Raw genomic sequence first — 57127 nt, 5'->3', positions numbered from 1 at the left:
GCAGCCTGACTGGTTCGCCATGCATGCTGTGGATCATCAGCTGGGCTGGGGCGAATCGATGCTTCATCTGTACCGCGAGGCACTCGGTATGCGCCGGCGGCTTCCGGCACTGGCTTCGCACGACTTCGACTGGCTGGCGACCGAACCCGGCGTACTGGCCTTCACCCGCGGCGACGGCTTCTGCTGCGTCGTCAACTGCTCGTCGAGAGTGGTCGCTGTGCCGGTCGACGGCGAACTACTGCTCGCGAGTCACCAGGACGCGGGCGACAAACTCTCGCCCAACAGCGCGGCGTGGTACCTGCTGTCGTCGCCGACCCCCACCTAGCAGGCGGGCCTGGCGTCTTGAGAACCCCTCCAACACCTCGGCGCCAGGCCTGCCCCTCCAAGGAGTTCCGATGCGACAGATTCGGATAGCCAAAGTCGTTCGCAGAAAAGACAGACGGTACGACGACGACGCTGTGCTTCCGCTCGACCCCAGGGACCCGGACATCGTCCGAGCCAAGCAAGCACAACTCAGAAGTGCCGGGTCGGTCGGTAAATGAGCTCCTGGAGTAATGCTGCTAGAACTCGCCGTAGATCTGGACCTTGGTGCCGATCGGGGTGTCGGCGTAGATCTGGTGGATTTCGGGGCGCATGACTCGGACGCAGCGGTGGCTGGCGGGGTAGGGCTTGATGAGGGAGTTGACCCGGGAGCCGTGCAGGGCGATGCCGGGGCGGTCCTTGAGGAAGTAGAGCGAGTCGTACATGTACGCGTCTTCGTACAGGCTGCTCTCGTGTGCGCCGGCCCACTTGCGCCAGACCTTGCCGGTGCGGTTGGGGGTGTCGTAGCCGGGGGCGCCGGTGGAGATCCAGACGATCCGCTTGTAGGTGTTCCCGACGATTTGGTACAGGATCTGGCAGGTCTTGTTGACGTAGATGCCGGGGGAGCGGGTCGGCGTCGGGCGCTTGGTTGCGTTGAGCACCGAGTATGCGTCGTTCAACGTGAGGCCGGCGCGGCTGACCGGCAGGCCGTTGGTCTCGCGCCACGCGCACAGCGCCTGCTTGGCGCGCGCGGTTATGTCACCGTCGATGTCGCCGACCGGGTATCCGAGCTTGTCCAGCTGCCGCTCGACCCGCAGCGCGTAGTACGCCGGTTTCTGCTTCACCTTGGGCTTCGGCGGCACAGTCGGCTTGACCGTCGGCTTCACGGTCGGGGTGGCGCTCGGCGTCGTACTCGGGGAAGAGGCTGTAGATGAAGGGGTGTCCGAGGGGCTCGTCTCGCTCGCGGCCACGTCGGAACATCCAGCGAGCACGAACGACAACACGACGGCACCGGCGACAAGACCTCGACGACGCGACACGGGCGACCCCTCTCTCAGCCTTTTCAATGTCGCAGAACCACGCCGAGTAAGCGTGCAACGACCCGCCGAGACTAATGCGCCGAAGGTCCCCCGACGGTGTCAGTCGCCATTCCCGTCACCGAACCGTTGCCGAGCTCCGGCGCCGGATCGTCCCGCAACCGGCTGTACAGATACCCGTCCCGCAGCCGCCCGGCCCGGAACTCGCACCCGCGGATCACGCCTTCGAGCCGGAAACCCGCCTTCTCCAACGACTTCTGCTCGGCCAGGTTCTCCGGATGCGTCGCGGCCTGGATCCGCTGCACCGGCGTGTGCTCGAACAGGTACGCCGTCAGCATCGCCTGCGCCCGCCACCCCATCCCACGCCCGCGGTACTCCGGCAGCAGCGCGATCCCGATCTCCCAGTACTTCGTCCTGCCGTCGAACGACCCCGACCGCCAACTGACGAGCCCCGCCGTCTCCGCACCGGTCCGGACCATCAGCCGCCCGTCCTCGGCGCCGAGGAACCCGTCCTCGGCAAACCGCCGCACCGGCGCCTGCGCATCGCGAAACCCGTTCCAGTCCAGCCCGATCAGCCCGGGCTCCACCACGAACCGTTGGAGCAACGCGACATCGTCTTCCCTCACGGGCCCCAGCAAGACATCCATAGCTGCCAGACTAAAGGGCATGGAGTTCCGCATCCTCGGTCCGCTGGAGATCGTCGTCGACGGACGTGCGGTCCCCACGCCGGCGCCGCGGTTGTGTTCGCTGCTTGCGCTTCTGCTGCTGCGCCCGCACCGCCCGGTGCCGATGGATGAGCTGATCGACGGACTGTGGCCCGACGGCGTACCTCAGCCGGCGCACCCGACCCGGACCGTCCACACCTACGTACGACGATTGCGCGACATCGTCGGCGCCGGCGTACTGCAGACCCGCGGCCGCGGCTACCTGCTCGCCGCCGAACCATCCGATCTCAAAGCATTCCGCGCAGCGTTGACCCAGGCCGCCGAGGATCCGGCCCGCCAGGTCGAGCACCTTCGCCACGCCCTCGACCAGTGGCGAGGCGACCCGATCGAGGTGGAGCCAACAGCCGCGATCGGCCTGCGTGAGGAGCGGCTGACCACGATCGAGCAGTACTACGATGCACGCCTCGCCCGCGGCGACCACGCCGACGTACTCCCGGAGCTGCAAACCCTCAGCGCACAAGAGCCGCTCCGCGACCGTCTGATCGCCTTGGTGATGACCGCGCTCTACCGCTGCGGACGCCAGGCCGACGCGTTGTCGACGTACGACGGATTCGCGGCGCGCCTCGTGGACGAGTTCGGGCTCGACCCGACCGACGAACTGCGCGAGCTCCGCCAGTCGATCCTGACGTCCGCGCTCGACGACGAATGGCAGCACCAGAACCAGCTTCCGCTCGACATCCGCAACCTCGTCGGCCGCGACGTGCTCGTGACCGACGTCGTGAATCTGCTGACCGCGACCGAAGGCGTCCGGATCGTCGCGCTCTCCGGCACGCCCGGCGTCGGCAAGACGGCCGTCGCCGTTCGCGTCGCGCGTGAGCTGACCGACCGCTTCCCCGACGGGCAATGGTTCGTCCGCCTCCGCGGCGCATCGGACCAGCCGCGGCGCGCGGACGACGTACTGGTCGAGCTGCTGCGCGCATCCGGCGTCGACTCGCACTCGATCCCGGACGACGGCGATGCCCGCGCCGCACTCTTCCGTTCGCGCCTGGCGACGCGCAGCATCCTGCTCGTCCTAGACGACGCGCAGGACGCTGCCCAGGTCCGTCCCCTCCTCCCAGGTACGCCGACCAGCGCCGTACTCGTCACCAGCCGGAACCCGCTGGACGCCCTCGCCGCGCTCGACGGCGGCATCCCGATCCGCGTCCCGACCCTCACGCCGGAAGCCAGCACCACGCTCATCCACTCGATGCTTCAGGCAACCAATGACGTCGAGGACCTGGTCGACCTCTGCGCCGGCCTTCCGCTGGCACTCCGCATCGCGGGCGCCGTCGCCTCCCGCGGCTCGGTCGCGGCCTTCGTCTCCCGCATGCGTCGTACAGGCGCGCTCGCCACGCTCGCCATCGACGACGACACCGCTGTCAGTTCGGCGTTCCAAACGTCGTACGACCTGCTCGACCCCGCCGTACAACGCGGCTTCCGGCTACTCTCGCTCTTCCCCGGCCAGGAGTTCGCGCCCGACGCGGCCGCGGCGCTCATCGGCCCGACGTACGACCAGGTCCTCAACCGCCTCGAATCCGCCAGCCTGCTGGAATCCGTCGGCCACGACCGCTACCTCATGCACGACCTCGTCAAGGAGTACGCCGCCCAGCTCGCCGCCCCGGACCTCGACGCCTGGAAGTCCTTGTGCCGTTGGTACGTCGGCACCGCGAACGCCGCAATGACCGTCCTGGAACCGGGCGCCGTCCGCATCCCGATGCCGTCGTACGACGTCACCGTCGACGATCCGGAGGCGTGGCTGACGACTGAACTGCCCAACATCGAGGCCGTGGCGCAGCGCGCGCTCGAGCTCGGGACGCCTGATGTCGCCTGGCAGCTCGCCGATATCGTCCGGCTGTATCTCTACGAGCACAGCCGGTACGGCACGTGGCGCGCCCTGGTCCGGCTCGGTGAGCTCGGCGCGCAGGCGTCCGGCGACGACGCCGGCCGTGGCGCGATGCTGCACGCGCGCGGCGTACTCGCGCGGCACACGGGGGCGACCGAGGAAGCGATCGCGCTCTTCGAGCAGGCTGCGGAGCTTTATCGGGCACGCGGATTCACGCTCGGCGAAGGTGCGCTGCGGTGCAACATCGGGGTCAGCTACAACGCCCAGGGACGGCTGCGCGAGTCCGCCAAGGCGTTCGGTGAAGGGCTGGCGGTGTTCCGCGCCTGCGGTGAGTTCGCGCGGATGCCGCGCGGTCTGAACGCGCAGGCGATGAACCACATCCATCTCGGTGAGTTCCGCGAGGCCGTTGCCTGTGCCACCGAGTCGCTGCAGCACTCAGGTGCACACGGCAACGATCGACTTGTTGCCCTGGTCAACCGTGCCGGTGCCTACAAGGAACTCGGAAACTTGGAGCTGGCGGCAACGGATCTGCGCAACGCCGAGCCGCTGATGGAGAACCGGCTCGACGGGATCCAGTGGGGACTGGCCAAGGCCGCGGTCGAGAACCGGCTCGGTCATTACGAGGACGCGCGCCGGATCGCGACCGACGTACTGCGTGACAGCCGCGAGATCGACAACAGCTACGACACCTGCATTTCGCTGCAGGCGCTCGCCGACTCGTACCTGCACGCCGGCGATGTCGCGACCGCCCGGACGTACTACGAGGAAGGCGAGGCGCTGGCCGCGAAATCCGGCTATGCGACCGTCATCGCCGAGCTGCACTGCGACCTTGCCCTGTGCAACTTCCTCGACGGCGAGGTCGAGCTCGCCCACGCCCAGGCGACCCAGGCGCTGGCCGACTCGGTCGAGTACGGCATCGGGCGGCAGTCGGCCCGTCGCCTGCTGGCCCGCTGCTGCGAGGCCCTCGACCGTCCTGACGAGGCGGCGGCCCACCAGGCCGCCGCCGACGCATTCTGCCGGCAGACCGGCTACGTCCCGCGCTGAGGTTTACAGACCGAGGTCGCGGAGGAACTCCGGCTTGTACGCCTGGACCACGACGTACCGCTGGTCCGGGACCTCCATGCCCGCGTTCTTCGCCGCGTCGCTGGCCGCGTCGTGCGGACCGACCGGCACGCTCGGATCGGTCCAGTCCTGCTCGGCCGGGTTCCAGCGGGTGATCGTGTATGTCGCGTCGAGGTGGTCGTCGGCGACCAGATCCTTGGCGGTCCGCTCAGCCTCCTGGGCGTCCGCGAGCGTGTGCGTGTACATCAGCATCCGGTTCCCGTCTCGGGTCACCGTCACCTGACTCCCGAGCCGCTTCCGCGCGTCGTCATCCAGATCCAGCGCCCGCAACCGGTCCCAGAACGTCAACCCGTGCCCTTCGTCACTGAGCACAACCTCAACCCGAAACTCCTCATCCGCCATAGCGCACACCCTACCGACCCCCGGGCGGCGCTCCACGCGCGGACGCCTGAGATGTGGGACAGGTGAATCGATTTCTTTCGATCGACTACAGTTCTTAGTCATGGAGCTGAGGCACTTGGAACACTTCGTCGCGGTGGCTGAGCAGAAACACTTCACCCGGGCCGCCGAGGCGATGTCGATCTCGCAGTCGGGGCTGTCCGCGTCGATCCGCGCGCTCGAGCGTGAGTTGCGGGCGTCGCTGTTCGTCCGGAACACCCGGAGTGTGGAGCTCACCGAGGCGGGTCGGGCGCTGCTGTGCGAGGGCCGCCGTACCCTCGCCGCCGCTGAAGCCGCGAAGGATGCTGTTGCCGCGGTCCAGGGGTTACTGCGCGGTCACCTGACCGTCGGGCTGGAGCAGTGCCTCGGGGTGGTCGACGTACCGGCGTTGCTCGCGAAGTTCCGCTCGGCGTACCCGGCCGTCGAGATCGAGGTCCGCCAGGGCGGCTCCACGCCGATGCTGGACGAGCTCGCCTCCGGCCGGCTCGACGTCGCGTTCGTCGCCACGGCCGGCGACCCGGTCGACGGGCTGGACCTCCGGCCGCTGTCGCGCGAGTCGATGGTGCTCGTCTGCGCGCCCGACCACCGCCTCGCGAAGGCGTCCGGGGTCACGCTGGACGACCTGATCGGCGAGTCGTTCGTCGACTTCGACCCGACCTGGGGCGCGCGGGCCATCTCGGACAGCGCGTTCACCCGGGCCGGCGTCGCTCATCCGGTCACGATCGAGGTCAACGACGTACACACGCTCCTGGCTCTCGTCGCCTACGACCTGGGCGTGGCCCTCGTCCCCGAACGCATCGCCGCCAAACACGGCGACCACGTCACCGTCTCCCTGGCCCCCGGCGCCGCCTCCGCCTGGCAAGTCTCCGTAGCCGTCCCCACCGGCCCCGCCGCCTCCCTCGCCGCCGACGCCCTCATCGGCATGCTCCCCACCACCGCCGTCCACGCATAAAACAGCCGGCCGCTGGTGGGCGGCCGGCTGTTTTGACGGGTCTTACCAGGCGTAGTCCTCGGGGGAGGTCTTGTAGCCGGGGAAGATCTCGTCGAGGCGGTTCAGGGCCTTCTCGTCGAGCTTGATGTCTACTGCGCGTACGGCGGACTCGAGCTGCTCCATCGTGCGCGGGCCGACGATCGGGCCGGTGACGGCGGGCTGGTGGAGGAGCCAGGCGAGGGCGACCTCGCCTGGCTCGTGGCCGAGCTCGTCCGCGAACGCCTCGTACTGCTCGATCTGCGGACGCAGGCGCTCGAGCGTCTCCTTGGCCCGGCCCTCGAGCCGGCGGACGCCCTCGTTCTCCTTGCGTACGACGCCGCCGAGCAGACCGCCCTGCAGCGGCGACCACGGGATCACGCCGAGGCCGTAGTACTGCGCGGCCGGGAGCACCTCGCGCTCGACGTCGCGGACGAGCAGGTTGTAGATCGACTGCTCGCTGACCAGGCCGATGTAGTTGCGGCGCGCGGCCGCGTCCTGCGCCTGCGCGATGTGCCAGCCGGCGAAGTTGCTGGATCCGGCGTACAGGATCTTGCCCTGCTGGATCGCGACCTCGATCGCCTGCCAGATCTCGTCCCACGGCGTCGCACGGTCGACGTGGTGGAACTGGTACAGGTCGATGTAGTCCGTCTGCAGCCGCTTCAGCGACGCGTCGAGTGCACGGCGGATGTTCAGCGCGGACAGCTTGCCCTCGTTCGGCCAGCCGTCGCCCATGTCGCCGTACACCTTGGTCGCCAGCACGGTCTTGTGCCGGTTCGCCGGGTCCTTGGCGAACCACTCGCCGATGATCTCCTCGGTCCGCCCCGGGTAGATGGCCCGCCCGTACCCGTTCGCGGTATCGAAGAAGTTGATGCCCTTGTCATGCGCCGCGTCCATGATCGCGTGCGCGTCCCCCACCTCGGTGTGAGGACCGAAGTTCATCGTCCCCAGCACGATCCGACTAACCGACAACCCAGTACGCCCAAGATGAGTGAAGTCCATACCCACCACCCTTGCTCGCCGCGGCCAACTCTTCCAACAAAAGAATCAGGACAGTCCCATCAGCTGAGCTTCTGAGTCAGCCTGGCGCGGACCATTTCGGTCGGCGTCGCGCCACCTTCGGCGATCGCATCGAGCAACGCCCCGACGAGCGCCGGCGCCTGGGCGTGCTGAAGGTCGACACCTTCACACCTACGGCGAAGCGCGGCGAACATCGGCGCCTCCGGTTCCGGTACCAGGCCACCTCCGACTACTACGGTCACTGGTCTGACCAGTCCACAGGTCCGCGCGAGACTGCCGATGTACTCCGTGAGTCGCTCCGCCTGCGTATCGACCAACCCGGCCACGACCGGGTCGTCGTCGATGAGCGCCAGTACGGCGGGAGCATGCGACGCCTGAGCCGCGAAGCTGAACGCGTTGCCGCGCGCCGTCGTGAGCTCGAGCATCTCCTCCGGCGTGGACGCACCGACCAACGGCGGGAGTACGGCGGCGAGCTTCGTCGACTCACCCATCCCGAGCTCAGCCAGATACACCGCGCGCAGCGCCTCGCTGACCAGACCGGCTGCGCCGAGGGGATGCTGCAGCCACCACGACAGCGCCAATTCCTTCTCCGGCCCTCGGCCCGCGAGCGCCGCGCCCGTACCGAGCACGACCGAAATGCCCTGCCCATCCAGCCTGCCGCACCGGATGAGCGCGAAACCGTCGTTCTTGATGCTGAGCTGTTTGAAGAGCGGCTGCAGGGCCGCAGCCCAGAACTGCTCGTCCGCCGGCCAGTCCACGCCCGCCAACCGGAACGCCGCGTGCTTGACCTCGGACGGCTTGAGGTCTGCAGCCTCGAGCACCTCGCCGACGAGGCCGAGGACAACCGACCTGGCCGCCTCTGGCCCCGCGGGTGCGTAGATGTCGCCAACACCGCCGCGGGCCAGGGCGATCAGGTCGCCATCAGCGGTGGTCAGACCAGCCCACGTCTTGGTGTTCCCGGCGTCGACGGCGAGGAAGACGTCTCTCACCGCAGGAGTCTCTCCGGCAGGTACGCCGAGTGCGCGGCGGCCATCTCGTCGTACAACGGCTCAGCAATCGCCAGGTCGGGCACGAGCGGATTCGCGATCAGCGCCCGGATCGCGTCGGCGCGGTTGCCCTCCCAGGCAGCCTTCGCCGCGAGCATCTGGTAGTCGGCGAGCTGCCGCGTGATGCCCCGAACAGCAAGCGGCAGAGCTTGTTGCGGCTCGATGTGACAACCCTTGCGGTTCACGTCGCAGTACACCTCGACGACAGTCTCCGCGTCGAAACCGGGCAGCGCGCCGTCCGCGTTCGGCAGGTTGACGGGCAGGCGTGCGCCCGTGTCGTTGTAGTAGGCACTCATCACGTCGATCGCCAACTCCAGCTCGTGGATCCCGCCGCGCGACCGGGCCGGATCGAGCTCGGGGTGACTGGCCTCGGCCTGCTCGCGGTAGTGCTCCCAGTACCCAGGAACCTCGTTCATGATCACTTCCGACCGGGTCCGCGGCGCGGCCTGCTGCGCCCGGAACACCTCGTTCCGGAAGTAGTAGTAGTTGAAGTAGTCCGACGGGATCGACTGCATGACCACGGCCAGATGCAGCGCGCGCTTCGAGTTGTCGTCGAGCGTCGGGTCGTCCTTGCGCTCTTCCCACGCGGCCTCGAGCAGCGGCATGACGTCCTTGCCGTCGTACAGATGCTCGTAGCTCCAGCAGTTGTGGTTCACGCCGGCCATCGTGACCTTGGCCCGCTCGGGGTCGAGGCCGGCGGCCCGCAGTACGACGGGCGGGAACACGAGCGGGCCCTCGCACATCGAGTAGATCGGGACCGAGGTGTAGCTCGAGACCGCCTGCGAGACGATGTTGACCGGGTTGGTGTAGTTGAAGATCACCGCGTTCGGGGCGACCGCCTGCAGGTCGTCGGTGATGCCGCGCATGTCGTTGATCGAGCGCAGCGCCATGAAGAACCCGCCAGGCCCCTGCGTCTCCTGCCCGATCACGCCGTGCTTGATCGGAATGCGTTCGTCCAGCGCCCGCGCGTCGAAGTTGCCGGGCCGGAAGCTCGTCAGTACGGCGTCGACGTCGGTCAGACCAGCACGCTGGTCCGTCGTCGCGGTGACGGTGATGTTGTCACCGCCCTGGGCCGCGAGCTTCTCCGCGATCCGGCGAACGATCTCCAGCCGCTCCGGGTCCTTGTCGATCAGCACGACTTCCGAGCCCGCGAACTCCGGCCCGTGCCACAAGAACGACGCCATGGTGCCGGCCGCTCGGGACGATCCGCCGCCGATGTAGGCCATCTTGATTCGAGCCATGTCTAGGAGACTCCTTCTCGTTCTGTCTTTTGTGCGGCTGCTTCGTCCGCGTAGATGAGGGCGTTGCGGCAGTCGTGCACGATGGTTGCCGGCCACAACGGGTCGTACTGGTCGGCCTGCGTGATGCGGTCGAAGGCGTACGCCTTGTTCTCACCCCAGAGCAGCATCACCGCGGAGTGCGAGAGCTCGACGAGTTCCGCAGTACCGATCGTGACGCCGTACGACGGAACCTCGGCGGGGGACTGCAGATTGGGGAAGGTGGACACGTTGTCGCGGCGGGTCGACTCGGGTAGCTCGACGACCCGGGTGGGCGCGTGGCGCGGCGTACCGGGGCCGTTGAGAGCGACGTGACCGTCTCCTTGACCGCTGGCAAGCAGGAAGAGGTCGATGCCGCCGCGGTCGAGGATCTCCTGCTTGAAGGCTTCGGGCTTGTTGGGGTCCGGGGTGAGGAGACTGGTCGGACCAAGGCCGAGGGGGCCAAGCAGGTTCCGTTCGGCCCAGCCGATGCAGCTGTGCGGCGCGTGCGGGTCCAGCAGCTCCCAGCGGCTGCCCTGCCTGGTGACGTACTCGTCCATCATCACGATCTGAAGGCCGTCCAGGCTGGCTCCGGATTCTTTGAGGGCAGCTGCGACGGGAGTGGCGCTGCGGCCGGCGGGGAAGCCGACGATGGCGCTGCCTGTCGTCAGTTGCTCGAGAATCCGTTGCGCTACCGCCTCGCCGAGCCGAGCAGCGTCGGGTACCACAGTGATAGGCGTTGTCACGTCACTCCTTGACCGCGCCGGCCATGACGCCGCTGATGAATTCGCGCTGGAAGAACAGGTAGAGAGCCACAACCGGCAGCGAGACGATCAGCGATCCGGCCGCCATCAGATTGACCTGCAGTACATGCCGTCCCTGGAAGGCGCCCAGGGCAACGGTCGCGGTCTGCTTGTCCGGATCGCCCAGGAAAATAAGGGAAAGGAAGAAGTCGTTCCAGGTCCACATGAACGAAAGCAGGACCAAGGTGAGTACGGCGGGACGCGCCATCGGGACGAGAATGCGCCACAAAGTGCTCCAGACTCCCGCACCGTCGACGGCGGCGGAATCCATCACCGACCGGGGGAGCGATCTGAACGTCGCTCGCATCCAATACGTTCCGAACGGCACGCCCATTCCGAGTTGGATGATGACGAGGCCGAGCCAAGAGTTGGTCAAGCCGATGCTCTGGAATTCGTAGTACAGCGGGATGACGATCACTTCGGTCGAGACCATCATTCCGAGCAGGATGACCGGGAAGAGGAAGCGTTCGCCGACTACGCCGAGGACGCCGAATGCGTACCCGGAAAGGATCGCCAGCACGGTTTGCCCGACGACCGCGGACACGGTGATGACCAGGGACGCGTACATCGAGTGCGCGAGATTCCCGTCGTGCCAGGCCGCGCTGAAGTTGCTCCACGCGATGTTGGAGAAATCGAGTGCGCCTGAGGTGTTGGGGCTGAGTGAGGTGAGGACGAACCACGCGACTGGGAACAGCACTCCGACCGTCAGCGCGATGACGATGACGTAGTTCGAGACGCGTTCGAATCTGGAGATCATCGGTCTTTGTTCTCCATGATCCTCGTGATGCCGACCGCGATCGCGAGACACAACACAGCCAGCACGACGCCGGTCGCGGATGCCCTACCGACATCGGGATTGACGAATGCCAACTGGTAAAGGAGAAGCGCCGGGGTTGTCGTCGCCGTACCGGGTCCGCCCTGTGTGGTGATGTAGACCATGTCGAACGTCCTGAGCGCGCCGGTGATGGTCAGAGTGAGGGCGATTGCCATTTGCCCGCGCAGGCTGGGCAACGTGATCAGCCAGAACTCCTGCCATCGCGTCGATCCGTCCAATCGCGCGGCCTCGTACAGCTCATCCGGAATCGCGAGAATGCCGGCCAGGAACAGCACCATGGTGAATCCGAAACCGCCCCAGACACCGATCATGCCGAGCGACGGCAGCGCCCAGGTGAAGTCGCCGAGCCAGTTGCGGGTCAGGTGTCCGAGTCCGACGCCGCGCAAGATGCTGTTCAGCGGGCCGTCCGGCGCGTAGATGCGCTTCCATATGATCGCCACGACGACGCTCGTCAGCACCTGCGGCAGGAACAGGAACCAGCGGTAGATGCCCTCGCCGCGGATCTTCGCTCTGCTGAGGAGCGCGGCGCTGATCAGGCCGAGACCGAGCGGGATCAGGCCGAACATCAGAATCAGGACGAGGACGTGCCCGAAGGCGGCGTACATCCTCGGATCGCGTCCGAATTCGAAGTAGTTGCGCAATCCGACCCACGTCGGTTCGCTGACGCCGTCCCATTTGTAGAACGAGTAGTTGACCGTTTGGAGCAGCGGCACGAGCACGATCACGACGTACAGCAGGAGCGCGGGGGAGAGGAAGAGCAGGCCCATCCAGCGCCGTTTGCGGGCTTGTCGCGACACGGTTCGGGTTCTGGTTTTGGTGCGACCGATCGCTAGAACGCTCATCGGGCGGCCTGGAATTTGTCGTAGTCGGCCTGCACCGCCTTGACCAGCTCCGCCGGGGTACTCCGGCCGGCCAGCAGCAGTTGGACCTGACCGCCGAGCGTGTCGAGCATCGAGGGCGTCGACCAGTCGAAGTACGGGACGTAGCCGTTGTCCTTGTCGAGCGACCGTTGGCCCGTGATCTCGGTGCCGAACTCGGGGTTGTCCGCGGGCGCCTTGACGTCATTCAGCAACGGCAGGAGACCGGCTTCGACGACGTACTGCGCGGTTTGCGGTCCGGCGAGGAAATCGAGGAACGCGGCTGCTACGTCGGGGTGCGCGCATTTGGATCCGAGCGCGACGGCGGTGGAGGCGCCCGTACCGACGACCTTTCCGCCGGTGGCCTGGGGGAGTTGGACGTAGCCGTACTCCTGCTTCTGATTTCCCTTGAAGGCAAGGGTTCCCGTGTACTCGAAGCGGAAGGCGGATTTGCCTTTGAGGAACGCGTCGATCGCGTCGGCGTACTGGATGCCGGCATGGTTCGGCGTGAGCCAGCCCTTGTCCTGGTACGACTTGAGATGCTCGGCGGCCTCGGACATTCCGATCTCGTCGGCTTTCACCGAGCCGGTCGAGTAGACGAAGTCGTTGATCTTCTTCTGATCGCCGAAAAGGTCCTGCAGGGCAAGAAGAATCGCCGTCGAGGAGCCCTTGTCCTGCGACCCGTAGCCGATCGGGATGAGGCCTGCGGCTTTGGCCTTCGTGCACGCGTCCTCGAAGGATGCGAGATCGGTCGGCGGCTTGGCGCCTGCTTTGTCGAGGACTGTCTTGTTGTAGTAGAGGCCGATCAGCGACGAGCTGGCGACGGGGGTGGCGAACAACGATCCGCTGCCCATCTCCGCGCCGTCGGTCGTGAACTGCGTCTGGCGCAGGATGGTGCTCGGGAACTTGTCCCAGCCGAAGGACTTCGAGTACCCGTCCAGGTTGAGCACCAGGCCCGCCTTCGACAGTGTGCCCAGCGACTGCCAGCCGTTGTTGACCGTGATGATGTCCGGCGGGTTCTTCTCCTTCAACCGCAGGTTGGCCGTCTGCGTCAGCTGACCCCAGTCGACCGACGTGCGCTTGATCGTGACGTTCGGGTACTTCGCCTGGAAGCCCTTCACCGCGCTGGCGACCCAGCTGGCGGCGTCGCCGCCCCAGAAGTCGAGCATCGTCAGCGTCACCGCGCCGGCTTTGGCGACGTCGATCGACTTGGCGGGTGTGGTCGGTGCGCTGCTCGCTTTCGTACCCTTCGGCGCGCATCCGGCCAGCGTGAACAGTCCGAGCGCGGCCCCCGACTTCAACACGTTCCGCCTGCTGACCATCGTGACTCCTTCGTCTGTGACTTCCGGCCACCTTACGACGCTGAAACCAGTTATGCCAGTGTGAACCAGTTTGGGATTGTGCCTGGCTTGACTCGTGAAACTGGTATAGTGACCGCCGTGACTGAGCCCGCCGTTGAGCGCGTCAAGAAACGGATCCGCGAGGGGATCGTCCGCGGGAAGTACCCCAGCGGCAGCCGCCTGCCGAGCGAACGTCAGTTCGCCCTGGAGACCGGGCTCAGCCGGATGACCGTCCGCGCCGGCTTCCAGGCAGCCTCCGACGACGGCCTGATCGCCCCATCGCCCCAACGCGGCTGGTACGTCCGCGACCTCGTACTGCGCGAACCCCCGAGCCGGCTCCAGTCCTTCACCGAGATGGCCCACGAGCTCGGCTTCCGCCCCACCTCGGAAATCCTCGACCACCGAGAACGCCCCGCCACCCTCGACGAGGCCCACCGCCTCCACCTCGCCCCCACCGCCCCCGTCACCGCCATCCGCCGCCTCCGCGGCATGGACGGCCGCCCCGTAACCGTCGAAGACCTCGTCATCCCCTTGGCCGTAGCCCCCTGGCTACCCGGCACCGACCTGACCGACGCCTCCCTCTACGAACTCTTCTCCACCCACGGCATCGAATTCGCCTACTCCCGCTACACAGTCCAAGCCCAAAACGCCACCGAAACCCTCGCCACCCTCCTCAACCTGGCTCCCGCCGCAGCCATCCTGGTAGCCACCGAAATCGCCTACACCCAAGACACCACCCCCCTCCTCTCCGGCACCAACCACTACAGAGGCGACGCCTACCAATTCACAGCAGACCTCACGCGCTGACTTTGGTAGGAGAGAGTCGGCCCATCGCGGTGCTACGCGCGACTCCTTCGTCGCCGTGCTCCGCGCCGCCCCACCCACCCCCGGGCTCATCGCCCGAAGCATCCCTTCCGGCTGCCGCCGGACCTTGCGCGCTACCGCGCGAATCGACTGCCCCGCCGTCTGGCGCACCTGGATGTGCAAGCAGATCGATCCCGTCAGGTCGGCACCTCGCCAGCGCGACGTGCTGAAGCTCTTGCCAGTGAGATCGCGCCATTCGTGGCGATGGCCGATCGTGCGCTAGCCATGATCGGAAAGTAGTCGTGCTGTGTGCCGGCGGGCGTCCTACGTCTCACGATGCGTGGAGGCTAAGCTCTGCCTGTTCGATCCCCCGGCTGAGCGGAAGTTGACGCATGAGACACGCCGAGACGATGCGGTGTCAGGCCCGGGGTCAGAGATGCGTCGATGCCGCTCAGGCACGCGCTGCAGTCCTCTCGGTGGATTTGACCGGGTCTGACGCACGTCTCTACACTCGAACAAATGTTCGATCTGCGGGGGAGGTCTCGTGAGTTCACTCCGGGTAGTAGAGATCTGCGCTGGAGCCGGCGGTCAGGCTCTCGGACTCGAGCTGGCTGGGTTTGAGCACGCGTTGGCGGTTGAGCTCGATCCCATGGCGGCGGCGACCCTGGAGCTCAATCGGCCAGATTGGGACGTACGTGTAGGCGATGTCGCCGATCCAGAAGTCTGGGACCCGGCGGAGTTCAGAAACATAGACCTCCTGGCAGGTGGCGTTCCCTGCCCACCGTTCTCCATCGCTGGCAAGCAGCTTGGTGCGAACGACGAGCGCGATCTCTTCGCTTGGGCAGTCGAGCTCTGCGGCATCATGCGCCCGCGGGCACTCATGCTCGAAAACGTTCGAGGACTGTCTGCGCCAAGGTTCTCGGCCTACAGGCAGCACGTACTCGATCGCCTCAGTGAGCTGGGATACGTCGCGGACTGGCGCCTGCTTCAGGCCTCTGATTTCGGAGTTCCGCAGCTACGTCCCCGATTCGTGCTGGTGGCACTGAGCAAGGAAGACGCTCCTTACTTCAGCTGGCCGGAGGCGACGCCTGTCCAGCGCACCGTTGGTGAAGAGCTTGTCGACCTCATGGCCGAGAACGGCTGGAAGCATGCCAAACACTGGGCAAGCCGCGCCGATCGAATCGCGCCCACGATCGTGGGCGGATCGAAGAAGCATGGTGGCGCGGACCTAGGGCCAACGCGGGCCAAGCGTGCCTGGGCGGAAATGGGCGTCGACGGACTGGGAGTCGCTGACGAGGCTCCATCTGCTGGTACGCCGAAGGGGCACAACCCAAAGCTGACGGTCGAGATGGTTGCCCGTCTGCAAGGCTGGGACGACAAGTGGAAATTCGCCGGCCGCAAGACCTCGAAGTATCGCCAGATTGGCAACGCCTTCCCGCCCCCCGTCGCAAGAGCGATCGGCCGTCAGATTGTCGCCGCACTGAACCACGAAGGCGAGCCGCGCCTTCAAACGGAGACAGCAACTCACAACGAGGTCTACCGAGTTCTGCGCGCAGCCGATGCACCACTCACGATCGAGGAGATCTATGAGCAAATCGATGGCTCGCTCGCTCGTGAGGAGATCAAGATTCAGCTCAAGCATCTGACGCGCGATTTCGACATGCACGAAGGCGAGTCGGAGGCCGGCGAGGCGACGTACAAGCTCGGAACCTTCCGGGCATTCATCGGTCAGGATGACCACATCCGCCATGAGTACCTAGCCCAGATGCGCTCGAAGGTCAGCTAAGGCTCCGTTTGCCTGAGCACTGCGGTCACTTTGCTGATTGCCTCGTTGAGATGCTCGTGTTCCCAGATCCGGACGACAGTCCAGCCGTCGGTCTCCAGGGCAGTGTCAGCTAGTCTGTCTCGCTCCACGTTGCGCTGCAGCTTAGGCGACCAGTAACCCGAGTTCACCGTCGGCTGACGTCCATGCTCAGGGCAGCAGTGCCAGAAGCATCCATCGACGAAGACAGCGACCTTGCGTGCAGTGAAGACAATGTCGGGTCGCACCCGTCGCGTCGAGGTATGGATATTGAGGTCCTTGCGAAAGCGGAACCCATCCCTATGCAAGGCGGACCGCAGTTCGACCTCGGGCTTGGTGTTGGTTCGACGGATCGCCTGCATATTGCGTGAGCGACCCGGAGTCGTCGGAGTCTCGCCATACGAACGTGGTTCTTTGGCCCCCGCCTCAAGTCGAGAGTCGTTCAGCTGTGCCCGGTGGTGTTCGCTCGTCATTTCGGCAACTCAGGTTGGAGGCTCTCCGAGGGTGCGCTCGTCGCGCTCCGGGTACTTGGGAGCTTTGGAGCGGGCTCTGGACAGGGCTCACCTTCCTTGGCCAGCCTCCACGATCGGCCCTCGAGCTGTACTGTCCACGGGTTGCCTTCATCGGTGGGAACGACACGCAGGCTAACGATCTCGCCTGGCCCAGGTACGTTCGCTCCGAGCTGTCGAGCGACGCGTCGATGCGCTTCGTAGTCGCCGCCCGGGATCAGGTAGCCCTCCGCTCTGAGAACTGTTCGCGCCCCGTGGCCGTTGTCTCTGATGCGTGCCATGTAGTCGTCCTGCTGGGCCAGTGTCGCGATCGTGTTGCGCCCGATGCGGCGCTCGGTGACTCGTCTCAAGAGTTCGGTAACTCGAGCCTGTCCCTTCTTCGGGGCGAGGACGGCATGAAGAGTGACGGGGTCGAGGCTCAGGAGGATGTTTGGCGGGAGGCTGGCTTCTATATGAAGCCATGCGATCTGGTTGCGACCACGCGAGCTCAAACTTGCCTTAGCGTCACGGTTGCTGCCCTTGTTGCGATTCTCGTCGCTGGCCCGGACCACTCCGAGGTTCCAGGTTCCTCGCATGTCATCTGCAGTCGCTACCAGCAAAAGCTGGCCAAAACATTCGGGTGGCAGCATCCATCCGCCAAGACGCTGCGAGTACTTGCAGTCGACGTCATGCCCGCGGATCCGATAGTCGAGCAGATGAGAGTCATCGGTATCGTCGATCACATCGTCGAAGGCCCGGCGCATGTTGATCTCAAACAGAGTGCCAAAATGCGTCTTCTCGGTCTTGTATAGCTGGTCCCAGCGAAAGCGTCCGGTGTGCTGACCGTCGTAGAGTTGATCGAAGGTCGACCGAAAGACTGCTGCTGTGCGGGTCCCGTCTGGATCCGCAGCGATCAAAGCAGACACGACTTCGTCCCGTGCAGCGTCAGGGGCTGGCTCGCTGAACGGCATGTCAGGCAGCAGGGCATCGCTCACGCCACACGACGATAGAGGGTCCCGGGGCACGACTCGACTGCGGACCACTTCAAGCGTGTCGGCGTAGTTGTGCCGGAGCAAAGCGGATCGGCGCTCGACCAAGCTGTCGATCCGGCCGCGCGATAGCCTGCGGTCGTGAGCGCTGGTCCCATCTTCCCGTTCGTCGGCCTCGAGTCGGCGGACCTAATCGTTGATGCCGTCTATGCCGGTGGTACCGCGGGCAACGCTGCAGACGACGCGCTGGCCCGCCTGCTGCCCGTCGGCAATCAAGGCGGCTTTAGGCCAGCTGGATCTCCGCGCGCCGGAACGGTCCGCCTCGTCGCGCTCTACACCTCGGGTACTGAGGTTGACTGGCCTGATGTTCTCGACACTCAAACGGGGGTCTTCACGTACTTTGGAGATAACCGGCAGCCAGGGCGTGAGATTCATCAGACGCAGCGCGCAGGGAATCTGTTGCTCCGAGATGTTTTCGCGCGAGGCCACGATACGTCCGGTGATCGTCGGAAGGTTCCACCCTTCCTGCTCTTCCACAGAGCGTTTCCTGGCCGGAGTGTGGCTTTCCATGGCTTGCTGGTACCTGGCGCCGAATCGCTGTCGAGTGATGACGACCTTGTGGCGATCTGGCGCACAACTAGAGGCCAACGTTTTCAGAACTACCGCGCGCGTTTCACCGTTCTGGATGCAGGTCACATCTCGAGGGAATGGATCACTGATGTGCTGGCCGGCAGGGCATATGAGAGCGAACACTGCCCACCGGCTTGGAAGTCGTGGGTGGACGGCCGCGTCTATCGGCCGATGGAAGCCCCTGCGACCACCAGTGTCAGAAGCAAGGCTCAGCAGGTTCCCAACGATCCCACTGGACGAGCGATGCTCGCGGAGATTCGTGACTACTTCCAGAACCATGAGCATGACTTCGAGCCAGTGGCTGTCGAGTTATGGCGTCTCGTGGCACCTGCCACTGGGCAGTGCGATGTCACACGGCCGAGCCGTGACGGTGGTCGGGATGCGATTGGAAAGTACATGCTTGGACCGCCGTCCGATCCGATTGCGATCGACTTCGCTCTGGAGGCCAAGTGCTACAGTCCCGACACTTCTGTCGGAGTCAGGGACGTTGCTCGCCTCATCTCGCGCATTCGGCATCGTGAGTTCGGCGTGTTCGTGACGACCTCGTACTTCGCGACGCAGGCTTACTCAGAAGTGCGCACCGATGACCATCCAATCGTGTTGATCTGTGGACAGGACATCGTTGACGCCTTGAAGGCTCACGGGTACACCGATGCTTCAAGCGTCCGCGCGTGGCTCGATGCGCGAGCGACCAGCGTGCAGGGCGACTAAGGGCAGATCTGCTCATTGTGGCCAGGTCCATGAGAGCGTATTCCAGCGTGCGAAGCCTGTCCCTAAGCTTCCTTCAAAGTCGCTCACGCTGAACATTTCACCCCTCGTCGGTGTCTCCTGTGCGAGGCCGACGACGCGAAGCTGCCGGGACCGCCAGCGTGGTGCAACAACGTCGAGGTCGATGTAGGGCCGGGCGCCGAGCCGGCCGGTGCTCAGCACGCGACCGACCACGACCTGACCGCAAACCCAGTCCGGCTGGTATGTCTGAAGGAACGGGCTGCAGGCGACCCGGAACGGGCAAGTGGGGCACGTTTCCGGGCCTGGCGCGGCCTCAAGTCCCTGGTGGCCGGTGGCCGCGTCGTTCAGCACGGAACGAGCGTGCGACGCACGTCGCACCACGTCGTCAACGGCCTCGCTGCGAATGGCAAAGCCCTGGGCGCTCCCGTCTGCATGCCGAATCTCGGCACGCATAGGTAACTCGCCGAGCGACGATCGGACCAGGGCCGCGTAGATCAGCAGCTGATCCCTCCGATCGTCTGTCAAGTCGCCCCGCCCAGTCTTGAAGTCCGCGACGGTGAGTACACCTGAGGCGCGCTCGACGAGATCTGGTCGGCCCTTCAGTCCGAGCACTCCGTCCTCAAGCCAACGCTCACGCCAGGGGAGACCTGGTGCGGTCTGCCTGGACAACGGCAGCCGCTCCGGCGCTCTAAATGAGCTCCCATATGCAGACGTGACGACTGCCGAGTCGGTTGTGCTGTTGGGGACGACACGCTTGGTGACTTGGTGTTTGGTCAGTGCCCACGCGGGCCAATTCTGTGGAGCTGGCGGCGACGCAGGGGCCCATGCTTGCGCCAGGAGCGCGTACGCTCGCGAGCTTTCGGCGGCCCACGCATCGGCGACCTCCTCATGTGTCGCGAACCGTCGCGCGAGCACAGCATGCGCAACGATCCCGACCGCCGCTCGCAGACCCATTCTCCTTAGGCTCCCGGCTGCCGGATCCAGATCGAAGCCTGCGCGCAGGCGACACCGGTTCCAGGCCGACAACAGGCTAGGGCTGACGTGGTCCACCACCGCCGGCCGTGGTGGACGCGATGTCAGTTCAGGTGGCGCCATACCGACAGCGGGTTGATCCGGAAAGAGCGGACGTCTTCCCATTCGACCGTGCGGAACAACTCCTGCGCGGCTACATGCGCGCGGGCTTGCTGCTCGGTGAGCCAGTCGGTGTCGAGGCGCCACAGCGGGTGTGCGAGGAGCACGCATCTGTCCTCGCGGGCTATGTATGGGACGTCGCACATGACGCCAGTTGTGGAGCCCTGTAAGGCACTCGCCGCCGTATCGAACTCGACCGGATCGGACGGGAGGGATCTTGCGATCGTCAGAGGTCTGCCGGTGACGAGTTCGAGCATGTCGAGCGCCAGCCGCCAATCCAGGTGTGAGTGGCGACGCGAATTGTCATACGCACGCAGACAGTCTGGGCAGGAGAGGTCGCAGACTAGGCGGTGCTGCGGGCTCTCCCACTGGTCCGAGACATCATCATGGATACGGTGAAGCATCTCCTCGAACACCGACGGGTCGCCTAGCTCAGTGGCGTACCCGGCGCCGTTCTCGGCAGTATCGGCTAGATAAACGGCCGCCGCTACTTGCGCCTTTGCGTTCGGCTCGTCGGCGGCCTGAAGTGGCACACGAATCGGGTTGATGCCCGATGCAAGCTCGATTCCGTCAATGTCGAGTAAGACTTGGGCGCCGCGCCGGACGATCTCGACGAATGATGTGTAAGCGGCCCTGCCCGAGGGCTGATCGTGGAGGGCGACGGCCGCCGTTGGGATGTCGAGCCTTCGCGGGGTAATCAGCAGTGCGTCGGTTACCCGAATCTCGCCGATTGCCGTCACCGCGGGCTGTCCCGCGGAACCTGGCTCTGCTGTCACTGTGCCGTCCTGGGCGTGGGTGAACTGAAATCCCCGGCCGAAGTTGTCGTTCACGGTGACAAGTCGGCTTTGTTCGTAAAGGTGGAGGTCTGCCTTAGGCAACTGTCTCTCACGCGTTGCTTGGGACTTCACCGTCAGGATCGGACTAGAGCCCCGAAGCGCCACGTCACCGTCGTTCGTGTACGGCCTGGCTCTGTAGTCGGTTCGGAAGCCGCGTGGCTCGTGCAAAGTGAGCATCTCGAGAGTCTCGAAGCATGCAGGGCAAGCCGAACCGTTAGGCTCAAGCTCACCTCGCCCACACTTCGGGCACCGTCCGAAGTGGTAGCCGTTTCCGAGGGGGTCGACGGCCCTGGCGACCGTACCCTCGACACGGTAGGCAGCGAAGCCGGCCACTGTGTGCACGAGACCGTCTTTCACCACCTCCGCGCCCGGAGAGAAGATCGAGATTGCTTGGTCGAGCGACCTGTCGGAGACAACTTTCGTCTGCAACCACTCCCGGCTGGTGATCTTCGTGTTCCAAAGGTTCCGGACGCGGGTCGGGAACCCGAACATCGGCAGAACTCCGTATCGGGCGAGCGCTGCGCTTAGTTCGGTGTCTGTTGAGCCTGTCTCAGCCTCCACTACTTCGTCGATGCTAGTGACTAGATCGCGAATGATGTGACGCACGATGGCTGCCGCCGCATCGTCCGAGAGTCGGGTGAATGCCGTAAATCGCCTGACAACCTCTCGCACCCGGTCCTGGTTGCGCAGCTGTGACGCAACACCATCTCGGCGCTCCGGCCATTCGGTCGTCTGGCCGAACGTGCCGTGATTGCTATCCGATGTCCAGGTGGGTGGATCTGCCAGTCCAGCGAATGCGGCGCGGAGACACTCGGCGGCGACAACGCGCTGCACGATTCGCGGCCGCTCGAGATCGAGGAATGGCTGGGGTGGGATGTCGCCGGTCATCCGGTCGGCACGCTGGAAGTAGTACTCGTCGTGCGAGCGGGCCCGGCACACGGTCACGGCGTAGCTGAAGCTGCTGCCGGATCGGCCTGCGCGGCCGACTCGCTGCTGGTAGTTGAACCGCTGCGGCGGCATGTTCGCCATCATCGTCGCGCGTAAAGATCCGATATCAACGCCGACCTCCATTGTCGTGGTCACTGAAAGGGCGTCCAGTTCGTCGGCGAGAGCGCTTTCGTTCAGGGAGAACGCACCCTTGAACCAGCGCTGGCGATCGCGTTGTGCGGACAACGGCTTGGTCTGCCCTGTGAGCTCGGCGATCGATAGGCGGCGAGGACGCTGATGCGCCAACCAGGCGTAGTAATCGTCGAAGTCTTTGTCGTCTACCGGTTCCGGTTGAAGTCCGACTGAGAAACACTGACGGTTGCTACACACGCCGACGCTGGCCTGCAGGTGGACATAGTTGCAATTGCGGCATCGCCAGCACTCGTCTCCCCGCGGCAGCAAAACGAGCGTGGAGTCAATGGCGGACGAGCGTAGCAACCAGCCACTGACTGCTCTGCTGCCGGCACTAGTTGCGAGAAGCTCCTGCAGCTGCGCAGTGACTGCACCGGCTGAGATCCCACGATTCGTTGCAACCTTATCGACGTACCTCGCGACGGGTGCGGGCATAACTGCAGTGCTCTGGACACCACCCCGGCGACTGCCCTCATATCGGCTGAGCGTCCCAAGGATGCGCACCACGGAGCCCACGAGCTGGGCCTGCTCCTCCTCGTTCAGGACTCCGTCAACTGGAGGGAGTCCTTCGATGGCCATCCGTGCGATCTGGACCGACTCAAGGTCACGGCGGGCACGGTCGAACGTCGCCTCCATCACGGCTTCACGCAGATCCTCCATGAGCCTTTCCTGCCCCTGGGTCAGCGGCGGCTCGGGCCATGCGCCACTGACAGGAGAGGCGAATGCGCGGTACCAGGGGGTCGTGCCGTCGAGGCGATCCTCCAAATAACGGTTCCACGGGTTAGGGCCTCCAGGGTTGGCGCCGAGCCGGACCATGGCGTCTCGGATGCGGCCGTAGAGCTGTGGCAATGCGACCGAGCGCTCGCTGGCCAACCTGACGAGTGTGTCGTGCAATGCCTGCTCCTGCTCAGGGATGAGCGGTAACCCAAGATCCCGGCTCATCAAGGCCACCTTCGCGGGGCCAAACTCTCTGGCGGTGACCTCTGCCATGTCCAGATCTCTCAACCGAGAAATAGGATCCGGCGCTTCCTGGACTTGTTGGCGGAGTACCTGGCGCACCAAGTCCCTGTAATGATTCCTCGCAACGCCGGCCGCGGTTCGGGCCGCGTCGTCTCGGCCGTCGGTGAAGACGATGGTCTTCGCATCAGCGACTGACGCACGTCCGTCGAGCCCATTGGCCAGCGATCGGACGAGTTGCGATAGATAGAGCTGAGTCGCGGCGGCAGGGCCCGTTGTGTGTGCGCGTATTGGAGAGTTGACGTGCCCGCTAGTGAAGGAGCCTGCTTGCTGCTGAGGGGCTGCATAGCCGCAACTTGGGCACCGCGTCGGCAATGCCGGGATCCGGTCGCCGGCCTTCGCCCCTGAGATACTCAACGCCATCCCAGTAGGCTCGCTCTGTGGCTGCATCGATAGCACTCCGAGCGCCGGATTCCACGATGCTGTCGCAAACGCCAGCTTGATGCCACCGTGTGACCATTCCTTGCCCAGGTCAACAAGGCCCGGGCGATACCACACGAACTCTGCCGACGAGCGCAGGAAGACCTGTTTGCCGCTCTGATTCTCCACCACCGGTCCAGCGGCAAGGGCAACCTGCGACTCCTCCTGCTGGAGGACAAAGCCGCCGAGGCTGATGTCACCGCATTCGTAGCAGTACAGGAGCTCGAGCACCCTGCTGCCGCAGTCAGAACAGTTGTGCGTGGGGGTGGTGAACAGTCTGCCTATACCGTTCGGCGACTCCTCAGCCGAACGGCACCTAGGATTGCTGCAGGCCCACACACCGCGCGGCATCCGTACGAAGGCATGAGCGCGCAAAGGAATCAGAGGCTCCTCGTCTTCCGCCGGTTCCGCAACCGCCAGCTGGGTGAAGATACTGTCGATGAGTTCGAGACGGTCAGGCTCGTGTGGGAACAGCCGGTCAGCGAGGTCGGTAATCGATGTCGCCCGGAGCCGCTCCTCCTTCGGATCCTGGCAGGCAAGCGCCACTGCACGCGACAGATCGGCAGCAGACCTGCGCGCCGCCTGTACGTCGTTTCGTGTCACCTCGGCTGGAGCCTGCAATTCCAGCGGGCGCCCCGGGCAAATCGCGAAGCTCGTCCGGTCGACTCCGAAGAACTGCTCCAGGTAGTCCATGCTGCGAGACGACTCGTTGAGCGAAGCAGATGTACCAATGATCCGCAGCTTCGGCGAATCAGGAGCGATGCCTAGGCGGCGCAGGAGCGAGCGAATGATCATCGCGACCTCGCTGCCCTGGGTACCACGATAAAGGTGAAGCTCGTCGACCACGAGTGTGAAGACACTCGTCGGCTTCGCTAGCCACGCTGCCGTCTTCTCGAACATTGGTTCCTCGAACTGCCGCATCATGATCGAGTTCAGCATCGAGTAGTTCGTAACCATGATGTCTGGCGGGGCCGCGATCATGTCCCAGCGCGTGAGCATTTCACCGGATCGTGGGTCCTGGAACTGGTCGAGGTCTAGCGCCTGATTTGGGGCGAAGGCGTCCGGACGGTCACCGCGCGCGTCGGCGTTCGATTTCCGCAGTCCCGCTATGTCTTGTTCCAGCGCCTTGAGCTCTGCTGCTGCTTCGCCCATCGCCCTTCGCTGAGGCCGTCGGCCGGATCCCGTTGTGCTACCCGTATAGCGGCCGAACCAGATGGGCGTGCGCGGCGTTGACTGACGTAAGGCGCGCACGGCACGACGCAGTCGCGTCATCTGATCTTCGACCAGTGCATTTGTGGGATAGAGAATCAGGGTGCGGATGGCGGAGTCGCGCGTCTCGCCATGACGCATCGGCCGCCATTCCGGCGACGCGGACGACCACCACCAGTCGGCTCCCGGCTGCGCAGGCCACTCGGCCGCCTCCTGCATGATCCTCATCAGGACTGGCAGCAGAAACGACTCAGTCTTCCCAGAACCAGTACCCGACGTGACGATGACATTGCGTCCCTCGCTCACTTCTGATCTGAAGCTGTGCTCGATGGACTGTGCCTGATGCTCGCGGAGTCGTAGATCCGACCGTGGTGCGCCTGGGAAAACAGCCTCGCCGACAAGCCGGGCAACGTCGGCGTCGATGCCGGCTCTGTGAGCTACGTCCTTGAGCGGATGAGTGTTGGCGTACGGCATCACGGGCTCGATCATCAGATCGCCGATCAGCGCACCCGGGGCCTTCAGCAACGTCCTGCGTTCGTCCATCACCGCCTCGTCGTCGAGCCAGAAGGCGGTGTCGAAGTACTTGAGAAAGACGTCCCGCAAGTCGCGGGTGAGCTTGGTTGGGTTGGTGGGCTCCACGTCAGTCTCCTCAGGTTGTTAGCAGCGTCAGCAGGAGATCTGCGGTCTCCTGGTCGATTTCGGGATACCGCAGGCAAGAGATGGTTGCCGTGCCCACTCTTACTTTGGCCCGCCGGGGCTGCTCGCCACTGCAGAGGACTAGTGCACGGGCGTAGAGGCCGGGCAGGTCGCATCCGAGCGGAACAAGCATGTCGCGCTGGTCTGGCTCGTACCGTGCTAGCGCTGTCCCTGCCGAGTTGGCCGCCAGATGCTTGACCAGGTGCACGGATGCTGGAGCGACGTGCCGTTCCGCGGCATCCGCGTCCGAGGCGAAGGCGTACAAGGTCTCGAACCCCCGACGCAAGCGGTATGCCCCCGGCGGCGTCACATCGGACGTCTGAACCCAGGAGGCCCGCGTCGTATCGAACTTCTCTGCCTGCGAGAAACCTGGCCGAGGTTCACGCGGCACGACCCGAGCCACCTCGGAGAGCGGCGGTAGGGTCTTGAGGATCCGTGATCCAGCGTCAGGAGCGAGCAGCACGTTCTCTGTGGGCAGCTCCGCGATTGCGGCACTGCTCAGTCCAGTCACTATCCGCCGCGAGGGCCCATCCGGTTGCCATTCGCTGCGGAAGGTGCCTCCCAATGCTGTGGCGCGATGTGCCACGACTGTCACGAGTTCTGGTGGCCAATATCCGACGAGTTCCACGGCCCCACTCGGCAGAACCGCCAGGCATGTCGGCGAGATCTCCCAGCGCTGGCACTCACCCTTCATGTTCCTCTCGACAGCTAGATGCCCCAGTGCTTCGAGGATATGGGGGAAGGTGCTCGTAAATAGTGCTGTGCCGTCGATCTGGCCCGCGATCGCAGTTGCGCTCGAGCCGGTTCCGCCACCGAGGTGCATGAGTGCGTCCAGAGCGCTGTCCCAGAGGATCTGCCGCTGGTCACCGACCGGTGGCAGCTCGTCAACCGATACGTGAGCCAGCGTGGACGACGTCTGAGCCGCGCTCCCTCCAGACTTCCAGCTGGGTTTCACCCACCCAGGTGACCGCTTGACCAGGCCGCAGTACCGACAAGTGCCTTCGATGAAGCGCGGTTGTTTGCCGCCAAGATAGGCCGGGAACTCCAGGTAGTGAGCACCGGTGACAACGCACGACTTGGGATCCGGAGCGCCGACCTGAATCGGTGAGCGGATTGGCGTCCTTTGAGTAGTCGGCCGCCATAGCGCAAGTTCACGGGCTACCGCCGCGATCTCCACGGTGCGATCGCCTTGCGCAGTAGCACCATCCACGAGAATGCTGTCGTCGTCGGCGTGATGCTCGGTGGCGGTGATGACTCCGAGTGGCTTTGCCAGGTGATAGGTGAGCCGTGGAACGTTCTGCCAGCCCGGGTCGGGAGTGTCCGCGGATCGCAGCCGTAGATTGAGTTCCTGAGCCGGCGACGAGGACTCGCCGAGCAGCAAACTGACTCTATAGTCCCCATCGTGCAGCGCTTCGTCGCGAAGCGGGACAATCAGCGCACCACCTTTTCCGTTCCACTCGCGTACGAGTGTGTCTTCGTGGCTATCGACGAGTTTGATACGCACGATGTCGTGGCTCTGGACTGCGGCGCGCAGCTCTGGAGGCGCGGTCGAGGACCACTTGCGAACACGGGACGGGATGCGCATGCCGCCAGCGATCGTTAACTGGTCCCGTGCTAGCGGCACCAGTTCATTGAAGCGGGTGCCACTTGGCGCGCCAAAAAGCTGGATTGAGTCGATAGCGACCCAGCCGTCTGGCAGTCCATCGAGCCGATCGTGAACGGCAAATCCCGGTCGAGCACACGTGGAGATGGATGCCACAACCTCGTCTGCGATGCACCTCCCGTTGGCGTCCCGTTTCACCAGGAGCATGCACTGCACGTTGAGCTGCAGGCGTTCTTGCTCGACGTATCCATTCACCATGTCGTCCCAGACCAGCGGGACAATCGTGCGTGGCGGACGTTTGAGAATGATGCTCGGTGCACCAGTGGCCCGGATGTTGACCACACCTTCAAGCACTGACCGGATGTCCAGGCCCTCTGAGGCGCCCGTGCGCCACAGACTGGCGACAACGGGGCGGAACGTCAGCGGGATCCAACCTCCCGTGGTCGACTCGATCTCCATGCTCTCCGTGCCTGAGTCAGCGGGGCGGCGTAGCGTGACGGAGATATCAAGAGTTGAGTCCATGAAGCCCTTGCGCATCTGGGTCATCAGACGGAGTTTCTCGGGCCTTGGCTGACCGGCGTGGGCCTCAGGGAGAGTTCCGTCCCACTCGGCCAGCTCTACCGCGGCGACTGCCGCGATCCGCTCCTGGGCCGCAACCTTGAGCCATAGCCGACGCAAATTCTTCGAGATCGGACAGTTTTCTGCCTCGAACCACGCATGCAAGTAGGGCACGAGGGCTTCAGGCGCGATGCTCATCCCAGCGGCGAGACCGTACTCCGCAAAGAACTCCGGGAAGTGCCGGCGATCGGCGTGGCGAACTAATGCCTGGGATATCGGGAGGCCGACGAAACGGTGCTGTAGCGCGTAGGCAGTAGGCAACCCGCGCGTGCCATCGAGGTCGTCGAGCCATTGGTTTAGACAGCGCCAGAAGTGCTCGGCGTATTGCATATAGACGGTGCGCACCTCGTCGGCGGGCACTCCCAGCAGGATGGCGAGCCGGGGGTAATAGGCCGTCGTGCTGATGCTGTCATCCTGGCCCATGTCCTCGGCCGCCTGCACCGTCAGGGCTAAGAACGCCAGAACCGGAGGTGGGTCAGCGGTCTCACTCCGGCGCCACTGACGCAGCCGTTCATTTAGCCCCGCAAGTGTGAACTTGCGCCCATCGATGACTGCGGTGCGAATGGCGGCGCACAAACCATCCCGGGGCTTACCGCCCCAACCCGCGTGGATTGCGACTGTCGCGAGGAGATCCTCCTCAAGGTCCAGGTAGACAGGCGCGGCGTCGTCGACCTCGGGGTACATCGTGTCGGCAACCGCCTCGTTCCAACGGTCGTATGATGCCCAATCGATCGACCTCATCTCGTGCCCCCTCCACACGGATGGATCAGCGCTGCAGCAGGACGAACAGCGATGTGGGTCCCGTCCTTGACAGCAAACGGCAGGACGCTCTTGGCCCATAGAAGAGGCCGACCGTGCGTCACTGGGGTCTTCGGTGGCTCCTGGACTGCTGGACGCCCAGCCGGCGAGATGGCAGCGAAAACACCGTCCGAAGCAGCCTTCGCGAGCTCCATCAAACGGTGCACCGCGAAGCAGATTGACGACGCACATCGTCGCCGCGACCAGGTCACCCCGAACGCAACTCGTTCCCTGCCGTGATGTGATCGCTCCGGTGCATATGGTGTTGGGCCAGTTGGCCGGAGATCGATTTCGCACCGTGATGATCGACGCTTGTACATGTGCAACCCCCGGTCGCTACATCGGCGGATGGTTACCGGGCGTTACATGGGCGACTGATTGATTTGACCCGATCTGCGCGCGGCCGAATCGTGGCACCGCAGGCAACGGCAACTCTGCGGACGTCGCCTTGCGTCTTACGGACATCTGCGGGGAGGTGGCTGAGCGCCCAGAACTTCGATGTCAGGGTCCCGAGATGCCATCTGCAAGGCCGAGCCAAGCGGCGTGAGGACCTCAGCCTTCTCGGCGAGCTTAGGGAGTTCGATCACCTCGATATTCGAGCCGTTCAGGTCGCCTAGATCGGAGCTCTTGATGCTCGATGCCTCAAGACGGATGTCTGCGCTACCTCGGCACAATTGGCGCCGGTACCACAGGATCGGCCGCGGTCGCGCGCCGCCACCAGGACCCGTTGATTTCGGCGCCGACTGAGTTCTCCGACGTAACGACACGGCACACGACAAACTGACCTTTCGATGGCACAGGCAGGCCGAGTGATGACGCGACGGCTGGATCGTTGTCCTGGTGGCCAAGGACAACCAGGCCTTCCGAGCGGAGTTTCTCGCGGGCGCCACCGTTCGATCGCATTCGCTTCAACGGATCGTCAAGTCCCCACCCAACTGTCTCAATCGTTGTCCGCCGCAGGACGACGCCCTGAAGCTCCCGGCACAGCTGGAGCAGCCGTGCCTGCCCATGCCTAGTGCCAGAGCGCGCGCGGGCTGAGAAGATCCGTTCGCGCTGTGCATCAGACATCTGCAACAGTTGGTTCGGAGCCAGGCCAGGATGGTCCGCCCAGAGCCACCGAATCCGTCCGACACCCTCTCGAGTCAGCTTCCGCTTAGCGTCCCGGTTCTTCGATTCTCGGAGTACATCCGCTGTCGCGCGGACGAGCCCGGCGCGCCAATCGCTCGTCTGGTCGTTAGCCCACACCACGAGCGCCAAACGACCCTCTAGCTCCGGGCCGAACTCCCAGCCGCCGATGGTCTGCGAAAACTTGCAGTCCACCTCGATTCCTGCGATCCGGTAATCAGTTACATCGCCGTCGGCGAACTCGAACTCGCGGTGGAGATTGATCTCGACCAGCGTGCCCATGTAGGTCTTCTCAGTCTTATGGAGGGCAGAGTAGTTCCAACGTCCCCGGCGTCGGCCGTCGAGGAGCTGGTCAAGCGTATCGCGCAGCACGGCTGCGACCTGATCGCCGCTTGGATCGAGCCTGAGAAGCTCTGCCGCCACCAGATCCAGCTGCGCGACCCCCGAAAGCAGCTCCAGTTGTGTCGACACCTCTGACATCTCGCAGCAGGCTCCCTCGGTCGTAGCGGCGTGGAGAGCCTAGTCTGCGCCAACGGTCAAAGAGAATCAGTGCAAGACGGCCGGCCGGATTGGCTCAGAGTCATCCGACGCGGCTGACACCCGCCGGTATGCATCTCGACTCCGAGATGCATCCGAGTCGCCAGCCGGGTGCTACCAGAGACCCAGAGGGCGGGATTGCTGCAACGGTTGGGCTAGAGCTCCCGGCTGCGAGAGTCGGCGCGACCTGGGTTAGCGCAAGGCTGCGGGGTGGGTCTGTTGCATCGAACGGCACCGGAGGCAGGGGCAACGTTCGATGCTGCGGCCAGGGCTATGCGGAGGTCCGGTGGGAGGGGCTGGCGGATTGGGGCGGCGGGCTGGGCGGGTGGCTGTTCGGTGTGGGTGATGGGCGGATGGCTCGTAGACGTGCTCCTGACTGACGGCCGAGGCGGGATGCGGCCTCTTCAAAAGGGCGGTCGGCGGCTCGGTGGGCGTAGGCGACGACCTGCCGGTAGGGCGGGCCGCCATCTTCGGGCTCGAACTCGCGGTAGATGAGTCGGTGGGATGGGCCGAGTTCGATGTTGTGGCGTGTCTCGGGGACGACCGCGAGTTTGATCTCTGCGCAGTCGCTGAGGTCGTGGCGGTGATAGGAGAGGCGCTTGCCGTCGTACTGCTCTTCCTGGCCGTCAGCAAGCGCGCGCAGGCCGATCTGCAGTCCGCGGAACTCGCGGGTGCGCAGGCCGCCAGGGCCTTGGGTCTTTGCGGCCTGGCTCAGCGCCGCGAGTTGTTGCACGACTTCCGTCCGCAGCAGCAGGCGGTACTTCGTCATCGCGGCTTGAAGTCGGAGTCATCGATGTCTTCGTCGAGATCCCAGCCGATCTGGGCTGCGGCCTCTTCGAGCGGAACCGAGGGCTGTGGATCCGCCAGGCGACGGCGGACTTCGTCATAGGCGTGATCGAAGCCCTCTTCGTCGGCGGCAAGAGCGTCGAGGCGGCGCCAGAGGTCGAAGGGGATGATTACGGCCTCTGGTTGGCCGGCGTCGCCGAAGATGAGGGGTTCGGGCTCGTCGGCGCGGAAGCGTTCGAGCATCTGTGGGAGGAGCCCGGCGGCGGTAGACGTCTTGATGACCCAGACGCGGTCCCCATCGGGGAGGAGGTACGGCGTTTCTTCGGAGTCCATCGTTGTCCTTCCAGTGCGTGGAGCATCGTCATCAGGATAGGAGTTCAGAGTTGATGGGGACCTGAGTTATCCACAGGGTTGAGGGTGTGCCAGAGGGTGTAGGGGATCAGGACGGCTTCGGGTTGGGTGGTGCCGAAGATCAAGGGGTCTTGGTAGCCGAGGCGGAAGCGGGTGAGCATGTGGGGGAGGAGTTCGGCGGCGGTGGTGGGGGTGATCAGGGAGGTGGGTTCGGGGTTGTTGGGAGGCATCGGTGGGCCTTTCGGTGGGGTTTTCAGCAGGATAGGAGTTGGGCATTGTGGGGTGGGGGAGTTATCCACAGGGGGCCTGGGGCAACTGATGGGAGTGGTGGATGGGTGAGCCGCGGTGGGTCGAGGTTCGGGTGGTGGCGGATGCGGGGATGGATGCGAAGCGGTGTGTGAAGGCGGTTCAGCAGCTGCGGAAGGAGTTGGCCGGGGAGGGGCTGCCTACGCAGGATGTGAAGGAAGCGGGTGGGCTGGCTCAGGACGATGGGTCCATTGCGATCGCGGTGGCGTTGGTGGGGGCGGGTGGGGCGGTGCCGACGTTGGTCGCCGTACTGCGGGACTGGATCCAGCGGCGGAAGAGTCCGGGGAAGATCGTGGTGACGTTGGGGGACGACTCGATCGAGTTGGAGCGGCCGACGGCCGACGAGCGGGCGGCGTTGCTCGAGGAGTTCCTCGATCGGCCTCGGTAGTCACTCGTTTGAACGGCGGCTCGGGCGTTGTCCGGAGGAATCGGCGGGCGTAGCGTCGATGGCGGGGCCGGTGAGGATTGCAGGTCCCGGGGGGAGGGGATTGCGGTGGGGCGGTGCAGGATTCGGGGTGGCCTTCGGCTGCCGGTTGTTCGTTGTGGATCCGGGGGGCTGCGGCGGGACTGGCGGGAGCGCCGGCAGGTCTGAGGTCGAGCCCGACGAGGAAGCTCTGCCCGGACGTCCCTCCAGAAGGGTGGAGCCCAAAGGAGCCCGGAGTGCGTGAGCACTCCGGGCTCTCTGCGTTGCGTCGGCAGATGGCTACCGAACGTTGCGGAACCACGGCCCGACCCGCGATCATGAGTCGCGATCCTGGGAGGGTTCTGTGGGGGTTTGGGTGCAGGTGGGGTTGGTCGACGACGATCCGGAATTCGCGGATCGGGGGATTCGGCAGTTGCAGCGGGAGTTGCGCGACTTCGACACCCGCGGCGTACGAACTGTCGCGCCAGAAGGCAGTAAAGGGGACGCCGCCGTCGTCGGCCAGGTTGCGATCGCGTTGGGTGGCGCCGGCGGGATGGTGTCGGTGCTGGTCACGATTCTCAAGGACTGGCTGGTACGGCGGAGCCCGCAGCAGCGCGTGACGTTGACGATCGGGGCGGACTCGATCGAGGTCGACGCGGCGACGACCGAGGAGAAGGAACGGTTGATCGAGGCGTTCCTGCGCAAGCACGAAGCGAGCTGAGTCGTGGGGCGTCGACGGGCGTTGCTGGTGGCGACGTACGAGTACGAGGACACTGCCATGCGGCGGCTGGTCGCGCCGGCGCAGGATGCCGAAGCGCTCGCGCGAGTCCTCGAGGATCCGGATATTGCCGGGTTCGAGGTCGAGGTACTGGTCAACGAGCCGGAGAGTCGGGTCGGCCGAGCGATCGCCCGGTTCTACGCCACCAGCGAGCGTGATGACCTGACACTGTTCTACTTCAGTGGTCACGGTTTGAAAGACGAGAACGGCCGGCTGTATCTCGCGATGAAGGACACCGAGCACGACAGCCCGCGGTTCACGGGCCTGCCGACACAATTCGTGAATGAGGCGGTGGATGAGAGCGCCTCGCGGCAGAAGATCCTGATCCTGGATTGCTGCTACGGCGGTGCATACGCCGTGCAGCAGTTCGCGAAGGCGGACACGGCCGTTCACACGAAGGAGGCGCTTGGCGGCCGGGGGCGTACGGTGCTCACCGCGTCGGACTCCCTCCAGTACGCGTTCGAGGGCAGCACGATCCACGGTGAGGCGCCGCAGTCGGTCTTCACGAGGCATCTGGTGGAAGGTCTGCGCACCGGCGCGGCCGACCTCGATGCGGACGGTGACATCACTGTCGACGAGTTGTACAGCTACGTCTACGAGGCGGTCGTTGCGGAGCAGCCGAACCAGCGGCCGCAGCAGGTCGCGCAGATCGAGGGCCGGACGGTCATCGCATCCAATCCGGGCTGGCAGTTGCCGGAGTACCTGGCGACGACACTCGAGAGCCCGGTGCCGGCGATCCGGCAGACGGCGCTGAATCCACTCGGGCAGTTGCTTCAGGCAAGCAATGAGCATGTTCGGCAGACGGCCAGGGCCAAGCTCGAGGAGCTGACGGACGACGACAGCCGGGCAATTTCCGCCGCTGCGCAGGCGTACCTCGACGGTCCGACGGTGGGGCCGGTGGCAATACCCCGGGTGCGACGACCTGCACCCGCGCCGACCTTCGGTGGTGCTGCGACGGCGACGGTACGGCGTTGGCGGGATCGGGTGCGGCTGCCCACGATCGACTGGCCGGTCTTCCTGTTGACGGTGGCGGCCGCCGGGTTCGCGGTCGTGTCCGCGGTGTTGCAAGCTTCGTGGTACTCGATCGTGGTTGCGGCCGTGCTGACTGTCGCAGTGATTGCCCAGTTGAGGCTCCGGGAGGCGGGGACTTCCTTCGTTGCCGGCCTGTCGGTGCCGGGGCTTGTGAGTGCTTTGTTGCTGACGAGTCGGCTGACGAATCTCATCCCGAGCGGGCTTCACAGCCTTCCGGGTTACCTCGATGCGGCCGCGCATGTCGCTTGGTTGGCGGCGGGTGTCGTGGCCTTCGTCCGGTGGCGTCCTGGGCGGCCGCGTCCTCAGCTCCGGCTTGTGTTGCTGGGTGCTGCGGCGGCGATCGTCGTCCTCGTGATGGTGGTCGATGCCTCTCGGAGCGGACCGCACCTTCTCCAGCCGGATCTCGTCCGTCGCCTGACGCCGGTGGTCCTTGGCATCCTCGGTGCCGAGTTGGCGCTGGCCTGTCCGTTGTTCAACGTCGGACGGCCGTTCTTCGCCGGCTGGGTTCTCGGCGGATTCGTTGTCTGGATTGGGCTCTTCGACCCGGCCGGAGGGCCCACCGCACGTTCGGTGGTCTTGTTCGCGGTGTGGTTCCTGCTCGGCCTCGTCGGTCTCATCAGGCCGGCCGGTACCGACCTGCCCACACGACGCTGGTTGATGGCGGCAACGTTGGTCGCACCCGCAGTACTCGGTGGCGTCGCGGTCGCCGTCGTACCGCCGGCTCCGAGATCCCCGATCGCGATCGGTCTGGCGGTCAGCCCCGACAGCCAGTTCCTGTACGCCGCCGACATCGGCAACGCACGCATCCTGAGGCTGAGTACGACGACCCGCAAACAGGTCGGCGACGCGCTCCGAGTCGGAACCCAGCCCAGCCGACTCGCCCTCTCGCCGGACGGGAAGATGCTGTACGTCGCGAACTCCGGCTCCAGCACGATCTCGGTCATCGACGTGGCCGCGTGGAAGGTGGTCGGCCAGCCGATCGCCGTCGCACCCGAGCCGACCGAGCTGACGGTGAGCGCTGCCGCCCATCGCGTCTACGCGCTCAGCAAGAAGAGCCAGACGATCACCGAGGTGAACACCGAGACGATGCAGACGGTCGGCGGTCCGTTGGCCAGCGGACCGAACCCGGCGGACATCGCCGTCGACGAGAAGGGCGAGCGGCTGTACGTCGCCGACAGCGTCAGCTCCGTCGCAGTGATCGACACGAAGACCCGTCAGCCGACGCGTACCCCGATCAAGGTGAATTCCCAGCCGCACGACCTCACGCCGGGACGCGACGGCATGTTGTACGTGATCGGCCAATCGACGTACGCGGTGATCAACACGAACGTCGAGTCGACCCGGCCGGTGCCGCAGGAGTTGCCGGACGGGGCGAGGATCGGCGCTTCGGACGGCAAGCGGCTCTATATCCTCGGCACCGAGGGCACCGACGACGTCGTCCAGATCGTTGATCTGGGCAAGCATCAGGTCGTGGGTTCACTCACCGACGACCTGGGGGCAGCAGTGGAGCTGGCCGTCAGTCCGGACGGCCAGCGGATGTACGTCAGCAACTTCTACCAGGACGGCATCCTCGTACTCGACACCGTCGGGCCGAAGGTGATCGGCAAGATCGAGCTGCAAACCTGAGCGGGCCGGCTCGCCCGAGAGCGAGCCGGCCCGGTGAACTCACAGGCTGCGGAAGAACTTCCGCAGGTCGGCGGTCACGTCGTTCGGGCACTCGAGGCTGGCGTAGTGGCCGCCCTTCTCGAAGTTCGACCAGTGCACGATGTTGGTGTTGTCGCGCTCCGCCAGCGGCCTGATGGTCTTGAAGTCGTCCGCGAAGACCACAACGCCGGTCGGCGCGTTGTTGATCTGCGGCTCGACGCCGGAGTTCGCCTCTTCGTAGTGGTACCGGCCGGCCGCGGCCGAGCTGTTGGTGAACCAGTACAGCGAGACCTCGGTCAGGATCTGGTCGCGGCTGACCAGGCTGGTGCCGTTGCCGAAGCTGTTGAAGAGTTCGTTCCAGGCCAGCTGGCCGACGGGCGAGTCGGAGATGCCGACGGCAACGGTCTGCGGGCGGGTCGAGTTGATCGCGTTGTACCCGCCGACCGACTGGAACCACTTCAGGTGCTCCAGCGCCGCGTAGTCGGCCGGCGTGAACTTCTCGAACTCGGCCGGGTCGCCCGACGGGAACGAGAACAGCTGCAGCACATGCAGTCCGAGGAAACCTTCCGGGTTCAGTAGGCCGAGCTCCCGCGAGATCATCGCGCCGCCGTCGGACCCGTGCGTGCCGTACGACTCGTACCCGAGCCGCCGCATCAGCGTGTCGTACGTCCGCGCCACCCGCGCCATCGTCCAGCCCCGATCGACCAGCGGCGTGCTGAAAGCGAAGCCCGGCATCGACGGGACGACCACGCAGAAGGCGTCCTCGGCGGATCCGCCGTACGACTCCGGGTCGGTCAGCGGGCCGATCATGTCGAGGAAGTCGACGAACGAGCCGGGGTAGGTGTGCAGCAGGAGCAGCGGCGTCGCGCCCTCGACCGCTGACGGCACGTGGATGAAGTGGATCGTCTGGCCGTCGATCTCGGTCAGGTAGTGCGGGAACTCGTTCATTCGCGCTTCCTGCTCGCGCCAGTCGAACTTGTTCTGCCAGTGGTCGACCATCTCGCGGAGGTAGTGGTTCGGGGTGCCGAGATCCCAGTCGTCGCCGGGAGCTGGCTCGGGCAGCCGGGTCCGCGCGAGGCGGGCCTGCAGATCGTCCAGGTCGGCCTGGTCGATGTTGACGGTGAAGGACTGGATGCTCTCGTTTGTGCTCATGGGTTTACCGTAGAATCCGTATAGGAACATTAGATTCCTAATTGGGAGATTGATTTGCTCGAGACTTCGCAGCGCCTTCTCAGCCTGCTCGCCCTCCTGCAGACGAGGCCGGCCTGGACCGGCACGGAGCTGGCCGAGCGGCTCGAGGTGACGACGCGGACGATCCGCAACGACATCGACCGGCTTCGCGAGCTCGGGTACCCGGTCGACGCGACCCGCGGGCCGTCCGGTCACTACCAGCTCGGCGTCGGCGCGAAGCTTCCGCCATTGCTCCTCGACGACGAGGAGGCGGTCGCCGTCGCGGTCGGGCTGCGGACCGGCGCCGGGGTGATGGGCATGGCAGAGAGCAGCACTCGGGCGCTGACCAAGCTCGAGCAGGTCCTCCCGCACCGCCTCCAGCGCCAGGTCAACGCGATCCACCAGGCGATGGAGAAGGGTCCCGACAACACCGGCTCCAACGTCGCGGATCCCGAGATCGATCCCGCCGTACTCGCGACGATCGCCGCCTGCATCCGCGACGAGCACTACCTCCGCTTCGAGTACGCCGTCGCGCCCGGCAGCCCGGCGCGCGGTGCCGGATCGGGCGTCGTACAGGACCTGCCGATCCTGGTCGAGCCCTATCGTCTGGTGAGCTGGCAGCGTTACTGGTACCTCGTCGCGCGGGATGAGGCCGGGGCGTGGCGTACCTACCGCGTCGACTGGATGTCGTTGCGGATGGCAACAGGTCGCCGCTACCAGGCCCGCCCGATGCCGGGCGACGACTACACCGACTTCGTACTCCGGGACGTCGCGTCCACCGGCTGGAAGGTCCATGCCCGCATCACCGTCGACGCCCCCGCCCAGGAGGTCCTGTCCCGCATCCACGCTGCCGTCGGCATCGTCGAATCCATCGACGACAACACCTGCGTCCTCGTCACCGGCGCCGACTCGCTCGAAATCGTCGCCGTCTACATCGGCATGCTCGGCCTCGACTTCCACGTCGACGGCCCACCCGAACTCCTCACCCACCTGAAAACGATCGGCAACCGCTACCTCAACGCTCTTCCGTAGTCCCGAGGCCGGCGTTGCGGGCCTGGATGATCGCGGTGGCGCGGTCGGCTATGCCTAGTTTGGTGAAGATGGTGGAGACGTTGTTGGCGACGGTCTTGGAGGCGAGATCGAGGCGGTCGGCGATGGCGGGGTTGGAGAGGCCGGCGGCGATCAGGTCGAGGATCTGGCGTTCGCGGGTGGTGAGTTCGGGGAACGGGTCGGCGGCGGGTGGTGGGGCGGAGAAGAAGGTGAGGACGCGGCGGGCGACGCCGGGGCCGAAGATGGCTTCGCCGGCGGCGACGGCGCGGATGGCTCTGGCGATCTCTTCTTGTTCGGCGCCTTTGACCAGGTAGCCGCGGGCGCCGGCGCGCATCGCGGCGAAGACCGAGTCGTCGTCCTCGAACATGGTGAGGACCAGTACTGCGGTGTCGGGGGCTGAGCGGGCCAGCTCGCGGGTCGCAGCGAAGCCGTCCAGGTCGGGCATCTGGAGGTCTAGTACGGCGACGTCTGGGTGACTGGTGATGACCTCGCGGACTGCTTCGCGGCCGGTCGAGGCGACGCCGACCACTTCGATGCCTGGGAGAGAGGTGAGGAGTGCTGCGAGGCCGGCTCGGACGACGGGGTGGTCGTCGGCGAGCACCACGCGGATGCTCATCGGGGCTCCAGCGTGGCGAGAGGGAAGCGGGCGCAGACTCGTCCGCCGAGGGGGGTGGGGCCGGCTTCGAATTTGCCGCCGAGTTCGGCGGCGCGTTCGCGCATCGCCTGCAGGCCGACGCCGGGATGCCAGGCGCCGTTCGGTGGGCCGTCGTCGGTGACCTCGATCTCCAGGTCGCTGCCGCAGCGCAGGGCGAGTACTGCGGAGGTTGCACGGGAGTGGCGTACGACGTTCGTGAGCGCCTCGGTGGCGATGCGGTACGCCGCGACTTCCAGCGCGGCGGGCAACGTCGGCAAGCCGTTGGCGGAGACGGCGACTTGGATGGTGGCGCCGTCGGCGCGGAACGACAGCTGGTCGGCCCGTTGCCGCAATGCTCCGACGAGGCCGAGTTCATCCAACGCGGGAGGTCGCAGATCGTCGACGAGCCGACGGATGTCGCCGATCGCGGTCCGCGTGTCCGCCCGCAACCTCGCCAGAAGCTCGACAGCCTGCGAGGCGCCGGATGCGGCGCAGCGGGAGGTGTCGGAGGCGGGAGCGCGCGAGGTGCTGGAGCCGGGGGTGGGCGAGGGGTCGGAGGTCGGGGCGCGCGAGGTGTCGGCGGCGGGATCCTGCGAGGCGGCGGGGGTGGGCGGCTGGGTGGTGGGGGTGATCAGGTTGGCGACTGCGTCGGCTGAGAAGGCTATGCCGGTGAGGGTTGGGCCTAGGCCGTCGTGGAGGTCGCGGCGGATGCGGCGGCGTTCCTCTTCGCGGGCTGAGATGAGTTTCTCGCGTGACGACTGAAGTTCGGCGGACAAGCGGGTCGCGTGCACGGCGACAGCTAGGGGCACGGCGACCAGTGCGAGGACGTCGCGGTCTGCCGAGGACAAGTTGGACTCGCCCGAGCGGACACCGACGTCGAGCGACCCGACCACCTCCCCGCCGTACGAAAGGTCGACCGCCACAACATCACCCGGACTGCCGTCCATCGCGATTACCTCGCCGTCGACCGTCAGCGCGGCGTACGGCAACCGCAGTGCGGACCGGATCGCAGCGACGACACCGGGCAGCCCGGCCGACAACTGCTCGCCGACCCGCGAAGCCACCCGCGCCGGGTCGTGCCGATCGCCGTACAGCGCCCGATCGACGAGCTGCTGCAAACGGGGCAGAACCGGCGCGATGATCAACGCGACCAAGACCGTCACCGCCGCCGACCGCCCGACCTGCGACGCGATGAGTGAGTCGAGCAACGCCGCCAGCACGGCATAGATGCCAATGGCAACCAGCGACAGCAACCCCCAGGTCAGTGCCCGAGAGATCACCAACCGGATATCGAGCAGCTGGTAGCGAACGATCGCCACTGCCACCGCGATCGGTATCAGCGGAATCGCCAGCAACACAAGGATCGGCGTACCGGCAACGAAGGCCCACGGTGTGACGAACAGGATCGCGATCACCGATGCCAGCAGCAACCACAGGAGTTGCCGTCGGCCCGTTTCATCCGCGCGCCGATACCGGATCATCAGGCAAACAACCGCCAGCAGGATCGCGGCGAGGTTGCGGAGCTCGGTCACCGTCCAGAGCGGTTGCAGCGAGTCGTACGACGGAATCGCCAGGTAACCACGCGGAAGATCAGGCGAGATCGGATCACCACTGCCGACCATCTCCACGACGAAGAGCGGCGCGGTGGCGATGATCCCGATCGCCGCCCAACGCCACCGCGGCGACAACAGACGCCCGGTCGGGAACAGCAACAACGCCAACGGCAGGAAGAGCCCGATCGACCACGGCCAGGCCGCGATCGAGATCGTGACGAACACCCGCTGAGCCGCGATTGAGGCCCCGCTGTCGGCAAGGTACTGCGCGAGCGCACCGGCCAGCGGCGTCGTCGCGTGACCGATCCCGTCCGCGAGGAACAGCCAGCCGATCGGGTTGGACGGCCGATGCCAGGCGATGACGGCGCCGCACAGACCGAAAGTCAGCGCCATCAGACCGTTGGTCACCATGAACGAATCGACCAGCTCGTGCCAACCCCAGCCGATCGCCAGCAGATAGCCGACGGCGACCGCGACCTCGGCGACCACGAAGCCCGCGAGCAGGCCGACAAGGCCCCGTCGGCTCGTCGCGGTGGTGGTCATACCCGAAGTGTGCGCCAAAAGGGTTCCCGGCGTCTCGGGATCGCAGTCCCGGTCGGACCGGGGAACCGCCCGAGCCGCAGGGACCGCATCCCCAGGCCCGGGCTCCGCCCGGCGAGCGACGGTTGGGCAGTCGGAAACACCTGATGAGGGGGTACTGAGATGAACAAGTTCGGGTTGGTTCTGCTCGGACTGCTGGGCATGGCGGATCTGTCCACGCCGCTGACGACGGACGGGGATCACCCGCCGATGAGCATCGCGATCGGTTCGGCCGTTATCGGGCTGCTCAGCCTGGTGCTGGTGGGACTCGCGTGGCGCGGGAAGCGGTGGGCGCTCGCTCCGCTGATCACCCTGCGGATCGCGTCCGCTCTGCTGGCGGTGCCGGCATTCTTCGCCTCCGACGTACCTGCAGCCGCGGTCGTCGCGGCCGGTGTCGGAGTCGGGGCGACGATCGTCGGTGTAGTAGCGGTGCTGCTGCCGCGGCGTGAGTTGGCAGGTGCGCGATGACGCAGACAATCACGCCGGCGACGCATGCAGACATCCGCCCGCTGTGGCGATGGTCGGCCGCACTGATCCTGCCGATCGGGCCGGCAGCGTTGGCTCTGCTCCGCTACTTCCTGCCGTACAACACGACTGACGACGTACCGACGATCGTCAACAAGATCGTCGGCAATCTCGATCGCAGTTCGTTCGTGCTGTGGCTCGGCTACATCGCGTTCCTGACGCTCGTGCCCGGCGTGTACTTCGTCGGCCGGCTGACGCGTCGCAGTACGCCGTGGCTGACCGCGGTCGCGGTGGTCCTGATGGTCGCGGGGTACCTGTCCCTGCCGTGGACGGCGTCGAGTGACGTGTTCACCTGGTCCGCGGGTACGGCGGGACTCGACCCGGCGTCGATCGCGAAGGCCGCCGACATCACGCACGGCTCGATGAACCTGGCCGGCTTCGTGTTCGTGATCGGACACGTCCTCGGCACGATCCTGCTCGGCATCGCGATGTGGCGCTCACACGTCGGTCCGCGCTGGGCCGCGGTCGCGGTGATGGTCTCGCAGCCGATCCACTTCGTGGCCGCGGTCGTCGTCAGCAGTCACACGCTCGACCTGATCGGCTGGGGCCTCGAGGCCGCCGGATTCGCCGTGGTGGGGTGGGCGATCCTCCGGATGCGCGACAACGAGTGGCAACCACTTCCATGAGACCTGCCCGGCGCTACGCTCGGGCGTACTGATAGGGGGAGATCAGCATGACCGAAACCGAAGTGCCGGGCGGGACAGGGTTCGTCACCGAGCGCGGCAGTTTCAAGGCCGCGCACGTGGCCGAGCAGAACGTCGACCGCCAGGCGTTCATCCTGGACCAGATGGCGGCCCGGCCCGCCGTACGCACGCTGAAATCGTGGGCCCTCGACCAGCTCGCGCCAAAGGCCGGCGAGATCGCAGTCGACGTCGGCTCGGGCACCGGCGAGGACGTCGTCGCGCTGCACGAGTCGGGGGCCAGAGCAATCGGGGTCGAGCCCAGCCCCGGCCTGCGAGCCGAGGCGGTACGACGGGCAGCAGGCGCCGACGTCGAGTACGTCGACGGCCACGCCGAGGCGCTGCCCTTCGAGGACGAGTCGGTCGACGTACTGCGCTCCGAGCGAGTCCTGCAGCACGTCGACGATCCCGCCGCGGTCGTACAGGAGATGACGCGAGTACTGCGGCCCGGCGGCCGGATCGCGCTCATCGACACGGACTGGGGTACGGCGATCATCCACCCGGCGGATCCCGACGTACTGCAGCGGATGGTCGACTACTTCCTCCGCGAATCCGCGAACCCGTACTCCGGCCGCCAACTGCGCGGGCTGCTCGCCGACGCGGGCCTCGAGATCACCGGCGAGACCGCCGCGACGTGGCTCGAGCCGCAAGAGGGCGCCCGGCAAGGATTCGTCGGCATGATGCACCTGACCTCGTTGCAGGCCGGCGTGATCACACCGGAAGAGGCCGAAGCGTTCGCGAAGACTCTCGGCGAAGCAGCCGATCGCGGCGCCTTCCACATGTCGCTGACGATGTACGCCGTCAGCGCGATCAAACCCCGTGCTGTTTGAAGAAGGTGACCGTCCTCGCCATCGAGGTCGGCCAGGCCGGGCCGAACGCGTGCTCCTCACCGGGATAGGTGTAGAGCGTCGCGTCCTTCCCGGCCGCCTTCAGTGCGGCGACACTCTCGCGTGACCAGGCGATCGGGCAGGTCGAGTCGGACTCGCCGTGATGGACCAGCACCGGTTCGGTCACGCGGTCGAAGAAGTTCACCGCGGACAGGTTCCGCCAGAACTTCGGGTTGCGTGACGGTTCGCCGTACCGGCGCAGGAGTTGGGTGGCGAGCGGTCGTTCCGGCCGGGTCCAGCGGTTGAAGTTGTCCGCGGCGTCCGAGCTCACCGGCGCGAACACGACCGCGGCTTTCACCAACCCTGGTTGGGCGACGAGCGTGTTGTACGTGACGCCGCCGCCCATCGATCGCCCGAGCATGCCGATCCGCGCGGGATCGACGGACGGCGAGGTCTTCAGTGCGAGGACCGCGTTGATGGCGTCCTCGGTGTAGCCGAGGCGGAGGGTGAGCTCGGCGTTCGGGTCCTTCGAGGACTCCGCGTGGTTGCGGTAGTCGGTGTGCAGAACGACGTACCCACGACGCGCGAGGTAGTCCTGTTCGCGCATGAGGCCGCGGCCGTTCGTGTAGACGGCTGGATCTATGTAGCCGTGGTTGAGGACCAGCGCCGGATGCCGTCCCGGCGTCGCCGGGACGTTCATGATGCCGGAGATCGTCAATGAACCGCTGCGGTAGGTGACGTGGTAGCGGGTGTACTCCGAGTTGCGGGCGAGGACCCGCTCCAGCTTCAATGCGCCGCCGTTGTACTTCTTGGCCATCAACGCTTGCAAGGAAACCGGATTGGGCCGAGGCGTTGACGGCGGAGGAGTTGAGACGGATGACGTGGTGGGCGTCGGGGAGGTCGCGGTCGAAGGCGGCGCAGGGGGTACCGCGTCGTCGGTGGTGCAGCCGATCGCGGTCGTCGTCACGAACGCGACGACTCCCGCCCACGCCATCCGGCTCATACCGTCAAGTCTGCCGTGGCCTTCGGTGAAGTCCGCGAAAGTTCCGGCAACGATTGCGGCCGCCATTGCACGATGAGTACGGCGGACAGCACCAGCGCGCCGCCGATCCACTGCGTCGCGCTGAGCTTCTCGCCGAACACCAGAGCCGCCGAGGCGACCGTCACGACCGGCTCGAAGATCGACAGGATCGACGCGACCGACGGACCGACCCGCGCCATCCCCGCGAAGAACAGCAGGATCGCCGCGACCGTGCTGATCAGCGCCACCGCCGCCAGCCACAGCCACCCCACCGGCGCGAAGCCCAGGTCGATTCCCCGGAAGAGCCCAAGGACGAGAAAGGTGCCGAAGGCCCCGGTACAAACCAGCGCGGTCAACGCCAGTGGCGGTACGTCGGCCGTCAGCGAATCGCCCACCAGGATGTACCCGGTGTAAACGATTGGTGCGCCCAACGCCAGCAATACACCCACCACATCGAATCGGCCGGCCAGCGCGCCGCTCAGCACCAAGCCGATCCCGATCAACGCGATCGCCAACGCCCATACCCGTCGGCGCGACGCCCGCTCCCGCCGCAGCGCGATCGCGGCGACCATCACCAGGATCGGGTACAGGTACAGGATCAACGCGACCAGCGACGCGTCCATCCGAGCGAGCGCAGAGAAGTAGAGCCCGGACTGGGCCGCATAGCCGAACACGCCCATCCCCAGCCCGGTCAGCACGGCCCGCCGCGGCAGATTGCGCAGCGAACCGTGGGCGAGCGCGACGATCAGCAGCAGTCCGCCGGCGAGGCCGAAACGGACGAGCAACAGCGCGTCGACCGGCACGCCCGCGTCGTACGCGAGCTTGCCGAACACGGCCATGACTCCGAAGGCGGCGGCGGAAAGAAGGCAGAAGAGGCGTCCCACGACATCGATGGTCGGACCAGTAGACCGTTCACGTCCATCGCGGCTTCACGGACAGCATTGTGAAGCTAAGCTGAACGAATGATGGATCTGCATAGGCTGCGGCTGCTGCGCGAGGTCCACGGCCGCGGCACGGTTCACGGCGCAGCCCGCGCGCTCGGCTATTCGCCAAGCGCGATCTCCCAGCAGTTGGCCGTCCTGGAACGCGAGGCCGGTACGCCGCTACTCGAACGGGTCGGCCGCAACGTCAGGCTCACCGCTGCGGGCCAGGTCCTGGTCCGGCACGCGACCACGCTCCTCGATGGCGTCGAGGCAGCCGAGGCCGAGTTGGCCGCAGTCGCTGCGGGTCGAGTCGCCGGCGTGGTCCGGATCGGGGCGTTCCAATCTGCCTTCATCCGCGTCGTCGCGCCCGCCATTCGCAGCCTCGCGGAGGCACACCCTGACATCCGCGTCGAAGCTGCCGAGCTCGAGGTCGAGCAGGCCGCGCCCGCGCTTCGTCTGCAGCAGTTGGATGTGATGGTCGGCGACGAGTACGACGGCCAGCCGCGCGCCGTACACACGGATCTCCTGCGCGAACATCTGCTCCGCGAGCACATCCGCGTCGTACTGCCGGAGGACCATCCGTCGGCCGCTGCCGATCGGGTCCCGATCGCTGACCTCGCCGACCTGCCTTGGGCGGCGTGCCAGCCGGGTACCGGTCATCGCGAGATGCACGTCCGCGTCTGCCGCGAGCTCGGCGGGTTCGAGCCCGATCTCCGCTACAGCTCCGACGACTTCCTGATCCTGCTCGAACTCGTCCGTACGACGGGCGCCGGCGCGCTGCTGCCGGATCTGGTGATCGGCCAGGGCGCGCCCGGTGTCGCCGTACGACTGCCGGCTGAAGGAGCTGTCGGACGAGCCGTCTTCCTGCTGACCCGTCGTACCAGAACCCCTGCGGTAGCAGCGGTTGCGGATGCGCTGACCGAGGCGGCTAGTCGAGCCACGCCAGACTGGTGAGGGTGTCCGTCGTCGGCTTGTACTCGCAGGCCGCGACGCCCTGATAGCCGGCCGCCTTCAACGCGTCGAGCGTCGCCGCGATCGGCAGCGACCCGGAGCCGGGCTCGCCGCGGCCAGGGCTGTCGGCGAGTTGGACGTGCGCGACCGGGACCGAAGCCGCGGTCGCCAGCAGGTCGACGCCGTTGCTACCGAGGTGGAACATGTCGAACAGCAGCGACAGATTGTCGGCGCCCACGCCACGAATGACCTCCAGCACGTCGTCGGCGGTGAGCAGCGGATAGCGACCGTTCAATCCCTCGGTCAGCGGCTCGATCAGCACCGTCCCGCCCAGGGCGCCGACACCCGCGGCCGCGGAGCGGATCGCGTCCAATGCCGTCTTGGCCTGTTCGTCCGGCGACCAACGATCGTCGAGCTGCCCGTAGAGCAGGTTGAACAACCGGCATCCGGTCCGCTCGGCGATCCCGACCATCGCCGAGATGTTGGCCGCGAGCTGCTCCTGCCGATCCGGATGCGACGCGACCCCACGCTCGCCGCCCGCGATGTCCCCGCCGTAGAAGTTCAACGCACCCAACGTCACGCCGGCGCCTCGCACCGTCCGCACGAAGTCGTCGATCTCGCTGGCCGACGGATCCGGTACGGCGAACGGCCACCACGACTCCACGACCCCGAAGCCGGCCTGTGCGGCCGCGGCGAATCGCTCCGGATACGGCAGCTCGGTGAACAGCATCGAGACGTTCGCGCTCAGCTCGTGGCCGCGATATTCCATCGTGCGAGGCTAACACCAGCTCTTGCCAGGCGTGCATTCTTGTCTAACAATCTTTTCTCATGGACAACTGGGCTCGGACCGCCACCCGCTGGGCTCAGATCACGCTCGCCGAGGACGATCCCGCACACTTCGACGCGGACTTGTGGCTCCAGCTGATGCGCGACAGCAAGTCCAACGCGACCTGCATCAGCGCCGGCGGATACGTCGCCTACTACCCGACGCAGCTCGAGTACCACTACCGCAGCAAGTTCCTCGCCGACACCGACCCGTTCGGCACGCTCGTCGAGGGCGCCCGCAGTCTCGGTATGACCGTCATGGCCCGGGTCGACCCGCACGCGATCCACGCCGATGCGGCCGAGGCGCACCCCGAATGGCTGGCCCGCGACCGCGGCGGCAACCCGATCGAGCATTGGGCGTACCCGGGCGTCTGGCTGACCTGCGCGCTCACGCCGTACCACCGGGAGTTCCTCACCGAGGTGATCCGCGAGATCGTCCGCGAGTACGACGTGGACGCGGTCTTCGCGAACCGGTGGGAGGGGTACGGCGGGATCTCGTACAGCGAGGCTGCCCGCAAGTCGTTCCGCGACGAGTGCGGTCTGGAGTTGCCGCTCGAGGAGCACGGCGACGGCTGGCCGGAGTACGTCAGCTGGCGGCATCGGCGACTCGGCGAGCTGGTCGGGATCTGGGATCAAGCGGTCCGGGATCTCCGGCCGCACGCGCGGTTCGTGCCGAACCTGGGCGCACTCGCGGCGCGCGATCTCGCCGGTGACCTGGCCGAGCCGGTGTCGCCGTTGTTCATCGTCGACAAACAAGGCCGGCACGGGATCGAGGCGCCATGGGGTGCGGGCCGGGCCGGTAAGCGGAATCGTGGGGTGTACCCGGATCGGCCGGTGCAGCTGATCACCTCGGTCGGGCCGGAGCACCAGTACCGCTGGAAGGACTCGGTCGCGCCGGTCGAGGAGACGAAGACGTGGATCGTCGACGGGTTCGCGCAGGGTGCGCTGCCGTGGTTCACGAAGTTCAACGCGACCATCCAGGACGATCGCTGGGTCGAGCCGGTTGTCGAAGCTTTCAACCTGCACGCGACGGTCGAGCCGGTCCTGCGTGACCTGCGGATCACCGCTGAGATCGCGTTGCTCGACAGCGGCGGCAACGATCACGAGGACGGGTTCTACCAGGCGCTGGTCGAGGCGCGGATCCCGTTCGAGTTCGTCTCCGACAAGGTCATGACGCTGGAACGCCTGCGTGCGTTCAAGGTCGTCGTACTCGCGAACGCGGAGCGGTTGAGCGACGAGCAGTGCGCCGTACTGCGTTCGTACGTCGAGGGCGGCGGGTCGCTCGTCGCGGCGTACCAGAGCTCGCTGTACGACGAGAACGGGTCCAAGCGGACCGACTTCGGGCTGGGGGACGTGCTGGGGATCGGCCTGGCGGAGCCGAGTCGCCGCGTGCAGAACAACTACATCGCGCTGATGGATGCGCATCCGTTGAACGCAGGCTTCGACGGTGCGACGCGAATCATTGGCGGGACCCACATCATCGGGGTGGCAAGCGAGGAGGCTGCGCCGTTCCGGTTCATCCCGGACTTCCCGGATCTGCCGATGGAGGAGGTCTACCAGCGGGAGGCTCCGGACAAGCCAGCGGTGGTTTGCACAGAGAACGCTGCCGGTGGCCGGACGGTGTATTTCCCGTTCAATATCGGCGCGATCTTCTGGGAGGCGTTGCAAGCCGATCATGGGCGGCTGATCGCGAATGCTGTCTCCTGGGCACTCGGGAAGACGCCGGACGTGACAGTACAAGGCGCGGGGTTGGTGGATGTCGCTGTCTACACAGGTGATTCCGGCACGGCGGTTGCCTTCGTCAACCTGACGAACCCGATGGCGATGCGCGGACCGATCCGGGAGACGTTGCCGCTACCGCCGCAGTCCGTGTCGATCGCCGTACCGACGGATCGGGTGAAGGTGCGGCTGCTCGTTGCCGGGGTCGACGTCGTGCCGAATGTGGTCGACGGGCGGGTGGAGATCGTGATCCCGACTGCGGGACTGCTCGAAGTCGTGCACGTGGATTGGAGTGAGGCATGAGGATCGGGTTCATCGGCCTTGGCGTGATGGGTCGTCCGATGGTCGACAATTTGATTGCTGCGGGCCACGAGCTGTCGGTCTACCGCGGGCGGACCGAGGTCGACGCGTACGTGTGCAGCTCGGCGAAGGAGGTGGCCGAGCGATCCGAGGTGGTGATCCTGATGGTGCCGGACACGCCCGACGTCGAGTCGGTCCTGTTCGCGCCGGCCGGCGTGGCCGAGGGGCTGCACGCGGGTTCGCTGGTGATCGACATGAGCTCGATTTCGCCGACCGCGACGATCGGGTTCGCCGAGCTGATCGAGAAGCTCGGCTGTGAGTACCTCGACGCGCCGGTCTCCGGTGGCGAGCTCGGCGCGCGGAACGGGACGCTGACGATCATGGTCGGCGGACGGCCCGAGGTGTTCGAACGGGCGCGGCCGATCTTCGACGTACTCGGGAAGAACATCACGCTGATCGGCGGCCCTGGGGCAGGGCAGACGGCGAAGGTCGCGAACCAGATCATCGTCGGGCTGACCATCGAGGCGGTCGCCGAGGGGTTGCTGTTCGCGGAGCGGGCGGGGGCGGATCCGGCCGTCGTACGGCGGGCGCTGATGGGCGGGTTCGCGAGTTCGAAGATCCTCGAGGTGCACGGCGAGCGGATGATCGAGGAGACCTTCGAGCCCGGCTTCCGGATCCGCCTGCACCGTAAGGACCTCGGGCTCGCGATCCAGGCCGCGGCGGAGCTCGATCTTGCGCTGCCGAACACCGCGGCCACGCAGCAGTTGATGAGCGCGGCGATCGCGGACGGGGACGGGGAACTGGACCACTCGGCGCTCTATCGGACATTGCGCCGGGACAAGATCTGAGGATATGAGCTGATGATTGTTGTCGTTGGCAAAGAATCACCGGCGTACGTCGAAGCGGCCGGGGGCACGCGGATCCGGTTCGTCGACTCGCTCGACGACGCCGCGGACGTCTTCGGCGAGATGGAGGCGGTGGTCGCGCATGTGTCGCCGGACGTGCTGGCGAAGGCGCCGAAGCTGCGCTGGGTGCACAGCCCGTCGGCCGGGGTGGACTCCGACCTGACACCTGAGATGCGGGCGTCGTCGGTCGTCCTGACGTCGAGCGCCGGGAACGGCGGGATCCCGCTGGCCGAGCACTCGATGTTGCTGATGCTCATGCTGAGTCGCGACGTACCGCGGTGGATGCGGGCGCAGGCCGAGCACCGCTGGGACCACTATCGGCACGCCGAGCTCGTCGGGCGCACCGTCGGCATCTACGGTCTCGGCAACTCGGGCCTCGACCTTGCGCAGAAGGCGAAGGCATTCCACATGCGGACGCTCGGCGTACGGCGTCGCCCGGACCAGCCGTCGCCGTACGTCGACGAGGTGTGCGACCTCGATCAGTTGCTGGCCGAATCCGACTTCGTGGTCGTGACCGTACCGCGGACGCCGACGACCGCCGGGGTGTTCGACCGGGACGCGTTCGCGCGGATGAAGTCGTCGGCGTACTTCATCTGCATCTCGCGCGGCGGGATCGCGGACGACGACGCGTTGCTGGAGGCCTTGCGGACGGGGCAGATCGCCGGTGCCGGTCTGGATGCGCACGGGGTCGAGCCGCTGCCGCCCGAGAGCCCGTTCTGGTCGCTGCCGAATGTCATCGTCACGCCCCACAACGGCGCCACCAGCGACGGCAATCTTCGCCGCTCGCGGGAGATCGTTGCCGAGAACATCCGCCGGTTCGTCGCGGGCGAGCCGCTGCACAACATCGTTGACAAGGTTGCGGGTTACTAAGGTGGTCTGATGGTTCATCTCGAGCTCGGGCCGTCGTCGCTGACCGACGCACTCTACGAGTCGATCCGCAAGCGCATCGTGAACGGCGAGATCCCGCAGGGGGAGAAGCTCACCGAGGTCCGGCTGGCCACGGAGTACAACGTGGCCAGGCCGACCGCCAAGGCTGCGCTCGAGCGGCTCACCGCGCTCGGGTTGCTGCGGCGTACGGCGCACAAGACCGCGGTCGTCCCGGTCCTCGACGAGGCCGAGATCCGGGACCTGTTCTTCAGCCGGATCACGATCGAGAAGGCCGCGGTGTCCGCGCTCGCCGCGACCGGCGAGGTGCCGGCCGACGCGGCGCGGGCCCAGGTCGCGATCGAGTACGCCGCGCGCGACCGCCTGTTCGAGAACCAGGTCGACGCGGACATCATGTTCCACACGGCGCTGGTTGCCGCTGTCGGTAGTCGACGGCTGTTGCGCATGCACGAGCTGATCATCGGCGAGGTGCAACTCTCGATGGGCCAGTACAAGGCCCACCGGAAGGTCGAGCCGTCGACGGTCGCGTCCGAGCACGCCGCCGTACTGGAAGCCATCGCGGCCGGCGACCCCGCCGCGGCCGCAGACCACCTGGCACACCACCTCGAGCAAGCTGAAGCTCGTCTTCTCAGCACACTGCCTCAGACGAGGTCGTGACGAAGCAACACGGTTCGGCCGTCGAATGAACGAGTGTCTGCGAGGCGGCGACTGCGGCGCTCGGTCGGCTGGTAGACGGGCTTGCCGCCGCCGAGTATCACCGGGTGCACGATCACGTGGTACTCGTCGAGCAACCCGAGCTCGGTCAGCGCGGCGGCGACGCTCGCGCTCCCGGTGAGCAGGATGTCCTTGCCCGGCTCCTCCTTGATAGCGCGGATCTCCTCGGCCTTCCGGACGATCCGGGTGTCCCAGTCGGCGCTCTCCAGCGTGGTCGACAGCACGACCTTCGGAGTACTGCGCCAGACCGGTGCGAACTGGATCGCGTGCTCGTCCGGGCTCATCGACTCGGCGTTCGGCCAGTACGACGACATCATGTTCCAGACCGTCCGCCCGTACAGGAAGAGGTCGGCGCGCTCGGTCAGGCTCATCGAGTAGTCGCCCAGCTCCGGCCCGAGCTCAGCCCAGTCGAACTCGCCGTTCGGGCCTTCGATGAAGCCGTCGAGCGACTGGTGCACGTAGTACATGATCTTCCGCATGATGTCCTCCGGGTGTTGGTTTACCTCCTGGTCGGAACCGGCTGCTCGGCTTTGACAATGGGATTGACGAAACCGATCCGGCTTGGGAAGGTCGTGGGTGAACGGGCGGGGTCTGGGGGAGGGCCGGGTGCCCGTCGGGGGTTCAGTCGCTCTCTGGGGAGAGAATTTTCGCGCTGCTCCCGGCGGTGATGACCGGTCTGCGCGGTGCCGTATGTGTGGTGCATACGCGCGCCGATCTGCGACAGGCGACAGTTCGGGGAGCGGACATGAGTGCGATAGAGGACCTGCGGGAAAACACCAGAGGACAGGTCTTCACAGCAGGTGACGACGGGTACGACGCGGCGCGCCGCGTCAACAACTGGATGCACGACAAGCGGCCGCAGGTGATCGTCCGGTGTGAGAACGCCGGCGACGTGATGACGGCCATCGACTACGCCCGTACCGAGAATCTGGAACTTTCGGTGCGCGGCGGCGGACACAGCGTGCCGGGGTTCGGCACGGTCGACGACGGTGTCGTCATCGACCTGAGCGGGATGCGCAACGTACGCGTCGATCCGGTGAACCGGACCGCGCGGGCCGGCGGCGGTGCGACCTGGGGCGACTTCAACGCCGCGACGCACGCGTTCGGGCTGGCGACGACCGGCGGCATCATCTCGACCACCGGCGTCGGCGGACTGACGCTCGGCGGCGGGATCGGGTACCTGGCCCGCGGGCTCGGGCTGTCCTGCGACAACCTGATCTCGGCCGACGTGGTGACCGCGGACGGGAAGTTCCTGATCGCGAGCGAGAAGGAGAACGACGACCTGTTCTGGGCGCTGCGGGGTGGTGGCGGCAACTTCGGGGTCGTGACCGCGCTGGAGTTCCGGTTGGCGCCGGTGTCGATGATCTACGGCGGCCCGATGTTCTTCGAGATGTCCGACGCGGCCGCCGTACTCACGGGATTCCGGGAGCTGATCAAGGACGCGCCCGAACAGCTGGGCGGGTTCCCGGCGTTCCAGATCGCGCCGCCGCTGCCGTTCATCCCGGAGAACCGGCACGGCGAGCCGTTCGCCGCGATCGTCGGCTGCTGGGCCGGCGACCTCGAAGAGGGCGAGTCGCAGATCTCGAAGTTCCGCGAGTTCGCGCCGGTGATGGCCGAGCACGTCGGACCGATGCCGTACCCGGCGCTGAACGGCGCGTTCGACGCGCTGGTGCCGCCCGGCCTGCAGCACTACTGGAAGGCGAACTTCGTCACCGAGCTGACCGACGAGGCGATCCAGGCGCACCTGCGGCACGCACCCGGTCTTCCGGCGGTGAACTCGACCGTGCACATCTACCCGATCAACGGCGCCTGCCACCGGGTCACACCGGACGGGACCGCGTTCGCCTATCGCGACGCGAACTTCGCCACGGTGATCGCCGGCATGTGGCCGGACCCGGCGCAGAACGAAGCCGGGATCGAATGGGTGCGTTCGTACTACGACGACGTGGCGCCGCACTCCGAGGCCGGCGGCTACATCAACTTCATGGCCGAGGACGACCAGGGCCGGATCCGGGAGAACTACCGGCAGAACTACGACCGGCTGGTCGAGGTCAAGCGCAAGTACGACCCGGCCAACGTGTTCCATCTCAACCAGAACATCGCGCCCTAGGCAACTAAAAGAGGGGGTGCGGCCGTTGTCGGCCGCACCCCCATAGTTGTCTCAGAGGGTCAGGAGGCGCTGGAAGAAGGCGCGGTACCGCTGGAGCGCCGAGCGCAGGTCCTCGGTCGACGGCTCGCCGCCGGACCACTGCTGCTCGAGGCCCTGGTGCTGGCGCTCGAAGCTGTCCGACAGGTTCTTCAGTACGTCGTCGACCAGCGTGTCGGCTTCGGTGACGGCCTTGCGCGGGTCGTCGACGAATCCTTGCTGGATGACCTCCCACCGGGCGCGGTAGTCAACCACCGATTCCTCGGCCACCAACGGCTCGTCGGCCGCCGGCGTCGCCGTCATACCGCTGTCCGCACGATCCGCCACGCGGTCATCAGCGACGCGGTCATCAGCCACACGCTCATCAGCCACGCGGTCGTCGGCCACCCGGTCGTCCATCACGCGGTCGTCGGCCAGGCGGTCATCAGCCACCCGGTCGTCGGCGAGGCGGTCGTCTTCGGGCACGCGGTCGTTCAGGGCGGAGTTGTTGGCGGCGGAGTCGAGGTCGGTGTCGTAGCGGCGGTCGTCTGACGTGGTCATGCTTGCTCCTCAGCGCTGGTCGGTCGGGTGTGGCGGTCCGTGCTGTCGTGCAGCAGTGCGTCGACCAGTTGGCCGTAGGCGGTGACCGCCTGGCGCAGGTCTTCGGTGCCCGCCTCGCCCCGGGAATCGGCGACGGCGACCCGGTGTGCGTCGCGGTAGTGCGCCGCCACCTCCGGGTGCTCGACCGAGATGTCGTTGACCCGCTGGTCGAACTCGTCCACCGGGTAGCCGGACTCGCGCATCATCCGCAGGACAAGGCGATCGGCGTCCGCGACCGCACCGGCCGGACGATCGACGAAGCTCTGCCGTACCTCGGCCCACTCCGCCTCATAAGCGCTCGCGGATCCAGGGCTCAGCGGCGTGATGTCGAGCTTCGACACGCGCCGTTCCCGGCTGCGCAGTTCACGTTCCGCGCCGCGCCGGTCACCCGACTCCTCGACAGTGCGCTCGTACTCCGGGCCGAACCGCTGTTGCAGTTCACCCGAACGTCTGCGCTGATACATGAACAACAGCGCCACCGCCGCGAGTACCACGACGACGATGATCACGATGGTCAGGACGGTACCCATCAGAACTCCAGTGCGATTGGCTGAACGGGCCCGCGACCGCGCATGGCGCAGCGATCGCAGAGACCCCCGGGCAGACGGTCCCCAGCGCCGCCTCACATCCCCCCGTGCACCGTCCGGTACCCACGCCATGCGCAAACAAGCGTCCGGCCCGCACACCTTTGTCGAAGTGTGCGGGCCGGAAGGAACGCCGGGTCAGGCCTTCGGCCCGAGCTTGTGGACGACGATGCCGGACTTGAACGTCGTCGTACCGAGCAGTTCGAGGTGGGTGAGGTCGATGTTGTCGCCGCGGAACATGTTCGCGCCGTCGGCCACCACCGGGAAGATCCAGAAGTGGTACTCGTCGACGAGCTTGTTCTCCAGCAGCGTCTTCGAGAACGACCCGGTCCCGTACTTGATCAGGTCACCGCCGTCCTCCTCCTTGAGTCGGCGGACGGCCTCGGCCGCGTCACCCTCGAGCGGCTGGGCGTTCCACTTCCAGTCGGTCAGCGTGCGAGTGGCGACGTACTTCGGCATCGCGTTGAAGTGGTCCGTGAACGGGTCCCCGCCGCGCTGCATCCACGCGTCGGCGAAGCCTTCGTAGGTGACGCGGCCGAGCACCTGGGCGTCGACGCCCTCCATCAGGCCTTGCGAGTACGCCGCGTGCTCGTCGTCCCAGTACGGCGGGCTCCAGCGCTGCGGCTCCTCGATGACGCCGTTGAGCGTGATGAACGTGGATTCGATCAGCTTCCTCATGGGTCTGTCCCTTTCAGTGTTTGTACGGGCGCCGCGTGCGGGCGCCCTGGAGTGCTTCGGCCCACCAGACGAGCTGGTCGAGCATGAGTTTGGCTTGTGCCTCGTAACCGGCGGAAGCCTTGGGCCAGCCGCCGTCGGCGGTGAACTGCTCCCAGTAGCAGGGCAGTGCGACGGTGTTGCGAATCGTGACGGCCTGGAGCTCGGTGAAGACCTGCCGCAGCTGTGCGGTGGCGTAGCAGCCGCCGCTCTCCCGGCCGTAGCTGATGATCGCGACGGGCTTGGCGTGCCACTCCTCGTAGTACCAATCCAGTGCGGTCTTCAGTGACGCCGGGAAGCTGCAGTTGATCTCCGGAGTGACGACGGCGAACGCATCCGCCGCAGCCAGCCTCGGAGCCAGTACGGCGACCTGTGCCGGCGTCTCGTCGTCGGTGTCCGGCAGGGTCGTCGGGAGGTCCGCGGCCTTGAGGTCTAGGAGGTCGACCTCGAACTGCTTGGCTGCCTGCTGCGCCAGCCAGTGCGCCACGGTCGGTCCGAACCGGCCACTCCGGGTGCTGCCGATGATCACCGCCAGTCGCATTTCCCGTCCTCCTCCCCTCCGGCTTCCGTCTGGTGAAGACTCTGCCGGAAGGCGTTTACGGTTTCTTTCCGGTTCCTTCAGCCGAGGCCGGAATAGGGTGCCCTCATGCGTTTCGGGGTGCTCGGACCGGTGACGGCGTGGACGGACGCGGGGGAGCCCGTGGTCATCCAGGGCCTCAAGGTGCGCGCGCTGCTGGCTGACCTGCTCGTCCATGAGGGTCGCCCGGTGCCGGCGGACCGGCTCATCGACGACCTGTGGGGCTCCAACGTGCCCGGCAACCCGGCCGGGACGCTCTCCGCCAAGGTGTCCCAGCTGCGTCGAGCTTTCGAGGACGCGGAGCCAGGCAGCCGCTCGCTGGTGCAGTCCGGCCCGGCCGGCTACTCGTTGTCGGTGTCCGCCGCCAACTGCGACGCACTGCGTTTCGGCGAGCTCGTGGCCGCAGGTTCGCTCGATGAAGCGCTGGCGTTGTGGCGTGGTCCGGCGTACGCCGATTTTGCGGACAACGCGTTCGTCGAGACCGCCGTGGCTCGGCTGACGGATCTCCGACTGACTGTGCTCGAACAGGCAGACCTGCCGGTCGTGGATCTCGCTGCCCTCGTCAAGGAGCACCCGATGCGTGAAGGCTTGCGGGCCGCGCACATGAAGGCTCTTTATCGTGCCGGCCGTCAGAGCGAGGCACTGGACAGTTATGCGCAGCTGCGTGACCTGCTGCTCGATGAGCTCGGTCTGGATCCCAGCCCAGAGCTGGTCGCCCTGCAGCAGTCGATCCTCACGCAGGACTTGCCGCATGCCCGCAACAACCTCCCCGCCGCGATGAGCGAGTTGATCGGTCGCGATGACGCTCTGGTCGAGGTTGACGCCAGTCTGGGGACCTCGCGCCTCGTCACGCTGACAGGGCCTGGGGGAGTGGGGAAGACCCGGCTGGCCCTCGCTGCAGCGGCTGCCACGGCAGACCGGTTCGCTGACGGCGTTGTGCTGGTCGAGCTGGCTGCGATCACACCTGATGCGTTGTCGGTGGCGAACTCGCTCACTGACGCCGTACAGGCCGCGCTGGACCTTCGTGACACCGGTGGCTCGTCTGCAGTCGACAGACTGGCCGCAGTGATGGGTTCGCGGTTGCTGGTCCTGGACAACTGCGAGCAGGTGATCGAGGACGTTGCTGCGTTGACGGACCGGTTGCTGGCGGCTGCTCCGGGGCTCCGCGTGTTGGCAACGAGCCGTGAGCCGCTCGGACTGGCCGGTGAGGTGGTGTGGAGCGTTCCTCCGCTGGAGGTGCCGCTGCCTTCGCTCCGCCCGCAGGAGGCGAGCGCGTGTAGTGCGGTGCAGCTCTTCGTGACTCGTGCTGCTGCAGCGTCACGGGGCTTTGCGCTGACCGACGAGACCGTGGCCGATGTTGCAGTGCTGTGCCGGCGGCTGGACGGGATCCCGCTGGCGTTGGAGCTCGCCGCAACGCGGGTGCGTGCGTTGGGCGTACGTGGACTCGTTGCGCGGCTCGACGACCGGTTCAGGTTGCTGGCGACAGGTCATCGGGGCGCTGCGCCGCGACAGCAGACTCTGCACGCGATGATCGACTGGAGCTGGGAGCTGCTCGCTCCGGAAGAGCAGTCCGTCCTGCGGCGCCTCGCAGTACACGCAGATGGCTGTACTGCGGAGGCGGCGGCTGCTGTGTGTGGTGAGGACGACGTACTGGATGTGCTGGTGCGGTTGGTCGACAGGTCGCTCGTCGTACCGGTGGAGGGGACTCGCTTCCGCTTGCTCGAGTCGGTCGCGGCGTACTGCGTCGACAAGCTGCGAGCTGCCGGTGAGCTGGAGTCCGCTCATCAGCGGCATCTGTCGTACTACGTGTCGCTGGCCGAGGCTGCGCGGCCAGGACTGTTCGGTGGTGAGCAGAGTCGATGGCTGCAGCTGCTGGACGAGGACTCCGCCAACTTCCGGACCGCACTG

At 66.2% G+C, this 57127-nt stretch carries 50 protein-coding genes (2 of these 50 only partly in view); 20 read left to right on the top strand and 30 right to left on the bottom strand.

What is annotated here, in order from left to right; translation table 11 throughout:
- Nucleotides 1-325, top strand: the final stretch of a protein-coding gene (locus ACFWUU_RS38885) for a glycoside hydrolase family 13 protein (RefSeq protein WP_380183466.1). 1304 nt of this gene lie to the left of the window's left edge; the window shows 325 of its 1629 coding nt (coding positions 1305-1629); its start codon lies beyond the left edge, outside the window; it ends in the stop codon at nucleotides 323-325.
- A 235-nt stretch (nucleotides 326-560) separates the two neighbouring features.
- Here ACFWUU_RS38885 and ACFWUU_RS38880 read toward each other — a convergent pair whose 3' ends face one another.
- Together ACFWUU_RS38880 and ACFWUU_RS38875 are read right to left on the bottom strand one after the other, a co-directional pair.
- Entirely contained in the window at nucleotides 561-1340 is a 780-nt protein-coding gene (locus ACFWUU_RS38880; RefSeq protein ID WP_380183464.1) for a L,D-transpeptidase family protein, read from the bottom strand.
- 71 nt (nucleotides 1341-1411) lie between these two features.
- Nucleotides 1412-1984: a GNAT family N-acetyltransferase gene (locus ACFWUU_RS38875; protein ID WP_380183462.1), complete on the bottom strand. Its 573-nt coding sequence runs from the start codon at nucleotides 1982-1984 to the stop codon at nucleotides 1412-1414.
- Nucleotides 1985-2003: 19 nt separating this feature from the next.
- Here ACFWUU_RS38875 and ACFWUU_RS38870 point away from each other — a divergent pair, with 19 nt between their 5' ends.
- On the top strand, nucleotides 2004-4928 hold the full coding sequence (locus ACFWUU_RS38870; protein ID WP_380183460.1) for a BTAD domain-containing putative transcriptional regulator: 2925 nt from the start codon (nucleotides 2004-2006) through the stop codon (nucleotides 4926-4928).
- Nucleotides 4929-4931: 3 nt separating this feature from the next.
- On the opposite strand, the gene ACFWUU_RS38865 is transcribed toward ACFWUU_RS38870, so the two are convergent.
- The gene (locus ACFWUU_RS38865) at nucleotides 4932-5348 is read right to left on the bottom strand and encodes a hypothetical protein (RefSeq protein WP_137257780.1); all 417 of its coding nucleotides are present in this window, start codon (nucleotides 5346-5348) and stop codon (nucleotides 4932-4934) included.
- A gap of 100 nt (nucleotides 5349-5448) precedes the next feature.
- Here ACFWUU_RS38865 and ACFWUU_RS38860 point away from each other — a divergent pair, with 100 nt between their 5' ends.
- A complete protein-coding gene (locus ACFWUU_RS38860; RefSeq protein ID WP_137257779.1) occupies nucleotides 5449-6336 on the top strand; it encodes a LysR family transcriptional regulator in 888 nt (295 codons plus the stop codon).
- Between the two features lie 42 nt (nucleotides 6337-6378).
- On the opposite strand, the gene ACFWUU_RS38855 is transcribed toward ACFWUU_RS38860, so the two are convergent.
- From ACFWUU_RS38855 to ACFWUU_RS38825, 7 genes are read right to left on the bottom strand one after another with little or no spacing between them, the layout of a single operon-like run.
- Nucleotides 6379-7353, bottom strand: a complete 975-nt coding sequence (locus tag ACFWUU_RS38855) for an aldo/keto reductase (RefSeq protein ID WP_380183458.1) — start codon at nucleotides 7351-7353, stop codon at nucleotides 6379-6381.
- Between the two features lie 59 nt (nucleotides 7354-7412).
- Nucleotides 7413-8360: a hypothetical protein gene (locus ACFWUU_RS38850; RefSeq protein WP_380183456.1), complete on the bottom strand. Its 948-nt coding sequence runs from the start codon at nucleotides 8358-8360 to the stop codon at nucleotides 7413-7415.
- Nucleotides 8357-9658 (bottom strand): glycoside hydrolase, encoded by a 1302-nt coding sequence (locus tag ACFWUU_RS38845; RefSeq protein ID WP_380183454.1) that lies wholly within the window; start codon nucleotides 9656-9658, stop codon nucleotides 8357-8359. Before ACFWUU_RS38845 ends, ACFWUU_RS38850 begins: the two co-directional genes overlap by 4 nt.
- A 2-nt stretch (nucleotides 9659-9660) precedes the next feature.
- A complete protein-coding gene (locus ACFWUU_RS38840; RefSeq protein ID WP_380183452.1) occupies nucleotides 9661-10419 on the bottom strand; it encodes a hypothetical protein in 759 nt (252 codons plus the stop codon).
- 1 nt (nucleotide 10420) lies between these two features.
- Nucleotides 10421-11233 carry a carbohydrate ABC transporter permease gene (locus ACFWUU_RS38835; protein WP_137257774.1) on the bottom strand — a complete coding sequence of 271 codons (813 nt, stop codon included), beginning with the start codon at nucleotides 11231-11233 and terminating at the stop codon, nucleotides 10421-10423.
- Nucleotides 11230-12108 (bottom strand): carbohydrate ABC transporter permease, encoded by an 879-nt coding sequence (locus tag ACFWUU_RS38830; protein WP_380183450.1) that lies wholly within the window; start codon nucleotides 12106-12108, stop codon nucleotides 11230-11232. Before ACFWUU_RS38830 ends, ACFWUU_RS38835 begins: the two co-directional genes overlap by 4 nt.
- A gap of 41 nt (nucleotides 12109-12149) precedes the next feature.
- Nucleotides 12150-13490, bottom strand: a complete 1341-nt coding sequence (locus ACFWUU_RS38825; protein ID WP_380183448.1) for an ABC transporter substrate-binding protein — start codon at nucleotides 13488-13490, stop codon at nucleotides 12150-12152.
- A 117-nt stretch (nucleotides 13491-13607) separates the two neighbouring features.
- On the opposite strand from ACFWUU_RS38825, the gene ACFWUU_RS38820 reads away from it, so the two are divergent.
- Complete coding sequence (locus ACFWUU_RS38820) at nucleotides 13608-14315, top strand: GntR family transcriptional regulator (RefSeq protein ID WP_380183446.1); 708 nt, start codon at nucleotides 13608-13610, stop codon at nucleotides 14313-14315.
- Between the two features lie 541 nt (nucleotides 14316-14856).
- Nucleotides 14857-16098 carry a DNA cytosine methyltransferase gene (locus ACFWUU_RS38815; RefSeq protein ID WP_380183444.1) on the top strand — a complete coding sequence of 414 codons (1242 nt, stop codon included), beginning with the start codon at nucleotides 14857-14859 and terminating at the stop codon, nucleotides 16096-16098.
- Here the strand turns inward: ACFWUU_RS38815 and ACFWUU_RS38810 are convergent.
- The gene (locus ACFWUU_RS38810) at nucleotides 16095-16586 is read right to left on the bottom strand and encodes a very short patch repair endonuclease (protein WP_380183442.1); all 492 of its coding nucleotides are present in this window, start codon (nucleotides 16584-16586) and stop codon (nucleotides 16095-16097) included. The two genes, ACFWUU_RS38815 and ACFWUU_RS38810, sit on opposite strands and share 4 nt — an antisense overlap.
- Complete coding sequence (locus ACFWUU_RS38805) at nucleotides 16583-17596, bottom strand: NaeI family type II restriction endonuclease (protein WP_380183440.1); 1014 nt, start codon at nucleotides 17594-17596, stop codon at nucleotides 16583-16585. The genes ACFWUU_RS38810 and ACFWUU_RS38805 overlap by 4 nt, the downstream gene beginning before the upstream one ends.
- A 135-nt stretch (nucleotides 17597-17731) precedes the next feature.
- On the opposite strand from ACFWUU_RS38805, the gene ACFWUU_RS38800 reads away from it, so the two are divergent.
- Nucleotides 17732-18931 carry a restriction endonuclease gene (locus tag ACFWUU_RS38800; RefSeq protein ID WP_380183438.1) on the top strand — a complete coding sequence of 400 codons (1200 nt, stop codon included), beginning with the start codon at nucleotides 17732-17734 and terminating at the stop codon, nucleotides 18929-18931.
- A 12-nt stretch (nucleotides 18932-18943) separates the two neighbouring features.
- Here ACFWUU_RS38800 and ACFWUU_RS38795 read toward each other — a convergent pair whose 3' ends face one another.
- The 7 genes from ACFWUU_RS38795 to ACFWUU_RS38765 form a co-directional block, all read right to left on the bottom strand.
- Nucleotides 18944-20044, bottom strand: coding sequence for a PD-(D/E)XK nuclease family protein (locus tag ACFWUU_RS38795; protein ID WP_380183436.1), 1101 nt, complete (start codon nucleotides 20042-20044; stop codon nucleotides 18944-18946).
- A complete protein-coding gene (locus ACFWUU_RS38790; RefSeq protein WP_380183434.1) occupies nucleotides 20026-25320 on the bottom strand; it encodes a DEAD/DEAH box helicase in 5295 nt (1764 codons plus the stop codon). The genes ACFWUU_RS38795 and ACFWUU_RS38790 overlap by 19 nt, the downstream gene beginning before the upstream one ends.
- 10 nt (nucleotides 25321-25330) lie before the next feature.
- The gene (locus ACFWUU_RS38785) at nucleotides 25331-28339 is read right to left on the bottom strand and encodes a hypothetical protein (protein WP_380183432.1); all 3009 of its coding nucleotides are present in this window, start codon (nucleotides 28337-28339) and stop codon (nucleotides 25331-25333) included.
- Between the two features lie 717 nt (nucleotides 28340-29056).
- On the bottom strand, nucleotides 29057-30001 hold the full coding sequence (locus ACFWUU_RS38780) for a NaeI family type II restriction endonuclease (RefSeq protein WP_380183430.1): 945 nt from the start codon (nucleotides 29999-30001) through the stop codon (nucleotides 29057-29059).
- A 328-nt stretch (nucleotides 30002-30329) separates the two neighbouring features.
- Nucleotides 30330-30827, bottom strand: a complete 498-nt coding sequence (locus ACFWUU_RS38775) for a hypothetical protein (RefSeq protein WP_380183428.1) — start codon at nucleotides 30825-30827, stop codon at nucleotides 30330-30332.
- Nucleotides 30824-31177 carry a hypothetical protein gene (locus ACFWUU_RS38770; RefSeq protein ID WP_380183426.1) on the bottom strand — a complete coding sequence of 118 codons (354 nt, stop codon included), beginning with the start codon at nucleotides 31175-31177 and terminating at the stop codon, nucleotides 30824-30826. The genes ACFWUU_RS38775 and ACFWUU_RS38770 overlap by 4 nt, the downstream gene beginning before the upstream one ends.
- 44 nt (nucleotides 31178-31221) lie before the next feature.
- The gene (locus ACFWUU_RS38765; RefSeq protein WP_380183424.1) at nucleotides 31222-31425 is read right to left on the bottom strand and encodes a hypothetical protein; all 204 of its coding nucleotides are present in this window, start codon (nucleotides 31423-31425) and stop codon (nucleotides 31222-31224) included.
- 101 nt (nucleotides 31426-31526) lie between these two features.
- On the opposite strand from ACFWUU_RS38765, the gene ACFWUU_RS38760 reads away from it, so the two are divergent.
- The 3 genes from ACFWUU_RS38760 (at nucleotide 31527) to ACFWUU_RS38750 (ending at nucleotide 35340) form a co-directional block, all read left to right on the top strand.
- Nucleotides 31527-31889: a hypothetical protein gene (locus ACFWUU_RS38760; RefSeq protein ID WP_380183422.1), complete on the top strand. Its 363-nt coding sequence runs from the start codon at nucleotides 31527-31529 to the stop codon at nucleotides 31887-31889.
- Between the two features lie 379 nt (nucleotides 31890-32268).
- The gene (locus tag ACFWUU_RS38755) at nucleotides 32269-32625 is read left to right on the top strand and encodes a hypothetical protein (RefSeq protein WP_380183420.1); all 357 of its coding nucleotides are present in this window, start codon (nucleotides 32269-32271) and stop codon (nucleotides 32623-32625) included.
- A 3-nt stretch (nucleotides 32626-32628) separates the two neighbouring features.
- The gene (locus ACFWUU_RS38750) at nucleotides 32629-35340 is read left to right on the top strand and encodes a caspase family protein (RefSeq protein WP_380183418.1); all 2712 of its coding nucleotides are present in this window, start codon (nucleotides 32629-32631) and stop codon (nucleotides 35338-35340) included.
- Between the two features lie 39 nt (nucleotides 35341-35379).
- On the opposite strand, the gene ACFWUU_RS38745 is transcribed toward ACFWUU_RS38750, so the two are convergent.
- Complete coding sequence (locus ACFWUU_RS38745; RefSeq protein WP_380183416.1) at nucleotides 35380-36510, bottom strand: epoxide hydrolase family protein; 1131 nt, start codon at nucleotides 36508-36510, stop codon at nucleotides 35380-35382.
- A gap of 54 nt (nucleotides 36511-36564) precedes the next feature.
- Between ACFWUU_RS38745 and ACFWUU_RS38740 the strand changes: the two genes are divergently transcribed.
- Entirely contained in the window at nucleotides 36565-37560 is a 996-nt protein-coding gene (locus ACFWUU_RS38740; protein ID WP_380183415.1) for a helix-turn-helix transcriptional regulator, read from the top strand.
- Here the strand turns inward: ACFWUU_RS38740 and ACFWUU_RS38735 are convergent.
- Together ACFWUU_RS38735 and ACFWUU_RS38730 are read right to left on the bottom strand one after the other, a co-directional pair.
- Nucleotides 37544-38194: a response regulator gene (locus ACFWUU_RS38735; RefSeq protein WP_380183414.1), complete on the bottom strand. Its 651-nt coding sequence runs from the start codon at nucleotides 38192-38194 to the stop codon at nucleotides 37544-37546. The genes ACFWUU_RS38740 and ACFWUU_RS38735 overlap by 17 nt on opposite strands.
- On the bottom strand, nucleotides 38191-40308 hold the full coding sequence (locus tag ACFWUU_RS38730; protein ID WP_380183412.1) for a histidine kinase: 2118 nt from the start codon (nucleotides 40306-40308) through the stop codon (nucleotides 38191-38193). Before ACFWUU_RS38730 ends, ACFWUU_RS38735 begins: the two co-directional genes overlap by 4 nt.
- A 159-nt stretch (nucleotides 40309-40467) precedes the next feature.
- Between ACFWUU_RS38730 and ACFWUU_RS38725 the strand changes: the two genes are divergently transcribed.
- From ACFWUU_RS38725 to ACFWUU_RS38715, 3 genes are read left to right on the top strand one after another with little or no spacing between them, the layout of a single operon-like run.
- Nucleotides 40468-40812 carry a hypothetical protein gene (locus tag ACFWUU_RS38725; RefSeq protein ID WP_380183410.1) on the top strand — a complete coding sequence of 115 codons (345 nt, stop codon included), beginning with the start codon at nucleotides 40468-40470 and terminating at the stop codon, nucleotides 40810-40812.
- A complete protein-coding gene (locus ACFWUU_RS38720) occupies nucleotides 40809-41495 on the top strand; it encodes a hypothetical protein (RefSeq protein ID WP_380183408.1) in 687 nt (228 codons plus the stop codon). Before ACFWUU_RS38725 ends, ACFWUU_RS38720 begins: the two co-directional genes overlap by 4 nt.
- Before the next feature lie 47 nt (nucleotides 41496-41542).
- Nucleotides 41543-42379 (top strand): methyltransferase domain-containing protein, encoded by an 837-nt coding sequence (locus ACFWUU_RS38715; RefSeq protein WP_380183406.1) that lies wholly within the window; start codon nucleotides 41543-41545, stop codon nucleotides 42377-42379.
- Here the strand turns inward: ACFWUU_RS38715 and ACFWUU_RS38710 are convergent.
- Both ACFWUU_RS38710 and ACFWUU_RS38705 read right to left on the bottom strand, forming a co-directional pair.
- Nucleotides 42360-43193 carry an alpha/beta hydrolase family protein gene (locus tag ACFWUU_RS38710; protein ID WP_380183404.1) on the bottom strand — a complete coding sequence of 278 codons (834 nt, stop codon included), beginning with the start codon at nucleotides 43191-43193 and terminating at the stop codon, nucleotides 42360-42362. The two genes, ACFWUU_RS38715 and ACFWUU_RS38710, sit on opposite strands and share 20 nt — an antisense overlap.
- A 182-nt stretch (nucleotides 43194-43375) precedes the next feature.
- Complete coding sequence (locus ACFWUU_RS38705; protein WP_380183402.1) at nucleotides 43376-44281, bottom strand: DMT family transporter; 906 nt, start codon at nucleotides 44279-44281, stop codon at nucleotides 43376-43378.
- A gap of 78 nt (nucleotides 44282-44359) precedes the next feature.
- On the opposite strand from ACFWUU_RS38705, the gene ACFWUU_RS38700 reads away from it, so the two are divergent.
- On the top strand, nucleotides 44360-45274 hold the full coding sequence (locus ACFWUU_RS38700; protein ID WP_380183400.1) for a LysR family transcriptional regulator: 915 nt from the start codon (nucleotides 44360-44362) through the stop codon (nucleotides 45272-45274).
- Here the strand turns inward: ACFWUU_RS38700 and ACFWUU_RS38695 are convergent.
- Nucleotides 45249-46040 (bottom strand): hydroxypyruvate isomerase family protein, encoded by a 792-nt coding sequence (locus ACFWUU_RS38695; RefSeq protein WP_380183398.1) that lies wholly within the window; start codon nucleotides 46038-46040, stop codon nucleotides 45249-45251. The genes ACFWUU_RS38700 and ACFWUU_RS38695 overlap by 26 nt on opposite strands.
- Before the next feature lie 59 nt (nucleotides 46041-46099).
- On the opposite strand from ACFWUU_RS38695, the gene ACFWUU_RS38690 reads away from it, so the two are divergent.
- The 4 genes from ACFWUU_RS38690 to ACFWUU_RS38675 are packed head-to-tail and all read left to right on the top strand — an operon-like array spanning nucleotide 46100 to nucleotide 50562.
- The gene (locus ACFWUU_RS38690; RefSeq protein ID WP_380183396.1) at nucleotides 46100-48118 is read left to right on the top strand and encodes an alpha-amylase family protein; all 2019 of its coding nucleotides are present in this window, start codon (nucleotides 46100-46102) and stop codon (nucleotides 48116-48118) included.
- Nucleotides 48115-48963: a 2-hydroxy-3-oxopropionate reductase gene (locus ACFWUU_RS38685; protein WP_380183394.1), complete on the top strand. Its 849-nt coding sequence runs from the start codon at nucleotides 48115-48117 to the stop codon at nucleotides 48961-48963. Before ACFWUU_RS38690 ends, ACFWUU_RS38685 begins: the two co-directional genes overlap by 4 nt.
- Nucleotides 48964-48975: 12 nt before the next feature.
- Nucleotides 48976-49890, top strand: a complete 915-nt coding sequence (locus ACFWUU_RS38680; RefSeq protein WP_380183392.1) for a D-2-hydroxyacid dehydrogenase — start codon at nucleotides 48976-48978, stop codon at nucleotides 49888-49890.
- A 9-nt stretch (nucleotides 49891-49899) separates the two neighbouring features.
- A complete protein-coding gene (locus ACFWUU_RS38675; protein ID WP_380183390.1) occupies nucleotides 49900-50562 on the top strand; it encodes a GntR family transcriptional regulator in 663 nt (220 codons plus the stop codon).
- Here the strand turns inward: ACFWUU_RS38675 and ACFWUU_RS38670 are convergent.
- The gene (locus ACFWUU_RS38670) at nucleotides 50547-51098 is read right to left on the bottom strand and encodes a dihydrofolate reductase family protein (RefSeq protein WP_380183388.1); all 552 of its coding nucleotides are present in this window, start codon (nucleotides 51096-51098) and stop codon (nucleotides 50547-50549) included. The two genes, ACFWUU_RS38675 and ACFWUU_RS38670, sit on opposite strands and share 16 nt — an antisense overlap.
- A gap of 266 nt (nucleotides 51099-51364) precedes the next feature.
- Between ACFWUU_RS38670 and ACFWUU_RS38665 the strand changes: the two genes are divergently transcribed.
- On the top strand, nucleotides 51365-52729 hold the full coding sequence (locus ACFWUU_RS38665) for an FAD-binding oxidoreductase (protein ID WP_137257742.1): 1365 nt from the start codon (nucleotides 51365-51367) through the stop codon (nucleotides 52727-52729).
- Between the two features lie 51 nt (nucleotides 52730-52780).
- Here the strand turns inward: ACFWUU_RS38665 and ACFWUU_RS38660 are convergent, their stop codons facing one another.
- The 4 genes from ACFWUU_RS38660 to ACFWUU_RS38645 form a co-directional block, all read right to left on the bottom strand.
- A complete protein-coding gene (locus ACFWUU_RS38660) occupies nucleotides 52781-53305 on the bottom strand; it encodes a hypothetical protein (protein WP_380183387.1) in 525 nt (174 codons plus the stop codon).
- Nucleotides 53302-53874, bottom strand: coding sequence for a hypothetical protein (locus ACFWUU_RS38655; protein ID WP_137257740.1), 573 nt, complete (start codon nucleotides 53872-53874; stop codon nucleotides 53302-53304). Before ACFWUU_RS38655 ends, ACFWUU_RS38660 begins: the two co-directional genes overlap by 4 nt.
- Nucleotides 53875-54066: 192 nt before the next feature.
- Entirely contained in the window at nucleotides 54067-54606 is a 540-nt protein-coding gene (locus ACFWUU_RS38650) for a dihydrofolate reductase family protein (protein WP_380183385.1), read from the bottom strand.
- Nucleotides 54607-54619: 13 nt separating this feature from the next.
- Nucleotides 54620-55183, bottom strand: coding sequence for an NADPH-dependent FMN reductase (locus ACFWUU_RS38645; protein ID WP_380183383.1), 564 nt, complete (start codon nucleotides 55181-55183; stop codon nucleotides 54620-54622).
- A 105-nt stretch (nucleotides 55184-55288) separates the two neighbouring features.
- On the opposite strand from ACFWUU_RS38645, the gene ACFWUU_RS38640 reads away from it, so the two are divergent.
- Nucleotides 55289-57127, top strand: the 5' portion of a protein-coding gene (locus ACFWUU_RS38640) for a BTAD domain-containing putative transcriptional regulator (RefSeq protein WP_380183381.1). It continues 1185 nt past the right edge of the window; the window shows 1839 of its 3024 coding nt (coding positions 1-1839); it begins with the start codon at nucleotides 55289-55291; the stop codon falls past the right edge of the window.

The sequence above is a fragment of the Kribbella sp. NPDC058693 genome (assembly GCF_042715335.1).
Lineage (GTDB): Bacteria > Actinomycetota > Actinomycetes > Propionibacteriales > Kribbellaceae > Kribbella > Kribbella jiaozuonensis.
Note: the sequence above shows the minus strand (reverse complement) of the source record. Positions and strands in the feature narration are given on the sequence as shown.

Bases quoted from the DNA above. Each gene is read 5' to 3' on its own strand.
- ACFWUU_RS38875 (WP_380183462.1), bottom strand. From the start codon at position 1,984: ATGGATGTCTTGCTGGGGCCCGTGAGGGAAGACGATGTCGCGTTGCTC.
- ACFWUU_RS38870 (WP_380183460.1), top strand. From the start codon at position 2,004: ATGGAGTTCCGCATCCTCGGTCCGCTGGAGATCGTCGTCGACGGACGT.
- ACFWUU_RS38865 (WP_137257780.1), bottom strand. From the start codon at position 5,348: ATGGCGGATGAGGAGTTTCGGGTTGAGGTTGTGCTCAGTGACGAAGGG.
- ACFWUU_RS38860 (WP_137257779.1), top strand. From the start codon at position 5,449: ATGGAGCTGAGGCACTTGGAACACTTCGTCGCGGTGGCTGAGCAGAAA.
- ACFWUU_RS38855 (WP_380183458.1), bottom strand. From the start codon at position 7,353: ATGGACTTCACTCATCTTGGGCGTACTGGGTTGTCGGTTAGTCGGATC.
- ACFWUU_RS38845 (WP_380183454.1), bottom strand. From the start codon at position 9,658: ATGGCTCGAATCAAGATGGCCTACATCGGCGGCGGATCGTCCCGAGCG.
- ACFWUU_RS38835 (WP_137257774.1), bottom strand. From the start codon at position 11,233: ATGATCTCCAGATTCGAACGCGTCTCGAACTACGTCATCGTCATCGCG.
- ACFWUU_RS38825 (WP_380183448.1), bottom strand. From the start codon at position 13,490: ATGGTCAGCAGGCGGAACGTGTTGAAGTCGGGGGCCGCGCTCGGACTG.
- ACFWUU_RS38810 (WP_380183442.1), bottom strand. From the start codon at position 16,586: ATGACGAGCGAACACCACCGGGCACAGCTGAACGACTCTCGACTTGAG.
- ACFWUU_RS38795 (WP_380183436.1), bottom strand. From the start codon at position 20,044: ATGGCGCCACCTGAACTGACATCGCGTCCACCACGGCCGGCGGTGGTG.
- ACFWUU_RS38785 (WP_380183432.1), bottom strand. From the start codon at position 28,339: ATGAGGTCGATCGATTGGGCATCATACGACCGTTGGAACGAGGCGGTT.
- ACFWUU_RS38780 (WP_380183430.1), bottom strand. From the start codon at position 30,001: ATGTCAGAGGTGTCGACACAACTGGAGCTGCTTTCGGGGGTCGCGCAG.
- ACFWUU_RS38775 (WP_380183428.1), bottom strand. From the start codon at position 30,827: ATGACGAAGTACCGCCTGCTGCTGCGGACGGAAGTCGTGCAACAACTC.
- ACFWUU_RS38770 (WP_380183426.1), bottom strand. From the start codon at position 31,177: ATGGACTCCGAAGAAACGCCGTACCTCCTCCCCGATGGGGACCGCGTC.
- ACFWUU_RS38765 (WP_380183424.1), bottom strand. From the start codon at position 31,425: ATGCCTCCCAACAACCCCGAACCCACCTCCCTGATCACCCCCACCACC.
- ACFWUU_RS38760 (WP_380183422.1), top strand. From the start codon at position 31,527: ATGGGTGAGCCGCGGTGGGTCGAGGTTCGGGTGGTGGCGGATGCGGGG.
- ACFWUU_RS38745 (WP_380183416.1), bottom strand. From the start codon at position 36,510: ATGAGCACAAACGAGAGCATCCAGTCCTTCACCGTCAACATCGACCAG.
- ACFWUU_RS38735 (WP_380183414.1), bottom strand. From the start codon at position 38,194: ATGAGCATCCGCGTGGTGCTCGCCGACGACCACCCCGTCGTCCGAGCC.
- ACFWUU_RS38730 (WP_380183412.1), bottom strand. From the start codon at position 40,308: ATGACCACCACCGCGACGAGCCGACGGGGCCTTGTCGGCCTGCTCGCG.
- ACFWUU_RS38725 (WP_380183410.1), top strand. From the start codon at position 40,468: ATGAACAAGTTCGGGTTGGTTCTGCTCGGACTGCTGGGCATGGCGGAT.
- ACFWUU_RS38720 (WP_380183408.1), top strand. From the start codon at position 40,809: ATGACGCAGACAATCACGCCGGCGACGCATGCAGACATCCGCCCGCTG.
- ACFWUU_RS38715 (WP_380183406.1), top strand. From the start codon at position 41,543: ATGACCGAAACCGAAGTGCCGGGCGGGACAGGGTTCGTCACCGAGCGC.
- ACFWUU_RS38710 (WP_380183404.1), bottom strand. From the start codon at position 43,193: ATGGCCAAGAAGTACAACGGCGGCGCATTGAAGCTGGAGCGGGTCCTC.
- ACFWUU_RS38700 (WP_380183400.1), top strand. From the start codon at position 44,360: ATGATGGATCTGCATAGGCTGCGGCTGCTGCGCGAGGTCCACGGCCGC.
- ACFWUU_RS38695 (WP_380183398.1), bottom strand. From the start codon at position 46,040: ATGGAATATCGCGGCCACGAGCTGAGCGCGAACGTCTCGATGCTGTTC.
- ACFWUU_RS38690 (WP_380183396.1), top strand. From the start codon at position 46,100: ATGGACAACTGGGCTCGGACCGCCACCCGCTGGGCTCAGATCACGCTC.
- ACFWUU_RS38685 (WP_380183394.1), top strand. From the start codon at position 48,115: ATGAGGATCGGGTTCATCGGCCTTGGCGTGATGGGTCGTCCGATGGTC.
- ACFWUU_RS38680 (WP_380183392.1), top strand. From the start codon at position 48,976: ATGATTGTTGTCGTTGGCAAAGAATCACCGGCGTACGTCGAAGCGGCC.
- ACFWUU_RS38675 (WP_380183390.1), top strand. From the start codon at position 49,900: ATGGTTCATCTCGAGCTCGGGCCGTCGTCGCTGACCGACGCACTCTAC.
- ACFWUU_RS38670 (WP_380183388.1), bottom strand. From the start codon at position 51,098: ATGCGGAAGATCATGTACTACGTGCACCAGTCGCTCGACGGCTTCATC.
- ACFWUU_RS38665 (WP_137257742.1), top strand. From the start codon at position 51,365: ATGAGTGCGATAGAGGACCTGCGGGAAAACACCAGAGGACAGGTCTTC.
- ACFWUU_RS38660 (WP_380183387.1), bottom strand. From the start codon at position 53,305: ATGACCACGTCAGACGACCGCCGCTACGACACCGACCTCGACTCCGCC.
- ACFWUU_RS38655 (WP_137257740.1), bottom strand. From the start codon at position 53,874: ATGGGTACCGTCCTGACCATCGTGATCATCGTCGTCGTGGTACTCGCG.
- ACFWUU_RS38650 (WP_380183385.1), bottom strand. From the start codon at position 54,606: ATGAGGAAGCTGATCGAATCCACGTTCATCACGCTCAACGGCGTCATC.
- ACFWUU_RS38645 (WP_380183383.1), bottom strand. From the start codon at position 55,183: ATGCGACTGGCGGTGATCATCGGCAGCACCCGGAGTGGCCGGTTCGGA.